Here is a 56,315-nt window from a genome sequence, read left to right as displayed (position 1 = left end):
GCGCGCGCCGTCGCCGCGGCATTCGCTGCGACCAGGGCCGATCCGCTCTGCAATCCGTGGTCGACGATGACCGCACCGGCACGCAAACCGTGGCGCGGTGCCTCGAACGCCGTGGCGGCGGCGAGCGCCAGCGAGTCGGACCCGCCGCTGAGTGCGACGAGCACGAGGCGGCCATCTGCTTGGTCTCGGGTCGCGTCTGCGGTCGCGCCGTCGGGGGCGTGTGGGGCGGATGCCGCGGGCGTGACATCGCGGGGCGGGGCGGCGTTGCCGGCATCCGTTCGCTGCCGGTCGTCGGGAGTGCGCGCCTCGGCGTCGAGGCGCCGAACGAGCACCCCTCGCACGGCGCGACGCACGTCGGCGATCGCCGGAGTGAGCCGCGGACGTCGCGGGGCTGGTCGGGCGGCGGTGTCGGAGGCCTGCCCAACGGCGGGCTCCGGAGCCGGCTCGGGCGGCACAGAGCGCATCCAGTAACGTTAACGCAGCATTCGATCCACCCTGAGGAGCACGTCATATGGGCGCTTACGACGCCGTTATCGAGATCCCCCGCGGGAGCCGCAACAAGTACGAGGTCGACCACGAGACCGGCCGCGTGTTCCTCGACCGGGTGCTCTACACGACGTTCGTGTACCCGACCGACTACGGCTACTTCGAGAACACCCTCGGCCTCGATGGCGACCCCGTCGACGTGCTGGTGCTGCTCGAGTACCCGCTGTTCCCGGGCGTCGGTGTGAAGGTGCGACCGGTCGGCGTGTTCAACATGACCGACGACGGCGGCAGCGACGCGAAGGTCATCGCGGTGCCGGCGAAGGACCCCCGCTGGGACCACATCCAAGATGTGGGCGACATTCCTGAGTACACCCGCAAGGAGATCGAGCACTTCTTCGAGCACTACAAGGACCTCGAGCCCGGCAAGTGGGTCAAGACCGAGGGTTGGGGCGACGCCGCCGAGGCCGAGGCGATCATCGAGGCCGGCGTGAAGGCGTTCGCTGAGCAGCACTGAGTTTCGCGGGATGGTGCCGAGCGTTGGCCGCTCAGCACGCCTCAGACTCGCATGGAGCGGGGGTTGCCTTCGGGCGGCCCCCGCTTCGCGTTTGTGCCGCTAGTGCGTGGTGCCGCCCGTGCGCGGTGCCGCCAACGCGCGGTGCTGCCAATGTGGTGCCCCCGTGCGCGGTGCCGCCAACGCGCGGTGCCGCCAACGCGGGGTGCCGCCAATGCGCGGTGCCGCCCGCATCCGTGCGCATCCCTGCCCGGTCGCGTGCGCCCACACCTCCGCCGAGATGCCAAAATCTGCAGCTCCTGCCGCCAAAACACCGCAGATCTTGTCATCTCGGCGAAGGGAGAACGACGAAGGGAGAAGGGCAAAGGGAGAAGAGAGGAGGGGCGGATGCTGGGGCCGGAGCCGTGGAGCGTGTGAAGGCGTCCGCGGGCTCAGCCGGTCGGGCGGCCGACGTAGGGAACGAGATCGCCGTAGCGCACGGGCTTGATGCGCACCGTCTCACCGGGATACGGCGCCTCGATCATCTGGCCGCCGCCGAGGTAGAGCGTGACGTGGTACTTCGAAGCGCCTGTGGAGCCGCCGGCCGAGTAGAACAGCAGATCGCCGGCCATCATCTGGTTGTACGGCACTAGACGTCCGCGGGCGGCCATGGTGTTGTACTGGTTGGTCGCCGAGTGCGTGCCGATGCTGACGCCCGCGGCGCTGTACGACATGAGGGTGAGCCCCGAGCAGTCCCAGTAGGTCGGGCCTCGACCGCCGAGCTGGTACGGCTTTCCGAGCTGCGCCTTGGCGAACGCGATCGCCGTCTGCACCGCACCGGGTGAGGGCGTCGGCGGAGGCGGCGGAGGCGCCGGCGCCGGGCTCGGCGATGGCGAAGGTGAAGGGCTCGGCGAGGGTGAGGGCGACGGCCCTGGCGCCGGGCTGGGTGAAGGCGACGGCAACGGGCTCGGCGAGGGTGAGGGCGCCGGGGCGGGTGCCGGTGAAGGGCTGGGCAGCGGCGGCGGCACCGCCGGAGGTGCGCCGGCGTTCTGACGGCGCTCCCACTCGAGGCCTTCGTAATAGCCGCGCTCGACAGCAGCGCTCGTTCCCTTCAGCGCCGCGAGTTGCGCGTACAGCTCGTCCAGCACGGCGGACTGCTGCCCAGCAGCGGTCGACGACGAGTCTGCTCGAGCCTGAGCGGCAGCGAAGACGGATGCCGCGCGCTCGGCGAGCCGATCGCGTTCGGCTGCTGCGGCATCCGCTGACCGCTGCAGCGCCAGCGAGACGTTGCGCTCCGTGATCGCCTGCCCGTACAGCGAGCTCGACTGCGAGCTGAGCTGACTGAGCCGGCCCATGCCACGCAGCAGCTCGTCGGAGCTCGACGCGCCACCGCCGAGCAGTGTGAGCGTGAGGTCGCCACCCCCGGAGCGCGAGAGCTGCGCGAGCAGCTGCCCGGCGCGGCGAGCCGATGTCTCTGCCCGTTCGCGAGCGGAGTCCGCCTGTTTCTGCAAGCGGGCGGCGCGCTCGACCGCGCGCTCATGCTCGACGACCGCGGCGTTGTACTCCTCGCCACGCTGCAGCGCGAGTTGTCCGAAGGCTGCGGCATCCGACGAGAGCGATGCCACCAGCGCCTCGAGCTCGGCCACCTTCTGCGCAGCGGTCGCGGCGTCTGACCGCGCGGCTTCGACCTCTTCCCAGGTGGGGAAGTCGGGCTGTGCGTGCGCGGCCGTGACGCCGAGCCCGATGCCGAGGCTCGTCGCGGTCAGCAGCGCGAGCAGCGTCGCCCTACGGCGTCGCATGCCCCCACCTCGATGTCCCCCGGTCGATCACTGCTCAGCCGATCGGGATCCCGTGGTTGCGGTAGTACGTCACAGCGTTCGTGGCGACGCCGTTGATGCGCACCTCGAAGTGCAGGTGCGGGCCGGTGGAGGCGCCGGTCGACCCGACCTGCGCGATCTGCTGCCCGGTCTGCACCTGCTGGCCGTAGCGCACCATGATGCCGCCGTCGCGGATGTGCGCGTACCCGGTCGATACGCCGTTGCCGTGGTTGATGAGCACGAAGTTGCCGTAGGTGCCGAGACGGCCGGCGTAGGTCACGGTGCCACCGGTAGCGGCGTAGATGGGTGTGCCCATGCCAGCGCCGATGTCGGTGCCGGTGTGCAGGCGCCAGTAGTTGTAGACGGGGTGCAGCCGGTTGCCGTAGTGCCCGGTGATCCAGCCGTTGACGGGCCAGACCCAGCCGTTGACCGGCCCGCGGGTGCTGGTCGATCCCCCGCCGCCGTTCGCCGCGGCTGCAGCGGCCGCTGCAGCGCGGGCGGCAGCGGCCCTCGCCTCGGCCTCCTTGCGGATGCGCTCGCCCTCGGCATACTCGGCCTCGGTGTTCGCGCGAGCGAGGCTCAGCACTTCGAGCTGCGCCTTGAGCTCGACGGCGTGCTCCTCCTGCTCGGCGAGAGCGGCGTTCGCAGCATCTGCAGCCTGCTGAGCGGCGATCTGCTTCGCCTCGGCCTCCGCGCGCAGTTCTTCACGCACTTCCCGGGCGACCTCCGCTTGGTCGGCCAGTGACTGCGCGGTGTTCATGTCTTGCAGCGCGCGGACGTAGAGGCCCTCGGACTGCTTCGTGATGCGGCTGGCATAGCCGAGACGCTGCAGCAGGTCGTCGGCGTCGCCGGGGTTCGCGAGCAGACTGGCGCTGAGGTTGCCGCCGCCCTGACGCGACAGCTGCGCGGCCATCTGGCCGGCCTGCTGACGCGAGGTCGCGGCGATCTCGCCGGCCGCGTCGGCCTGAGCCTGCAGGTCTTGCGCCTTGAGTGCCGCCTCCTGGAACGCCAGGTCGGCCTCTTCGAAGGCGTAGCCTGCTTCTTCCGCGGCAGCGGTCTTCGCGGCGACATCGGCCTCGAGGTTCTTCAGCAGCGTCTGGATGCGCGAGATCTCGGCCTTCTTCGCCGTCTCGTTCGCGCGGGCCTTGCGCACGTCGTCCCAGCTCGGATAGTCGGCGGCATAGGCCGGCTCAGAAGCCGCGTCGACGATCGCGCCTGAGAAGAGGATGCCGACGGCGACGACAAGCGCGACGAGAGGGCTGCGCCGCCAGCGAGCCCTGCGGCTCGCGGTCGCGGAAGCACTGGCTGTCCGCGCTTCGGTCGCTGTCGTACGCGCAAAGAAGCGCCGGCCTGCTCCTTGGCGGTCGGCGCGGTCTTCGCCCTGCTCGGCGTGCTGCGAGTGCAACTCGTTGGCTTCCATCGCTCCCCAGATACCAGTGTCGCGCGTTCCCCTGCGCTGGTGTTTATAACGTTGTTCACACTGTCAACAGCATCAACTCGGTCAACACTGACTTCCAGCATCCTAAGGGCAGAGAGCCCGAAAGTCTCAACAACCACTTGAAACTATGTGACGGATGCCGCAACTCTGGGTTCATCGCGGGCGCGTCGCACGGGTCACGGAAGCAGCCGAGTGGCCCCTGAGAGCCGAGCGCCGCTCGGTTTTGCATCTTCAGGCTCGTTACGTATGATTGACCCTCGGCAAGCTAAGAGGTTCACACTTCACGGCCCCATCGTTTAGTGGCCTAGGACACCGCCCTTTCACGGCGGCAGCACGGGTTCGAATCCCGTTGGGGTCACGTATAGAATTGAATAGCTAGGCCCTGTAGCGCAGTTGGTTAGCGTGCCGCCCTGTCACGGCGGAGGTCGCGGGTTCAAGTCCCGTCAGGGTCGCTCTGGCGAAAAGCCCCTTTCAAGGGGCTTTTCTCCTACTGAGGCCGAATTCGTTCGGCCTCTGGCTCTGTAGCTCAGTTGGTAGAGCGTTCGACTGAAAATCGAAAGGTCACCGGATCGATGCCGGTCGGAGCCACAAGGGTGATCGTTACAATCACCCCAGAAACCCTCGCGTAGCTTCTACATCGCGGGGGTTTTGCTTTTCGCCGGTGAGACCCGGATCGTCTCAACGCTGAGCCCGGCGCTTGAAACGCCTCCGAGGTCGCGCTTAGCCTTCTGCCGGCTCCGCTTCGTGATCCGACTACTCGTAAGCCTCGCGGCGGTGAGCCACCCGCACCACCGTCACGACAAGCACATCGTCGAGGACCTCGTACAGAACCCGGTAGTCGCCCACCCGGATCCGCCAGGCGTCGCTCTCGCCGACCAGCTTCTTGCAGCCGTCGGGGCGAGGGTCGCCTTCGAGTACGGCAATAGCGAGCAGGATGCGGCGACGGATTCCCGTGTCGAGCTTCCGCAGTTCCTTCGCGGCCGCGGTGGTGAACTCGACGCGGTAGCGACCCGAGTCGCGACTCACTCGGTGATCTCAGCGAGCAATTCACCGAGGCTGACGCGCCCGCCGTCATCGGCAGACTTGGCTGCGCGGTACTCGGCGACGTCACGCAGCATCTCCAGGTGCTCCAGCAACTCAAAATCGTCGGTGCCAATGAGCACCGCCGCTGGCTTGCCGTTCTTGGTGATCTGCACGCGCTCGTGCCCGTAGCTCACTCGACCAACAGTGTCGGCAAGACCCTCGCGCAGCTCGCGAATCGTGACAGCGGACGTGATGGTGCTCATAGGGCCATGTTAGCAACTATGTACATAACAGCCACAGATGCATTTGTGAGCACGTCGGCTTCTGGCACCAAAGACGCGGCTCTTCAGACCAGGGTCATCACCATGACGAGGAGGGCGTTTCAATAGGGGATGTGCAGGGCAACGAGACCTCGATGAACGCTCTTCGCGATACGGCAGACACGGCGGCCATCGCCGCGACGCTGCGCGCTGCCGGTTCGGTGTTCGCGGAGGAGGAAGCGGCTCTCCTGGTGGCTGAAGCATCCACCCGGCAGCAGCTCGAGCGGTTCATCGAGGAGCGCGTCGCCGGTGTGCCGCTCGAGCACATCGTCGGGTGGGTCGAGTTCCGAGGGTTGCGGGTAGCGGTCGAGCCTGGCGTCTTCGTTCCGCGGCGTCGCACGGAGTTTCTCGCGGAGCTCGCCGCAGCCGATGCCCGCGAAGGCGATGTCGCCGTGGACCTGTGCTGCGGCAGCGGGGCGATCGGCGCCGTGATCGCTCACGAGGCGCCGGGGGCAGACGTCTATGCGAGTGACATCGACCCGGTTGCCGTCGCGTGCGCGCGTCGCAATCTACCGCCCGAGCGAGTATTCGAGGGCGACCTGTTCGACGCTCTCCCGGGGGCACTCGCCGGAACGATCGACGTGCTCGTCGCCAACGCCCCCTACGTGCCAACGGGTGCTGTGGCGCTCATGCCGCGCGAAGCCCGACTGCACGAGCACCTCGTCTCGCTGGACGGCGGCGACGACGGGCTCGACGTTCATCGGCGCGTCATCCAAGCGGCAGCGACGTGGATGGCTCCCGGCGGGGTCGTGCTGATCGAGGTCAGCGAGCGCCAAGCGCCGGCGCTGGCCGGGCTCTTCGAGCAGGCCGGCATCCGACCATCCGTTCTCCACTCCGAGCAGTGGGACGCGACCGTTGTCATGGGCCGAGTGGCGGGCGGAGTGGCGGGCGCGGATGGCTCGTGCCACGGATCGCCTCAGCGGTATCGCGCCTCGTAGTGCGCGTCATCCGCTTCGAAGAGGGCGTAGCGCACCCCCTTGATGAGCCTCAGGTCGTAGTCGACCGGGTTTCCGTCCGCCGTGAGCGATTCCAGAGTCTCGTCGCCCGAGTCGACCGGAAGCATGCCCCACAGCAGTCCCTGGGCGAGCGGGTCGACGTCGATGTCGAATGCGAGCCCGCCGTCTGCATTCGCGCGCACGTTCTCGAAGTTCGAGGCTTGGCGGCCGTCGGTGAAGTCCAGCAACTGGCGCGCGGAGATCATCGGAACACCCCGTCGCGTCGCGATGTCCATGAGTTGCTGATCGAAGTTGTCGCTGAAGTCGAAGTGCGTGCCGAACGCCCCGTAGTAGCCGCGCTCGTCCTCGGCCGCGTCGATCAACTCCTCGATCGCCGCTGTTGACCCGTTCCACGTCTCGTTGACGAGATGCGACTCCTGCTGGAAGACATCCAGCATCCGACCGGTCTCATCGCTGAAGCGCATGGGAAGCGCCGATCCGGTCATGTACCCCGGACGGCCGTCGATCCAGCTCGGCGGCCAGTTGTAGTAATCCATGTCGATTCGGATGCCCCACTTCTGGTCCTCCTTCGGCAGGCCGAGCCAATTGCTGTAGGCGATGCAATGCAGTCGATGACCCTTTTGATCGGGGAGATCGGGGTACCTCGCGCGGAACGCCAGCATGTGGCGGGTGAACGCGTCAGCCAACGACTCCGGCGTCCAGTCGGCGCACTGCGTGGAGACGTGCACTCCCAGATCGAACCCCAGGTCGGAGTAGTGCTCAGCATCTTCTGGAGACAGCGGCGTGGACGGGTCCAACCACACGCTCGCCTGGGGGCATTCCCATTGCGCGACGTCGCAATCGTCCGGCGCAGCCGAGACCATCCGCTGCAGGAACGTTCGAGTCCCGTCCTTTGTCGCATGATCGTCCGCCGCCATGACGATCGCGGCGTTCTCGCCGTGCGGCAGGTACCAGAACCGCGGCAATGGCGACGTGGATCCGTGCAGTTCCTCGAGCACGTTGCTCAGCAGACGCATTTGCTCGTCTGCCTGCGGGGTGCCGATCCTCGACAAGTCCAGCGGGTCGGGTTCGCCATTCGAGCCCATGAAGAGGTCGTTGGGCCGGATCGGTGGCGACCCGTCGCGCTCCGAGCCGGCAGCCGCTGGGTCGCCCTGCCTGGTGTACATGACCGAGGTCGCGAGGTCGTAGCTGAATGCGGCGACGCGCCCGCCGCCGTCCCCTACGTCGGTCAAGGTGAGGGCAGGGTACTGCCCACGGCTCTCAGCACTGGGTAGCAGGGTCGCGGCAGTCTGGCTCACCGATCCGCTCGAGTACAGCAGGGCGTCCCCTTTGAACTGCATGGCCTCGGCCGTCAGCCCTGCACCCGGCTGAGCATCGGTGTCGATCTGCAGGTAGGCGTTCTCGAGCGTCTCACCGGTTGGCTGCAGCCCGGCGAGCTCGGCCAGTTCCCCCTGTGGCTTCATGGTGACGAGGTCTCCCCCACCCAGCACCCAGGCCCGGATGTCGGAGATGTGCGGCCCTGTTGAGCTCATCGCACCGAGAATGACGACTGCGCGATCCGCCAGCAGCTCGCCCGACACCTGCTCGGGCGTCGCAGTGTCGAAGCTTGTGTACCCTTCCGCCCGCAGCACTTCAGCCAGATAGGAGTCGCGCGTGCCGTCGCGGGCGACGAGCAGGATGCTGCTGCCGGAGTGAGCGGAAGCCCCGCCAGAGGAATTCGCCGCGAGACTCGACGGCGCCTCGACAGTGAACGACCACGAATCGATGACGTTGCCCTCGCTCGCGCCAGACGCGTTCTCCTCGACCTTCACCGCGTACTTCCCCGCAGCGAGAGGCTCATCTGGTGTGAACGACAGCGCTCCCGAGCCGTTGGCCTCCGTACGCCCCTCGACCGCGTCTCTGTTCGACCCAGTGAGGACGATGTCGAAGTCCTCGTGCGCTTGGAACCACCCGGTCTCCAGTTGCACGTGGACCCCCGCGGTGTCGGGCCCTACCCGGGCCGCTTCGCCCGGGTAGCGGGCCACTACCTCAGTCGCCCACGCCCCGGTGCCGACCGCGACGACGGACATGCCGGCAACGACCGCCGCGCACGCCGACAAGCCGATGAGGATGCGGCCGCTCTTGCGCAGAGGTTCTTTTCGGGTCGGAGACTGTCTTGTCACCCTGGGGCTCGGGATCGGATCGGTGCGGTTTTCGGGGGCGTCTGTCGTGCCGACGGCAAGACTCGGGTCGCCACGCGCCGCCAACGGGTCGAACAGATCGTGACACCCAGTCTCCGTCGCGCATGGCGTACGTCAAGACGCTCAGGCGAAGCGAACAGATACAGCGACCGACCGGCGCCCTCGCTCCTGCACATCCACAGAGTTCAACCGCAACCGCGATCAAGCCGTGACCCAGCAAACTCTCAGCCGCTCATTAGCACTCGACGCATGAGAGTGCTAAAATCGGGGCCGAGCCACGAAGCCACGTGGCGTCCAAACAAGTGAAAAAGAGGTGATTTGTCATGGCTATGTCGATGTCATTTGATCCTTTCACTCAGTTGGACCGGCTGGCACAGAGCCTTTTCGACACAAGCCGTCAGCCCAGGATCATGCCTGTGGATCTCTTCAGAGAGGGCGAGCAGTACGTGCTGAGCGCCGACCTCCCCGGCATCGATCCCGGCTCGGTCGACGTTGACGTCGATGGGCATGTGCTCACGATCCGTGCTGAACGCACCGCAGCGACCCGAGAGGGCGCACGCTGGCTCACGCAGGAGCGCCCATTCGGTTCGTATATGCGCCAATTCACCATCGGCGACGATGTCGACGTCGAAGGCATCTCCGCGAGCTACGACAACGGTGTGCTCAGTGTGGTCATCCCGATCGCCGAGCGCGCGCGACCGCGCAAGATCACGGTCGAATCCGCATCGAAGTCCAACAAGGCCGTCACGGCCTAGCGCGAAGCGCGAGTACGCCTGACATCGGCGCTTCGCCGCCGCGGTCGCAGACGATGCTCGTGTCGCATCCAAGCGCCGCGCGACGCAGGAGAAGCGGCTGCCGGGCACCGCCCGGTGGCCGCCTCTTCTCGCTCGTTCTCGCACGTCCGCTTCCGGCATCCACAAGAGCGCCGAAGCACATTCATCAGGGAGGCTCGTATGACCACATTTCAAGCGTTTCCCAGCCGGTTCAACGCGGGGAACATCAGGCGAAACGGCGAGCGGCTCCTCAAGCACTCGCAGGAACTGGTCTCCCGGGCCGCGACGGAAGCGGCTCGGCTCGGTCGCTCGGCAGGCACTGCGTGGGAGCGTGTCGGAACCCTTCCGAAGCTGGTCGTAGTGGTGCTCGGTTCGGCTGCGACCCTCGGGCTGATCGCGATGGCGAACACCGCTGTGCTCGCCTCGATCTACATGCCGCGCTGGCAAGCCTTCGCGGCGCAACTCGGCTTCGACCTCTGACGTCGTCGAGCCCTCACCCCAAGCCCTCGCACCCTCCCGGAAACGACAATGCCCGCCGTCAAAATCAAGCCCGCCGCATCCTTCGAGCCACCCGACATCGATGGCCTCGCCTTCACGCGACTCTCTACGACAGAGTGGCGGGTGAGCGACGCGACCATCGACCCCAAGAACGCCGAGTCGCTGCTCGGACTGCTCGAGGAGACCGCCGACTCGTACTCACTCCTCTGGCTCGCGAGCGGCGACGGGCCCAAGGAGTACGAGTTCCGGTCGATCGACGAGTTGAACGCGTTCTTCTCCTTGCACTCGGTCAAGTGCCCAGGCACCCCTGGACCGCTCGAGGCTGGAGCGGCCGCCGCCGCAGGTGGTCTGCCGGAGGACTCCGCTTCTCGGCCGAGCTGACCGGCGCGGCTCAGCTCGGCTCGGCGCGGCTCGGCTCAGCTGGCCTCGGATCGGCGCGGTTGCCGTTCGCGCGAGGGTTTCGTGCAGTTGCGAGGGATGCAACCCGCGGACCTGCAGCAAACCCTCGCAACGCGGCCATCTGGCGCACGCGCGCCCCGAGCGTACGTTGTCGACTGAGCCGCAACGAAGCTCCGGCCGCTTGCGGCGACGAAGGCGAGGCGATTCGGATGTCGAACGCGAGCGAAGTACTGCCGAAGCTCGATAGCGAACTCGAGTGGCAACGCGCGCTGTACAAAGACCTGCACCGCCATCCCGAGCTCAGCATGGAGGAGCACCGCACGGCCGGCATCGTCGAGCGCCGGCTCAGGGAGTTCGGCTACGACGTGCAGCGGTTGGGCGGCACGGGTGTCGTCGGCATCCTTGCCAATGGCTCGGGGAGCGCCAATGGTTCCGGGAGCACTGTGCTGGCTCGCGCCGACATCGATGCACTTCCGGTGACCGAGGCGACGGGCCTCGAGTACGCGTCGACCGTCGATGGCGTCATGCACGCCTGCGGGCACGACATGCATGCGGTCGCCCTGCTCGGTGCGGCGAAGCTGCTCGCCGACCACCGTGATGCGTGGTCGGGGACGTACGCGGCCGTGTTCCAGCCGGGCGAGGAGACCGCCGCCGGCGCTCGAGCGATGATCGCCGACGGGCTCGCCGCAAAAGTGCCCAAACCGGATGTCGCCTTCGCACAGCACGTGATGCCCCAGGAGGCCGGCACCATCGGCACCACGCCCGGGCCCGTGCTGTCGGCCGGCGACTCGCTCAAGATCACGGTGCACGGCCAGGGGGCTCACGGGTCGATGCCGCATCTTTCGATCGACCCGGTGGTGCTGGCGGCATCCATCGTCACGAGATTGCAGGCGATCGTCTCGCGCGAGGTGCAGCCCGGCCAGTTCGCGGTGGTCACGGTGGGTGCGATCAATGCCGGCACGAAGTCGAACATCATCCCCGACAGCGCCGAGCTGCTGCTGAATCTGCGCACGTACGACCCCGACCTGCGCAAGCGAGTCATGGCGTCGATCGAACGCATCGTGCGAGGCGAGTGCGCGGCGGCGGGTTCGCCTCGCGACCCGCAGTTCGACTACTACGACCAGTTCCCGCTGACGAGCAACGACCCAGCCGTCACTGAGCGAGTGACCGCGGCGTTCACCGGCCACTTCGGGGAGCACGCCGTGTTCCGTGTCGCTCCCGTTACGGCATCCGAAGACTTCAGCGAGCTCCCGGATGCCTTGGGCTGCCCTTACACCTATTGGACGGTCGGGTCGGTCAACCCCGAGCGCTACCGCAAGGCAGTGGCGAGCGGCACCGTGCTGCAAGACATTCCGGCCAATCACTCGCCCGCGTTCGCGCCGGTCATCGATCCGACCCTCGGCATCGCGACCTCGGCACATGTGCTCGCGGCGCTCGCCTATCTCTCCAAGCAGGCGACCAACGAGGTCGCACCGTGACGACCTCAGCACCAGAACGGGCGGCCACCGAATGGAGGCCGACCGACAAATGGCTGCTCGGTGTCGTGCTCGCGGTCATCAACTTCTGGTTGTTCGCGCAGACGCTGCTCAACGTCATCCCGGGCATCAAAGACGAACTGGGCGTCGAGCAGACGCTGGCGAATCTCGCGGTCTCGATCACGTCGCTCTTCTCGGGGATCTTCATCGTGGTCGCCGGCGGGCTCGCCGACCGCATCGGGCGAACCAAGATCATGTATCTCGGCATCTACTTGAGCATCGCCGGGTCGATCATCATCGCGCTGACGCCCGAGAACCTGGGCGCGCTCACCTCCGGCATGCTGCTCGCCGGGCGGGCGGTGCAGGGCCTCTCGGCAGCCTGCATCATGCCGTCGACGATGGCGCTGGTGAAGGCGTTCTACGAAGGCAAAGCGCGACAGCGCGCACTGTCGTACTGGTCGATCGGCTCGTGGGGCGGGTCGGGCTTCACAGCGCTCTTCGGGGGGCTGATGGCGTCGTCGCCGCTGGGCTGGCGCTCCATCTTCTGGATCTCGATCGTGCTGTCGATCCTCGCGCTGTTGCTGCTCCATGGCACACCCGAGTCCCGCGCTGAGCGCGACCCCGAGAACGCTGATGCGCGCTTCGACTGGTCGGGGCTGATCTTCTTCATCGTCATGCTGATGGCGATCAACATCTACATCTCGCAGGGCCCGCACATCGGGTGGCTCAGCCTCATCGGCCTGAGCCTCGTGGCCATCTTCGTCGTCAGTGGGCTCGTCTTCCTGCAGATCGAGACGCGCAAGCGGAACTCGTTCGTCGACCTCAAGCTGTTCCGCAATGGCACCTTCACCGGCGCGACGCTGTCGAACTTCCTGCTGAACGGCGCCGCCGGCACGCTGATCGTCGCGCTCGGGCTCGTGCAGATCGCGGGCGGGCTGAGCTCACTGCAATCGGGGCTGCTCACGCTCGGCTACCTCGTCGCCATCCTGCTGACCATCAGGGTCGGCGAGAAGCTGCTGCAGCGCTTCGGCCCGAGAAGGCCGATGCTCTGGGGCAGCATGATCACCGGTGTCGGCATCCTCATGTGCTCGCTCACCTTCCTGCTCCTCAGCGAGTACCTCGTGCTCACCTTCATCGGCTTCACCCTGTTCGGCGTGGGGCTCGGCTTCTACGCGACCCCGTCGACGGATGCCGCCCTCTCGAACGTGCCGGATGCGCAAGTCGGGGCGGCATCCGGCATCTACAAGATGGCGTCCTCGCTCGGCAATGCGATCGGCGTCGCGATCTCGGCCGCGCTGTATGTCGCGGGCCAGAACGTCAATCCCGAACTGATCCAGTCGTGGGGCCTCTTCATCGGCCGTCAGGACAATGTCGCACTGCGCTTCGGCGGCGCGATCGGGCTGCTGTTCAACGTGTTCATGGTCGTGGTGGCGATCGCGTCGATCATCGTCAGCGTGCCAAGAGACCGCCCGAAGGAGGAGGAAGAGGCTCGACCCGACGTCGTGGCTCCCCCGGCCTTCGGAAACTGAGCGGGTCTGACGGAGGGCGCTTGCCGCCTACCCTGGAACCATGACCCCGCGACCGCCCACGATCGTCGACCTGGCCAAGAGCCTCGGCCTGTCGAAGACCACGGTCGCGGCAGCGCTCAGCGGCACCGGCCGGGTCTCCGCGGTCACGCGAGAGCGCGTTCAGGCGGCGGCGCGTGCTGCGGGGTACATCGCGAATCCGGCCGCGAGAAGCCTGCGCATGCGACACGGCGGGGCGCTCGGCCTCTATGTGCCATCCGACATCCGCGACATGGAGTTCTACATGGGCTTCGCGTTCGGCGCAGTGGACGCCGCGGGGCGGCATGGCTACGACCTCACCCTGCTGACCACCGTTCCGACTGAAGCGAATCCCTGGCGCGCGTACCGCGGCGTGATCGTCATCGATGCGCTGCGCGACGACCCGATGCTGCAATCGCTCACCGACTCCGACGTGCCGCTGGTGGTCGCGGGCGAATTGGATGAAGAGGCGAGACGGCACACGACGGGTGTGATCGCCATCGAGCACGCGGAGGAGAGCTATCGGGCGCTCGACGCGCTCGCGAGCCTGTCGTCGCACCATCCGGCGATGATCGGGGCCGAGCTTCGCGACGAGACCTCATGGACCTCGCAGGTGCTGGCGGGATATCTGCGGTGGGCAGCCGACCATCGCGTCGCGCCCGTGCACCAGACGCTGCCGCCGTTCGCCACCAACGAAGAGCTTCAGCACGCGGTCGATGCCGTGCTCAGCGACCCCAGCGTCGACGCGATCCTCTTCGGATGGCAGGATGCCGCGGAGCGCGCTCGACTGATCCTCTCCCAACCGCAGTACGCCTCGCGAAGCCTCCGAATCGGTGCGTACGCCAGCCGCCCGAACGCGAAGGCGCTGTCGACCTTCGACGTGACGCTCAACCTGGAACCGCATGGCTTCGGATTCGCATCAGTCGAGCTGCTCCTGGCGACCGATTCGGGCGACCAACAGCCGGTCATGGCGCGGTACGACCCGACGCTCTCGACCGCAGCCGAGCCGTCGCCGGTGATGCGCATCCCCGCGGGCTGAGCGGCCAGCTGAGCGGCACCGAAATCTCGCACCGGGCTCACGCCCGAACCGACAGCGAAGACCTCATGCTTTGACACGGCCGAGCGGCAGGTGTTAGTTTCACTGCCTGCCGGAACGTTCCGTCACTATTTGTTCTCGACCAAGGAAGGTCATCCCGACATGGACATCCTCATCGGCTACGGGGGCCTCGTTCTCTTTCTCATCATCACGATCGTCGCGATGGAGCGAGCGCGAAAGCCCGATACCGACTTCAGTTCGTACGCAACGGCCGGCCGCTCGTTCGGTCCGATCTTCGGCACGATGGCGTACGTCAACACGTTCTTGCCCGGCACCGTGTTCATCTCCTTCGCAGGGCTCGCCGCCCTGAGCGGGATCATCGGGTACTACCTGATGGCCTACGCCCTGCTCGGCGTGCTGCTCATGGTCGCGCTCTCGAAGCCGGTGTTCCGCTGGGGCAAGAAGTTCGACCTCGGCACGCAGTCCGACCTGCTCGCGCTGCGGTACCGCTCGCGCCCGGTGCGACTGGTCGCCTCGGCGATCGGCATCATCGCGACGATCCCGTGGATCGTGCTCGGGCTGCAGTCGCTGGCACTGGTCTTTGAGTACCTGTCGGCCGGGTCGCTCGTGCCGATCATGGCGATCGTGCTCAGCGTCGTGGTCATCGGCGTCCGTCAGATCTGGACGGTCCGCCACGGCATGCGCGGAATCATCATCAGCGACATGGTGCAGGGCATCTTCGCCTACCTCATCGGCACCGTGATCGCGATCGGCCTGCTCGTGATGCTGCTGACGAACGGGCACGGGTTCTCCGACGTGCCCGAGGGCTTCACCTCGCTGCTCGGCCCCAACGAGGAGTACGGCCCCCTCTACGCGGTGGCCATCACGCTGACCGGCGCACTGGGCACCTGGTGCTGGCCGGACATCTTCGTGCGGCTCTTCACCGCGCGCAGCAGTGGCACGATTCGCAAGACCGCAGGGCTGGCTGCGCCGCTCATGCTGGTGTTCACCACCGCCGTGCTCACGGTGGCCTACCTCGCCTCGTCCGACGAGCGCGTCGCGGCGGCGCCCGACCACGTGTGGTTCATCGTCGCGGGCGACGCCGGCATCTGGGTGCTCACGCTGGCCGCGATCGCGGTCGTCGGCGCGACCCTGGGCAACGTCGGTGCCAACATCCAGGCGGTCGGCGCGCAGGCTGCGAATGACATCGTCGGAGTCGTGCGTCCGGGATCACGGGCCGACACCCGTGTCGCGAAGTGGGCCGTGGGCATCACGACCGCGGTATCGGCGCTGATCGCGCTCTCGACGCTGAGCTCGGTATCCGGACTCGTGGGCCTCGCCCTGATCTCGTACCAGGGCATTGTGCAGCTGGCGCCCACGCTGCTGCTCGGCATCTTCTGGAAGCGCGCCACGGCCGCAGGCGCCGTCTGGGGAATGCTCGTTGGCTTCACCATGGCGAGCGTGCTCCAGGCCCTCTACCCGGTGCAGATCCCGTGGCTCGGAGGCCTGACCTCAGGCCTGGTCGCGATGATCTTCAACGCGGCGACCCTCGTGCTCATCTCGGTGCTGCGCCCGCAGTCGGCTGAGGAGAAGCAGCGTGTGGACGACCTCTGGGCGCTGGTGAAGGCCGAGCGCGACCCCAAGACGGAGTCGGCCGACACCGCTCTGGTCTCCTGAGCGGCATCCTGCCGGCGGTTCCCACTGCGGAGCCGCCGGCAGGTGCGTTCGTGTCGTACTAGGAACATGCAATGACACTCGAACAACGAGTCCGGCCTCGCGCCGCCGACGTCTTCACGTCGCGCGCGCTCATTCCCGCCACAGGCCACGGGGTGCTGGACGGGTGGGATGTCGCCGTCAAGGACAACATCGACGTCGCCGGACTGCCGACGACAGGCGGCACCCGGTTCCTCAGCGACAACGTCGCCACCGCCGACGCGAAGGTCGTCGCGAGCCTCCGCGCGGCCGGCGCGACGATCGTCGGCAAGACCAACCTCCACGAGTTGGGGCACGGCATCACCGGCGTGAACCCGACCTTCGGCACGACGCTCCATCCAGAGAACCCCGACTACACGGTGGGCGGATCGAGCGGAGGCAGCGCTCTCGCCGTCATGCTCCGGTATGCGCGAGTCGCACTCGGCACCGATACGGGTGGGTCGGCGCGGATCCCCGCGGCGTACACCGGGCTGGTCGGGTTCCGTCCGAGCACCGGGCGCTACCCGGCATCCGGCGTCATTCGCATCTCGCCCTCACGTGACACGGTCGGAGTGCTCGGGAGGAGTGTGGCGGATGTCGCGCTCGTCGATCGAGTACTCGGCAGTGTTCCAGCAGCTCCGTCGCCTTCGGCTGCGTCGCAGTCGCCCGTGCTCGGCGTGCTGGAGGAGGCCTGCGAGTGGTTGACGCCGGCGCGCCGAGCACTGTTCGAGGAGGCGATGTCTCGTATCGCCGCGACTGGGGTCGAGGTGATGCTGTTGAGCGAGCAGCGCGAGCTCGACCGGTGCTTCGAGCTCGGAATCGTGGTGCTCGCATACGAGACGATCCCCGCGATCAAGGACTACCTCGGCGCCGCGCACGGAGCCGACGCCGTGCAAGCGCTGATAGAGGTGTCCGAGAGCCCGGATACGCGCGAGATCCTCAGGGCAGCGCTCGATGAGCCGGTCTCGCCCGATGAGTACCGGTCTGCGAGAGCTGAGCTCGCGGCGATGCACGAACGATTCGTCTCGGCGCTGGGCCGCTCACGCGTCACGACGCTCGTGTACCCCACGACCACCGGCGAGCCGCCGAAAGCGCTCACGCTTTCACAAGACGAGGCGGAAGCCCAGCTCCGTGCCGTCGTGCTGAACTCCACCCCCGCGACCCTGTTCGCGACACCGGCGATCTCGCTGCCGGCGGGCGTCTCAGAGGAGACCGGCATCGCGGCCGGCATCACCCTCGAGCGAGCCGCCGGCGACGACGCCGACTTGCTGCGCGATGCGACGCTCGTCGAGGAGATCCTCGCCGGCGATCGACTCGGCTGAAGAGCTGAACGTCTGAACGGCTGAATGGGTGGACGGCGGATGCGGTCGGGTCGACCGGTTCCTCCGGGACCGCGCCGCGGTCTCCGCCTTCGACCGCTGCCGCGCGATTCACTCCGCGGCCAGCCGCCGTGAGCCTGTGCTGAATGGAGTACCGGTGCCGGTTCGATCGACACGATGTCCATCGACGCGCCAGCCGCAGTGAACCACAATTGAACGGCACACGCCGAGCGAGGCGACTACCGTCCATGAGCACTGCATTCGGGAGCCAATGAACAGCGAGACAGCAACGGATCGACGTGAAGACGCCCATGCCGGGCGACGCGGCGTGTTGTTCTCGCTCACGGCATCCGCTCTGTTCGGCGCGATCTTCTTCATGCCGACGCTGCTGCAGCCGCTCACCCCGGAACAGATGTACGGCTGGCGGGTTGCGCTGGCGCTGCCGTTCATGCTGGGCCTGCTCGCGCTGGTCAAGGAGTGGGGAGCGATACGCACGATCGCCCTGCGCCTGAGGCGCCAGCCGTGGCTGGTGCTCGTGCTGATCGTCAATGGGCACCTGCTCGGCCTGCAGTTGTGGCTCTTCGCCTGGGCTCCCACGAACGGCGAAGCCCTGAGCGCCACGCTCGGCTACTTCCTTCTGCCGCTCACCATGGTGGTGCTCGGAGTCATCGTCTACCGCGAACGACTGACCGGCTTGCGCCTTGTCGCAGTGGCGTCCGCCGTGGTCGGGATCGGCGCGGCCTTCATCACGGCCGATGGCCTCTCGTGGCCGATCCCCGTGATCGCCCTGGGCTACCCGATCTACTTCATCTCGCGCCGGAAGTTCGGACTGGATGCCCCGGGCGCACTCTGCTTCGAGCTCGCCGCTCAGTTGCCGATAGCGCTGTTCTTCGCGATGCAGCCATCGTCGCTGGGCACCATCGGCGAATCGCCGATGCTCATCCCGGCACTGCTCTTCTTCGGCCTGATCAGCGCGGTCGCGCTCAGCTCGTACATCATCGCGAGCCGGCTGCTCACGCTCGGCATCTTCGGCCTGCTCGGCTATGTCGAGCCGCTGCTGCTCGTGCTCGTATCGACCGCGCTGCTGCACGAGACCATCGAGCCGAACGAGTACATGCTGTACGGCGGCATCCTGCTCGCCGTGATCCTCATCGCGATCGAGGGCGTGCTCGAGCAGCGACGCGCGACGCATCAGTTCCATGACATCACGAGCGACGTGACCGGTGAGAAGCCGGGCGAGGAGCCTCTGACCGGGCCGATCCACGTCGTGTGAGCCGGCGACTTCCGGCCGATAACCCCCGAAGTGGGACGCCGGTATTTTCTCGGCGATGTCACAGGTTGCTGCCAGGCTCGCTCTATGACTGACCCGAATATTCATCCCGCACCCGAAACCATCCCTGCGCCGCAGGCGATTCCCGCCGGCTGGTACGACGACGGCTCCGGTGGCCGACGCTACTGGGACGGCGCCCAATGGACCGACGCCGCACCCGGCGAGGTTGCGCCAGCCGCTGCAGCAGCAGCAGCAGCTGCGCCGTCACCCGCCAAGCCCAGCGTTCTCGGCTGGATCGCATTCGCGGCCGCGATCGCCGGCTTCGTGTTCGCCTGCGTGCCCGGTGCCCTCATCGTCGGCTGGATCCTGCTCCCCGTCGCGTTCGTGCTGTCGATCGTCGCCTTCTTCATCAAGGGCAAGAAGTGGCCCGTGATCTCGGCGCTGATCATCTCGGTCGTCGGCACCATCGTCGGCTTCGTGGTGTTCTTCAGCCTCGCGGCCTCGGCGTTCGAAGACGCCTTCAACGAAGCCCCGCGCGTCGGCTCGTCTCCTGAAGTCGCGGCTCCCGCAGCGGGCGATGCAGAAGAGGATGCCGGTGAGCCGGCGGGCGATATCGGCACCCGCGCGAACCCCGCTCCCCTGGGCACCACCATTACGACCGACGAGTGGGAAGTCGTCGTGAACAGCGTGACGCTCAATGCGGACGAGGCTGTGCTGGCGGCCAACATGTTCAACGAGCCGGCCCCCGACGGGCTCATGTACATCATCGTCAACGCGACGACGACCTACCTCGGCGAGGACTCGAGCAGCGACTTCCTCGTGAGCTACGCCTTCGTCTCGGATTCGGGAACCGTGTACACCAACTCCGAGACCCTGGCAGTCGCGCCTGATCCAATCGTGGGCACCGAGCTCTACACGGGAGCCTCGGCCACGGCGAACACCGTGCTCGCGATCCCGGTCGACGCCGCCGGAGCGCTCCGGGTCTCCCCCGGCTTCTTCGCCGACGAGGCCTTCGTCGCGATTCAGTGACGCGCATCCGCGCATGAGTGGAGGGGCTCCGGAGAAACCGGGGCTCCTTCTGCTTTCCGGTGGCGATCACCGATGCAGCGGCTGATGCAGCAGCCGAGCACCGCTGCAGCGACCGATCACTGATGCAGCAGGCTCGGGTCGTGGAGGCCGGGTCGGTGTGAGCGCACGAACGCGCGATGCGCAGCCTCGCACGCGGCCCGTAGGGTGCGGTAGTACCCGATGAGGCGGCGCCCCTCGGGTTCGCCGGTCACGGCGCGATACCCCACCTCGTCGCCGAGTTGCAGCATCCGCACGATGGCGTATCGGGTGCCGAGTGAGTCGATCATCCACCACTCGCCGGGCTGCTGCTCGCGGGCGGCCAGGATGGGATGCCAATTGGGCGAATACCCGTCACGCGCGCGGGCGGCAGCGTCGATGCCGTCTTGCACACGGTGCGACATGGCCATGAGGTGCTCCTGAGAATCGAAGCAGCCGGCCCTGCAATGTCGATGCTACCTCCGGGTCACGACACCCCGGATGCCGTTGCTACAACTCCCGCTCCGACACCGCGAACGTGTCGCACGCCCCTGTGCCGCCCTCGTAGCCCTCGGTGAACCAGCGCTGGCGCTGCTCACTGGAGCCGTGAGTCCAGGTGTCGGGGTTCACCTGACCCTGCGAGCGCTGCTGCAACCGGTCGTCGCCGATGGCCTGGGCAGCGTTGAGGGCGTCAGCCACCTGCTCGCGCGTGACGGGTTCGAGGAACGGCGTGCCCGACTCATCAGGAACAGTCGACGCTTCACCGACCCACGCGCCGGCGAAGCAGTCGGCCTGCAGTTCGAGGCGCACGGCATCCGAGCCCGCACCGGTGTCACCGCGCTGCGCCTGAGCCATGATGCCCGTGATGTTCTGGATGTGGTGCCCCCACTCATGCGCCACGACATACATCTGCGACAGCGAGCCGCCCTGCGCGCCGAACCTCGTGCGCAATTCGTCGTAGAAGCTCACATCGAGGTAGACGGTCTCGTCGCTCGGGCAGTAGAACGGCCCCACTGCGCTCGACGCCGCGCCGCATGCGGTGTTGACGCCCTGGGTGAACAGCACGAACTCGGGCAACGTGTACTGCTGGCCGAGCTCGCGCTCCCAGTAGGAGTCGAGCGCCTGAGCCGTGAAGTCCATGCGGCACTCGACGTTGGCGTTCGCGTCGGCGCCGGTCTCGCACTGCTCGATCGCTGTTCCCTGCTGCCGCGTCGTGGTGTCGGTGCCGCCCGCGAGACCCGACAGGTCGAAGCCGGTGAACTGTGCGATGAGGAACAGCACGATCGCGCCGAGTCCTCCGCCGCCGACCGCGAGGCCGGTGTTGCGTCCTCGGCGGCTGACGCGACTGCCGCCGCTGCGCGCATTGGGGTTGAACGTCATGCACCGAACGGTACCCGTGGTGATTCAGCCGCGGGAGGTCGGGACCACCGACACGGCGGAGCAGCGCGGCAGGGTCGAGCAGCGCGCCAGGGCCAAGCAGCGCCGCAGCATCGGGGCGCGCGGCGGCAGTGTCACACCTGGGAGTCGCCGCGAAACGCCCGGCGCACCCGCTCGACGATCGTCGAGGCGGGCGGTTCGTTGTACTCGGGCGACATGGTCTGCCCCGACATCCGCTGGATCGCCTCCATCACCGCGTCAGTGCCGTGGCGGCGCGCGCGCCCCGAGCGCGCCTCGCCGAACCTGCTCAGGTCGAGCGGCTCGCCGAACTCGACCGTGACCTTCGCGAGCCGCAAGCGGCTCGAGCCGACCGGCTGCAGGTCCTGCGTGCCGGTGAGCGCGACCGGAACCACCGGCACGTCAGCGGTCAGCGCGAGCCACGCGACGCCCGTGCGTCCCTTGTAGAGGCGCCCATCGAGCGACCGAGTGCCCTCCGGGTAGATGGCGAACGCCTCACCGCGCTCGAGGATCTCGAGCCCCGAGTCGAGCGCGTCCTGAGCGGCCTTGCCGGCACCGCGCACGACGGGCACCGCGCCGATCGACGTGAAGAAGGAGCGCGAGACCCAGCCCTTGAAGCCCTTGCCCGTGAAGTAGTCGGCTTTCGCCAGGAACGACACCGACCGGGGTGCGACGAGCGTGATCACGACGCTGTCGATGAACGAGAGGTGATTGCTGGCGAGGATCACCGCGCCCTGCTTGGGCACGTTCTTTCGACCGATCACCTTGGGCCGCCAGATCGCGCGGGCGATGGGCGCCAGCACGGCGCGCGAGAGCGACTTGATCACCGGTTCAGGGTAGTAGGTGTTCTATGCCCGAGAAGGCATGCGAGCCGTCACGCGACCGAGTCGGATGCCGCGGCGTACGGCGCGACGATCTCGAGCACCGCTTCACCGAAGCGCTCGAGCTTCTTCTCGCCCACTCCGCTCACGGTTCCGAGCGCGTCGAGCGAGGCGGGCTTCAGCAGCGCGATGCCGCGCAGCGTGGCGTCGGCGAAGATCACATACGGCGGCACGGCCTCCTCGCGCGCGAGCGCGAGGCGCCACTCGCGCAGGGCTTCGAAGAGCGACGCCGCTTCGCCCGGCAGGTCGCCCGCCGGCGCACGCCGCTTGGCGGCTGAGCGGGTCGGTCGCGACGCCTCCTCACGCAGCCTCACCTCGTGCTCGCCTCGCAGCACCGCAGCGCTGCGCTCGGTGATCGTGAGCGTGCCGTACCCGTCGCTCGTCACCGCGAGCAGACCCTGGGCGAGCAGCTGGCGCACGATGCCTCGCCATTGCGACTCACCGAGGTCGGCTCCGATGCCGAACGTCGAGAGGCTGTCGTGACCGAGCTGCGATACGCGGTCGGTCTGCTTGCCGAGCAGGATGTCGATGATGTGGCCCGCGCCGTACTGCCGGTTGTGCTCGCGCTTGAGTCGCACGATGGTCGAGAGCAGCTTCTGCGCGGGCACGGTGCCGTCCCAGCCTTGCACCGGCTGCAGACAGGTGTCGCAGTTGCCGCACGGGCTTCCCGGCTCGCCGAAGTAGGCGAGCAATTGCACGCGGCGGCACTCGATCGTCTCGCAGAGCGCGAGCATGGCGTCGAGGTGAAGCGACAGGTTGCGGCGGTGCTGCTCACTGCCCTCGCTGTCGGCGATCATCCGCCGCTGCTGCACGACGTCTTGCAGCCCGTACGCGAGCCACGCCGTCGACGGAAGCCCGTCGCGACCGGCGCGGCCGGTCTCCTGGTAATACCCCTCGACCGACTTCGGCAGATCGAGGTGCGCGACGAAGCGCACATCGGGCTTGTCGATGCCCATGCCGAACGCGATCGTCGCCACCATCACGATGCCGTCGTCACGGAGGAAGCGGGCCTGGTTCGACGCGCGAACGGATGCCGGCAGCCCCGCGTGATACGGCAAGGCCGGCACCCCGTTGGCTTCGAGGAACTCGGCGGTCTTCTCTACGGAGTTGCGTGAGAGGCAGTAGACGATGCCGGCGTCGCCGTCATGCTCGGCGCGGATGAACCGCAGCAGTTGCTGAGTCGCCTGCTGCTTCGGCTCGATGCGGTACTGGATGTTGGGGCGGTCGAAGCTCGACACGAACTCGCGTGCGCTGCCCAGGTCGAGGCGCTCAACGATCTCGCGCCGCGTCGCCTTCGTCGCGGTGGCGGTGAGCGCGATGCGGGGAACCGTTGGCCATCGCTCGTGCAGCGCCGACAAGCCGAGGTAATCGGGCCGGAAATCGTGGCCCCACTGCGAGACGCAATGGGCTTCATCGATCGCGAAGAGCGCGATCCGCCCGCGATCGAGCAAGGCGCGCGTCGATTCGAGGCTGAGCCGTTCGGGGGCGAGATAGAGCAGGTCGAGCTCACCCGAGAGGTAGGCGCGCTCGACGTCGGCGCGCTGCGCGGGGTCTTGCGTGGAGTTCAGGAACGCGGCGCGCACGCCCAGCGCTGCGAGCGAATCGACCTGGTCTTGCATGAGGGCGATGAGCGGCGAGATCACCACGCCGCAGCCCTCTCGCAACAGCGAGGGGATCTGGTAGCACAGGGACTTGCCGCCGCCGGTGGGCATGAGCACGAGCGCGTCGCCGCCCCTGATCACCCGCTCGATGATCTCGGCCTGTTGTCCGCGGAACTGCTCGTAGCCGAAGACACGGCGCAGCGTCTCGAGCGCAGCGGCGTCGACGGTCGAGGTCTCGGAGGCGGGGGTCACGCCGCTAAGGGTAGCCGCGGCATCCGACACCGCACTGAGCCTGCCCTGTCCGTTGCTGAACCGTCGGCGAACGCGCTCAGGTAGAGGAATGGGATGCCGCGGGGCTCGACGGCCGCCACAGCTCCACTCCCGGGGCATCCGGAGTGTCGAAGCCGAAGAGCTGGCCGTAGAACGACAGCTCGGCCTGCACCGAGTGGATCAGCGTCTCCGCCCGGCGGAAGCCGTGCGACTCACCCGGATACCCGACATAGGCGTGGGGAACGCCGTTGCGCTCGAGTGCCGCGCGCAGCCGCTCCGATTGCGCCGGCGGCACGATCGGGTCGTCGAGGCCCTGCAGCAGCAGCACTGGATGCCGAAGCCGATCGGCCATCGCCAGCGGCGAGCGTTCGCGGTAGACCGCCTCGTCGGAAGGCAACGGGCCGATGAGCCCGTCGAGGTAATGCGATTCGAAATCATGCGTCTCGTCGGCGAGCGCCAGCAGGTCGGTGACTCCGTAGTACGAGACGCCGCACGCGAATACGTCGGTGGTGGCGAGTGCCGCCAATACGGTAAGCCCGCCGGCCGAGCCGCCTCGGATCGCGATCCGGGCCGGGTCCGCGAGGCCGGCATCGATCAGCCCTCGCGCAGCTGACGCCGTGTCAGCGACGTCGACCACGCCCCACTGGCCGCGCAACCGATCGCGCCAGGCTCGTCCGTAGCCCGACGACCCGCCGTAGTCGACGGCGAGCACGCCGATCCCCCGCGAGGTGAAGTACGCGTTCACGAGGCTCAGCGCCATGGACGAGCGTGCCGTCGGACCGCCGTGCACCGTGACGATGTAGGGCGGCAGCTCTCCTGGCGCGCCCACGGCTTCGGGATTCCGCGGTCGGTGCACGATGCACGGCACTCCCCCGAGCCGCATCGGCTCGGCGAGCGGCAGATAGTCGGTATCGGGCGGGCTCGAATCACAGGAGCGGATGCTGCGGCGCCGGCCATCGGCCGGGTCGACCAGATGCAGCGTGCTCGGCGCCGACCAGCCGCCTCCGATGACGAGTGCCTCACCGGTCTGGGGCTGGACATCGGCGAGCGTGATCGAGGTGAACGGCAGTTCGAGGTCGCGCGGGCTCCCGGCATCCGGCCCGGTGCTGATCACACACAGCCTGTCGGTGCCCGTCTGCGGATCGAACGACACGGTCAGCAGGCGCGGCGCGGCGCCAGCGTCGCCATGGTCGCGGTCGCGGTCGCGGTCGTGGTCGTCGTCGTGGTCACGGTCGTGGCCGTCGGCACGCGAGCTCACCGGCAGCGGCGAGTACCACCGCGTGCCGAGTTGCCATAACGGGGCTGCATACTCGGCAGCGTCGCTCAGCAAGGGTCGAACGACAGGCCTGTCTGGCCGACCGCTGCTCGGAGAGACGGCGCCCAATTCGATCATCGCGGGGTTCCACCATCCGCTGCGGTCGGAGACGATCACGAGCGTCTCGTCGCCCACCCACTCGGGTTGCAGCACCGACTCATCGGGCCCTCCGGCGATCGTCGTCCACTCCATGACTGCGCCGTCGACCACGGTGCCGAGCCGCAGTTCGGTGCCGTCCCACGGCATCCGGGGGTGGTCCCACGCGATCCATGCGAGCCGGGTGCCGTCGGGAGACAGCCGCGGATACGCGAGAAAGTCCGACCCGGCGACGACGGATGCTGTGCGGCTGCCGTCGAGGGCGATGCTGACGATGTCGCGCTTCACCGCGCCGTCGGCGGCGTGACGTTCCCGGACGGCGAGCACCGCACCGTCGGCGGGAGTCAGTTCGCCGAAGCGTTCATCGACGTCGCTGCCGGTGATGGCCACGGGCTCCGAGGCGCCCGCGTCGAGCCGATACACGCGCTGATCGCTGTGCTCGACGAAGACCAGGGTCGGCCCGCTCGGGTGATCGGCGGCGATCACCGCCCAGGCGCCGCCGCCGTACTCGTGCACTCGCGAGCGTGCGCTCCACGGCGCGGGCAGCACGTCGCGCACTCCCGCGTCGTCAGCAGCGTTCGTCGAGTCCGCGCTCCCGGCATCCGCTCGGTCGCGCCCGACCTCTGCGAGCGCGACGGCGCGCACAGCGAGGCGGCCCTGTTCGGCCGGCCGCGATTCGAGCCACCAGACCTCGCGGTCTGGGCCCGCGCCGACAAGGAGCCCGCCCGAGACGGGGTGCCCACCCGCGACGATGCCGGCCGCCGACAGCGGCGACGGCCATGATCCGTACGGCAGAGACGCGGGCTCACTCACGGGCACACCCTACGTTGAGCCGGGCAGGCATGCGACCGATCGGCCACCGGCGTGCGCCCGCCGAACGCCGGCGAATCAGCAATCAGCGGTTGGCCGAGACGCGGGGGCGCACCGTGGCGGGCACTCCGGCGATCAGCGAACCTGCCGGAGCCGATTTGAGCACGACCGAACCCGCCGCGACGACCGAATCGTCGCCGATTGAGATGTCGCCGAGCAGCGTCGCCCCGGCCCCGATCATCACACGATGACCGATCGACGGATGCCGCGCCCCAGCCGTGTCGCTGCCCTTGCCGCCGAGTGTGACGCCGTGGTAGATCAGCACGTCATCGCCGATCGTCGCGGTCTCGCCGATCACGACGCCCATGCCGTGATCGATGAAGAGCCGCTTTCCGATCGTCGCGCCGGGGTGGATCTCCACCCCGGTCAGGAAGCGCACGAACTGCGAGACGACGCGCGCCAGCAGCTTGAGGTTCGCCCGCCAAAGGCGGTTCGCCACGCGGTAGCCCCACACCGCATGCAGCCCCGAGTACGTGAGCCAGATCTCGAACGCGCCCCGCGCGGCCGGGTCGAGGCGCTGCGCGGCGCGAATGTCGTCGCGCACGCCCATGGTCAGTCGGCGAGGTCTTCGAAGAGCACCGTGGAGAGGTACCGCTCACCGTAGCTGGGGATGACCACCACGATCGTCTTGCCTGCGTTCTCGGGCCGCGCCGCGACATCGAGCGCAGCGTGCACCGCTGCCCCCGACGAGATGCCGGCGAGGATGCCCTCCTGCGTCGCGAGGCGACGAGAGGTGCTCACGGCGTCGCCGAGGTTGACGTCGATGACTTCGTCGTAGACCTCGGTGTCGAGCACGTCGGGCACGAAGTTCGCGCCGATCCCCTGGATCTTGTGCGGGCCGGGCTGGCCGCCGTTGAGGATCGGAGACTCCTCGGGCTCGACGGCGATGACCTGCACGCCGGGCTTGCGCTCCTTCAGGAGCTGACCGGCGCCCGTGATGGTGCCGCCGGTGCCGATGCCCGCCACCAGGATGTCGACCGCGCCGTCGGTGTCGCGCCAGATCTCCTCGCCAGTGGTGGCGCGGTGGATCGCAGGGTTCGCGGGGTTGGCGAACTGGCTCGCCGCGACGGCGCCCGGCGTCTCATCGATGAGCTGCTTGGCGCGCTCCACGGCGCCGCGCATACCCTCCGAGCCGGGCGTGAGCACGAGCTCAGCACCATAGGCGCGCAGCAGCATCTTGCGCTCGCGGCTCATGGTCTCGGGCATTGCGAGGATGACGCGGTACCCGCGGGCGGCGCCGACCATGGCAAGCGCGATGCCGGTGTTGCCGCTGGTGGCCTCGACGATGGTGCCGCCCGGCTTCAGCTCGCCCGACTTCTCGGCAGCATCGATGATGGCGACGCCGATGCGGTCCTTGACGCTCGCTGAAGGGTTGTAGAACTCCAGCTTCGCGAGCACGGTCGCCTGCAGGCCCTCGGTCACCCGGTTGAGGCGGACGAGCGGAGTGTTGCCGACGGCGTCGGCGATCGAGTCGAGTACGCGGGGCATGGGATTCCTCACCTGGTCGGACGTTGCAGCGGTGACAGCAAGCTGGGATTCACGGTACCAGGGCTCGGAATCCCCGACTCGACCATGACGACGATGGCGACACGAACAGGAACGGATGCCGCGGCGGCAGCCACGGCATCCGTTTCTGTTGCGACGACGCTACTGCTGGGTGGGGTCACCCTTGGTCGTCATCTCGGGCGCTCGGCCGATCACTTCGACAGCCCGCGTGATGCGCCGGGCTTGAGCATGACCGTCACCGGTTCCGCGACTGCGCTGCCGTCGGCGAACCCTGGCGCCGAGGCGGTCACCATCACGGTGATCTCGGCGTCGAGGTCGTCTTCGGTCAGCCGGTAGTCGGCTGCGGTCGCTCCGGGGATCGGCTCGCCATCGCGCAGCCACTGGAAGCTGAGCTCGGGCTTCTTGACGCTCCACTTGCCCTCGTGCGCCTTGAGCGTCTTGCCGACGCTCGCGTTGCCCGTGATCCACGGCGCCTTGGTGCTGGTGATCGCCTCGAGCGGCTGCTCGATGATGATCGGCACTTCGACGGAGGTGCCTGTCTCGACCACTGTGACGACGAGGGTCGCGACACCGGCGGGCAGTTGCGGGATGGTCACGGTCACCGATGCTCGCCCCTGCTCGTCGGTCGTGTCGACGATGGTGCCGTCGATGGTCGCCGAGCCCAGCACGGTGTCGCCCAGCGCGACCTCGACGGTGCCGGTCGTCGGACCGCCCCGGCTGAACAGCAGCGACGAGAGGTCGAGCGTCAACGAGTCTCCGGGCACGAATGGCCCCGGAGCCGACATGGTCACGCCCGCCGAGCGCTGCACGTAGTCGGGCGATGCCGTCGGATTCGCGACGAAGTAGTCGACCATCGCCTGCAGGTCGACCCGGCCGCTGTCAGCGCGCCCGCTCCCCTGAGCGAGCGTGGCGAAGTTGTCGCCGCCCGCCGCGAGGAAGGAGTTCGCGACGATCTTGAAGGTGTCGGTCGGTTCGATCAGCCGGCCGTCGAGCCACATGTTCGTGATTCGCTCGCCCTGGGCAGCGGTCGGATCGTACGTGTACTCGAATCCCTGGGACAGCCCGAGCTTGAGGAACGGCCGAGACGCACCGGCCGGCTGCCACTGCTCCTCGAGCACCTGCTTCAGCTGAGCACCGGTGAGTGTCATCGTCACGAGGGTGTTGGCGAAGGGCTGCACCTCGGCGGCTTCCCGATAGGTGAGGTTGCCGTTCGGATCGTTGGCGCCCGACGAGGCGTACAGCAGGTCGGTGCGGAGTCCTCCGGGGTTCATGAGCGCGATCTCAGTGCTCAGTGCACTCGTCGCCCACAGCTGCACATCGGCCACGAAGTTGCCGAGGGTCGACTCGCCTCCGCGGTTCTCCGGGAACGGCACGCCGTTCGGATTCTGGGTGCTCGGCGGTTGCGGGTTCTGCACCGCGCGATAGAAGGAGTCGGTGATCTCGCCGACCTTCACGCTCCCGAGTTCAGCGGCCACGGCGGACGCCTCGGCGACGATCTGCGCGACCTCGGCGTCGGGCGTGAACCCGGTCATGGGCAGCACCTCGCCGGTGAACGAGAGGATTTGACCGGTATCGGGGTCGACACTGAGGTTCAAGTGCCCGTACTGCATGCCGTACTGGCCCGCCGAGATGACGAGCCTCGGTCGCTCCATGCCTGGCACGGTCACCTCGTGGTAGTAGGCGAGGTGCGTGTGACCCGAGACGATCGCGTCGACGTCAGGCGAGAGACCCGTGACGATCCGACCGAACACCGAGTCGTCGGTCGACGATGAGAGGTCGGGGGTCGCGGCGCCCTCGTGCACGAGCAGCACAAGCACTTCCGCCTCACCATTCGCCTCATCGCCATCGCTGAGCTCGGCCGCGACCCGGTTCGTCTCCTCGACGATGCCGCGCACTTCGAGCGACGCGATGCCGTCGGGGCTCACCAGCGACGGAAGCTCCTCGGTGACGCCGCCGATGTAACCGATGCGCACACCGTCGAACTCCTGGATGAAGTACTCCTCATACGCCGGCTCACCGGTGGTGCGGTCGTAGAGATTCGCCGCGAGGTACGGCCAGTCGGCCGCCGGCAGCACACGCTCGTCGACGTCGGCTCGGCCGGCGTCGAACTCGTGATTGCCGAACGAGCTGGTGTCGAGGCCGATCGCGTTGAACACCTGGATGGTCGGCAGATCGCGCTGAATGAATGACGTGAACGTCGAAGCGCCGATCAGGTCGCCCGCTGCGACGAACGAGGTGTTCGGGTTCTGGCTGCGCCAGTAATCGACCATGCCGCCCATCTGGGCGGCACCGGGAACCGAACCATCGGGCGCGAGGCGTCCGTGGAAATCGTTCACCGTGAGGATCTCGATCTCGACGGGGTCTGCGGCGAAGGCCGGCGGGGTGACGAGGGCTGTGAACCCGAGCGAAAGGGCCGCGATGGCCGCGGCCCCTATGATCCGCCGCGACCGCGACGGTTCGGTGTCTGTTGTGTCCATGTGTGACGGCCTCCAAGGTCATCGCGCCGGGCAAGCGGGCGCCGATTCTGAAGTGCAGATCCCCCGAATGGGGGACGTTGGCCGTCAGCCTAGGGGTTCGCGATGCTCGAGCACCAGACCCCCGAAACCCAAGAATCTAAGAACGGGCGGTGAACGGCATCCGAGTCAGCTGCGAACTTCGCCGGGGCGCGTCAGAACCAGAGGTCGGCGAGCAACTGCAGCGAGCGATCCCGCACGCCGGCGTCATAGGCGTATGTCACGGTGATCAGCTCATCAGCGCCGGTTCGCTCCACGAACGCCTCGAGTCGGGCCTTGACCGTCGCGGGAGCACCGACCGCCTTGATCCGCAGCATCGGGTTGCCCTGCTCGCCGGTGCTGGGAAGCGTCGCTGGATCGACCGGTGGCTGCATCTTGCGCCGAAGGCCCCGCTGGATGTCGAGGAACATCTGCTCGACGACGGTGAACTCGCGCGCGGCTTGCTCGTCGGTGTCGGCGACCATCACATTGATGCCCGCCATCACGTACGGCGCATCCAACCGAGCGGTGGGCGATTCGGTCGAGAAGGTCTGGCGGTAGACCTGGATGGCCTGGTCGAGCTGGTCGGGGGCGAAATGCGAGGCGACGGCGAACGGAAGCCCGAGCTGCCCGGCGATCGAGGCACCGCTCACGGTCGACCCGAGCACCCAGATCGGCACCTCGGTGCCCGCCGATACCGCCGAGACGATCGGCGAGCTGTGAGCCTTACCGGCGTCACCGAACCACCCCTGCAGGTCGTAGATGCTCCTGGCGAACGCCTGCGGTTCCGCCGACGAGCGCGCGAGAGCCTGAGCGGTCAGCATGTCGGTGCCCGGAGCCCGGCCGAGCCCCAGGTCGATCCGGTCGCCATGCATGCTCGCGAGCGTGCCGTACTGCTCCGCCACCATGAGCGGGGCATGGTTCGGCAGCATCACTCCCCCGGAGCCGACACGGATGCGCTCGGTGACCGATGCGGCCTGCGAGATCAGGAGCGCGGTCGCGCTCGCCGCGAGGTTCGTCGTGTTGTGGTGCTCGGCGAACCAGAGTCGGCGGTAGCCGAGACAATCGGCCAGTTCGGCCGAGCGCATCGAAGCGGCGATCGCATCTCGGGCGGTGCGGCCCTCGGGGATCGCGACCAGGTCGAGGATGCTCAGAGGCACAGACAACGCGAGCGGTCTCCTTCGGGTGATGCTTCACTGCGGCGATTGCCGCCGGTCACCCACTCTCTCAGCCGTAGCTGACAGGCCGGACCCTCGCACACCTGACGGCAGTGCTCGAGACGTACGCCAAGAACGACGGATGCCGGGTGGCACCTGCCGTGAGCGCATGTCGCGCCCCGGGGTGCCGCCCGGCATCCGTCAGTTCGTTGTTGCTCCTGGCGTCAGAGTGCCGCGAGTTCCTCGAGCAGCTCGTCACCGGCGGCGACGTTGGTGTACTCGGCCGCGATGTCGGCGCGCTCGAGCAACTGGTCGACCCGACGACGGCGGTTGCGGCCCACGAGCGTGACGACCGTGCCGGGCTTGCCGGCGCGGCCGGTCCGACCGGCGCGGTGCAAGTAGGTCTTGTACTCGTCGGGAGCGTCGGCCTGGATCACCAACGAGATGTCGTCGACGTGGATGCCGCGAGCGGCGACATCGGTCGCCACCAGCACGTTCACGCGGCCGCGAGTGAGCTTCTCGAGGTTGCGCGTGCGACGCGACTGGTTGAGATCGCCATGCAGGCTCACCGCGGGGATATCGGCGTCTTCGAGCATCTCGGCCAATTGCTCGGCGTATGAGCGGGTGCGAGTGAAGATGAGCGTCTTGCCGTCGCCCGCTGCGAGCTGCTCGATGATCGCCGTCTTCTCACGGTGGTCGATCAGCAGCACACGGTGATCGATGGTCGACGAGGCCTGGTCTTCGCCGGCGACCTCGTGCACCGACGGGTTCACGAGGAACTCGTCGACGAGGGCAGCCACACCCGTGTCGAGCGTCGCGCTGAACAGCAGCTTCTGGCCGCCGGGAGCGGTGCGACGGATGATGCGCTGCACCGGCTCGAGGAACCCGAGGTCGCACATGTGGTCGGCTTCGTCGAGCACCGTGATCTCGACCTGGCTGAGGTCGAGGCGACCCTGCTCCACAAGGTCCTCGATGCGACCGGGCGTGCCGATCACGATGTCGACACCCCGCTGGAGCGCGCCGACCTGGCGCGCCTGGGGCACACCGCCATAGATCTGGGTCGTGAAGAGGCCCACGCTGCGGGCGATGGGCTGCACGGTGCGGTCGATCTGCAACGCCAGCTCGCGAGTGGGGGCGAGGATGAGCGCGCGAGGGCTGCGGCCGAGCTGACGCTTCTTGCCGCCACCGTTCGCCATCAGTCGTTCCACTGCGGGGGCGCCGAAGGCGATCGTCTTGCCCGAGCCGGTACGCCCGCGGCCGAGCACATCGCGGCCCTCGAGCACGACCGGGATGGTCGCGGCTTGAATCGGGAACGGGCTGACCGCACCCAGCTCGGCGAGCGCCCGGCCGATGTTGTCACCAAGGCCCAAGTCGCCGAAGGTCACGCCTTCGACGTCCTCTGCGACCGTCATCGCCGCCTCGAGCTTCTCGAGCACGACATCGTCGTTCGCGGTGGACGGCTTGGCGTCGCGCGACGGGTAGTAGGAGGATTCGCGGCGGGCCGGCTGGTCGTCGCGCCGGTCATAGCGGGGCGCACGGTCGTCACGGTTGAAGCGGTCGTCACGGTTGAAGCGGTCGGAACGCGGCGCACGGTCATCGCGATTCTGGCGGCCGGCGCGGTCGTCGCGCTGGTAGCGGTTCTCACCGCCGAACCGGTCGTCACGCCGGGGACCGCGATCGGCGCGCTCGAAGCGGTCGCTGCGAGGCGCCCGCTCCGACCGGTCGAACCGGTCGTTGCCGTAGCCGCCGGAACGCTCGCCGCGCTCGGCACGACCGTCACGCAGCGGCCGATCGCCACGCTCGTAGCGCCCCTCGCGCGGTGCACGGTTGCTGCGGTCGTAGTCGCCCCCGCGGGGTGCTCGTCCGAATCGGTCGTCGCGCTCGCGGGGCGCACGGTCGAAACGGTCGTCGCGCTCGCGCGGCGCACGGTCGAAACGGTCGTCGCGGTCGCGGGGTGCACGGTCGAAACGGTCATCGCGGGGTGCGCGGTCGAAACGGTTGCGGCTCTCCGAGCGCTCATTGCCGTAGCGGTCGCTGCGCGCGGGACGCTCGAAGCGATCACCGCGCTGGCCCCGCTCGAAGCGGTCGCCGCTGGGCCGGCCGTGCCCGAAGCGACGGTCGCTCCGCGGCTCGCGGGGGCTCCAGTCGGGGCGCTCTGTCGTGCGCCCGCCGCGGGGACGCTCAGCGTCGAGGCCGCGGGCCTCACGACGCTCGGCAGTCCAACGAGGCTTCTTGGCGCTCGTGCCGCTCTGCGCGGCGGACTCTTCACGGAAGCCGCGGTGCTTGGGGCTCTTGCTGCCCGGCTTGGAGCCGCGAGCGGCGCCGCCCTGTGCCGAGGGTCGGTCGAAACGGTTCTGGGCACGCTTCGGCGCGCCCTTGTCGAAATTGGGCATAGTGCTTTCCGGGTTTTCGCGATTGCATGAAAAGAAACCCGGGCATCCATTGGCCGGGGCCGATCACATCAGTGACTATTCATCAGCGGAAGTGCTGTGAAACCGGCCCGCAAGACCACAAACCCACGCGCAGCGACTGCGCCTGTCTTGAGCCGACTGCTCAACGATACAGGATGCCGCAGCCGCACCCTGAGAGACCGCCCGGCTGACCCGCTCCCCAGCCGAGAGCGGGCAGCCGCAGGGCAGGCTTACAGCTCGAAGTCCACCGTCGCGAGCGACGCCTTCACCGGGCCCGAGATGTCGAGCACCTTCTGGTGCGCCGGGTGGGTGCTGTAGACGTGCAGGTCTTCGAGGCTGTCGAAGTCGGCGACGATCGCGAGCTCGTGCGAGTTCGGGCCGTGCAGCGTGTCTTCGCCGATCGACATCATGCGGATCTGAGGGATGTGGTTCGGCAGATCCTTGATGATCTCGATCCACTCCTGCCGCTGCTCGGCGGTGAACTCCGGCTTGAACTTGAAGACGGCGACGTGGCGGATCATGGTCGTTTCCTTTGCTGAGTCGGATGTCGGTGGGTCGGGGCCACCGCTGAGCGAGCGCTCCGGCGGCGCGCGTGATGGCCGGTCAGGCGAGTCCTGTCGCGCGAGGCACGAAGCCGCTGCGCATGCCGCCGTCGACGACGAGGTCCTCGCCGGTGATGTACTTCGAGCGGTCGCCGAGCAGGAAGGCCACAGCATCCGCGATGTCCTGCGGGTCGCCGAGGCGTCGCAGCGGAATCGTCTCCTCGCGCCAGCGGCGCAATTCCTCGTTCTTCGCCGCGGGCGACATCGGCGTCATGATCATGCCCGGCGACACCGTGTTGGCGCGCACACCGGCGGGGCCCCACTCGTATGCCAGTTGTTTGACGAGGATCAGCACCGCCGCCTTGCTCGCGCTGTAGGCGCCGAGCGGAGTAGCAGGGTGGTGGCCGCTGGTCGATGAGATCGCCACGAGCGAGCCTCGTGTCTCTGCAAGGTGCGGGTACGCCGCCTTGGCGAGCAACCACGTGGGCCGCGTGTTCACCGCGAAGTTGTACTCCCACTCATCGAGCTCGAGTTCCATGAGCGGGCGCTGAGCCATGGTGCCGGCCGCGCTCACGATGCCCGACAATCCGCCGAAACGCGCAATCGTGGCGTCGACGACGAGCGCCGCGGCGTCGGGCTCGGCGAGGTCGGCGCCGATCAGCTCCACCTCGGCGCCGAGGTCGCGCAACTCGGCCGCCAGGCCCTTCATCGACTCGACACGGCGTCCGACGAGCGCGAGCCGAGCGTTCTCTGCACCTGACAGCGGCTCACGGGCGAGCGTGCGTGCGATCTCCTGCCCCATGCCGCCGGCGGCACCGGTGATGATCACGGCGGTCATCGGGACACTCCGTCCTCGACGGCGGCGTCGGACTGCCCTGCAGTATCGGACTGCCCTGCGGTATCGGACTGTGCTGCAGTATCGGACTGCCCTGCGGTCTCGGGCTGCTCTGCGGTATCGGACTGCCCCGCGGCGTCCGACGCGTCCGCATCCTGCCGTCCGGTGCGGTCCAACGCGTCTTCGATCGCGAGGTGGGCGAACACGACCGCGGGGCCGAGCGTGATGCCCGGGCCCGGGTACTTGTCACCCATGATCGACTGCATATCGTTGCCGAGCGTGTAGAGGCCCTCGATGCGGGCGCCGTCGCCGTCGAGCACGCATCCGGTCGCATCGGTGACAAACCCGGTCGAGGCGCCGATGTCGCCCGGGTAGAGGCGGATCGCGAAGTACGGCGCACTCTCAAGCGCGCCGATCGAGGGGTTCGGCTTGTGCGACGGGTCGCCGTTCGCGCGCTCGTACACGGTCGTGCCGCGCCCGAAGTCGGGATCGACGCCGGTCTTCGCGTAGCCGTTCAACTTCTCGACGCTCGCACGCAGCCGCGCCGGTTCCATGCCGAGCTTGACCGCCAACTCCTCGATGGTCTCCCCCTGTACCAGGTAGCCGTCGAGCAGGCGGGCGCGAGTGCCCCAACCGCCCGGCCGCACCGCACCGATGCCGTAGCGCTTGACGGCCTTCGCATCGCCGATGAGGAAGCTGGGCATCGCCTTGCCGTCCGGATGCTGCTGCATGGCGAGGCCGACCCGGTGATACGACGCCGACTCGTTGACGAAGCGGTCGCCTTGCTGGTCGACGATGATGAAGCCCGGCTTGCCGCGGTCGAGCGCGAAGTGCGGGTAGACGCCGACGCCGCCGCCCCGGCGCGGAGGCAGCGAGACAGGTGCCCAGAAGCCGGCGGTGTCGTCGACGCGGCCGTAGTGGCCACCGAGGCGTTCGACCTCGTCGTGCAGTTCGCCGGTCGAGCCCGGAGCGATGGGGCTCCACTCCATGTCGACACCGGGGAAGAGCTGCTTGCGGCGCTCCGGATGCCGGTTGAACCCGCCGGTCGAGACGATGAGCGCCTGACCGACCTGCACTCGCCGCGTGGTGCTGCCCTGCACGAGCGTCACGCCGGTGACCCGGTCGCCGTCGCGCTCGATTCTGCTCACCGCGGTGCCGACGATCACGGGCACGCCGCGCTTGTGCAGCGAAAGCATCAGCCGACCGATGAGGGCGTTGCCCATCGTGAGCCGTGTGGAGCGCGGGTACCGCACGCGCGTGAGCACGTGCTTGGCGAACAGCAGCCCCGCGTGCACCACATTGGCGATGTTCGAAGCCTTGAATGGGGCCCTCGCCACCTCGCTGAGCTTCGGGATGTCCTCACGGCCGAGCATCATGCCGCCCATGACGGTGAACTCGGGGGTCTGCCGACGCACCTGCGCCAGCAGCGGCTTCGGCAGCGCCCGTCCGTCGAAATCACGCGATTCGAGGGCGCGCCAACCGGTCGACGACTCTGGCAGTTCCGCCATGTAGTCGGGGTGGAAGTCGCGAGCGTTGAAGGCCACATCGCTCTCGGCCTCGAGCAGGGCGATCGCGGCAGGCCCGGTCTCGAGGTAGACGCGCCGCAGCTCGGCATCCGACGTCTCGCCCACCGCGGAGTCGAGGAAGCGCGAAGCCGCCGACACATCGTCGGCAGGGCCGCCGGCGACGATGGAGCGCTCGGTGCCCGGCACCCAGAGCGTGCCCGCCGTCAGGGCGCTCGTCCCCCCGACGAAGCGGCTCTTCTCCACCACGAGCACGCTTGCGCCACGGATCGCCGCGAACAGGGCGGCGCTCAGCCCTGCAGCGCCCGCACCGGCGACGACGACGTCGTAGCGGGCTCCCTCGGCGATCGACCCGAGGGCTGGCGGCAGGGTACGGCTGGTCTGGCTCATATCTCTTTCTGTTCTTTCTGCGCTCGGCGATGAGCGCCTCGGGCACGCCGGCGAGGCGCTGCGTCAGGTCGGGCGCCGCTCACCGTCGAGGCGAACGAATGTCGCGGCTGCGGCCTTCGGCGTTCGGTTCACTCGGCATCCTCGAGCAGGGGTCGAACACCGTTCTCCGCGATCATTGCGAGCTCCGAAGCAGCGGCCCGCATATGCGGCACCAGCGCGACCGCCGTCTGCCGGTCGAGCCGGGCGTTCGGGCCCGCGACACTCAGGCATCCTGCGGCGGGCTTGCCGGGCGTGACGATCGGCACCGCGACCGCGGCCGTACCGAGTTCGTATGTGTTGTCGGAGTAGCAGTACCCCTCTTCGCGCGCGCGGCGCACCAGCGGGAGCACGTGCTCCACGTCTCGAGGCGAGCCGGGACCATACTTCTCGCCGTCGAACCCCTGCTGCTTCAGCAACTCGATGGCACGCTCCTCCGGCATGGTCGAGAGCCACGCGATACCGGTGGCAGTGCTCGCGAAGTGCACCTCGAGTCCCGGATGCGGGTCATAGCGCAGCCCCGTGCGCGAGCCCTGACTCTTCGCCACCCACACGAGGTTGTCTCCGTCGACGATGCCGATGCGCACGAGTTCGCCGGACAGCTGCGCCAGACGATCGAGCACCGGCCTCGCGAGGTCTGCCAGCGGAATGCGAGCGAGGTGCTTGAGGGCCTGCGACACCAGGCGCAGACCGAGGATGTAGTTGCCCTGCGAGCCGTCTTGACGCACGTACCCCAGCTCGATGAGCTCGCCGAGGGTGCGATGCGCCGCGCTCTTGGGAATGTTCAAGCGCTCGGCGATAACACCGAGCGGGAGCCCGTTCGGCTTGCCCACGAGCAGGTCGATGACCGCGATGCTGCGCTGGATTGCTGCGACCATCAGCGACCTCCTCCTCGTATCGTGAACGGGACGTCAACGCCCCAGGCTGGGTTGCGGGCCACTTCGCTCATCTCTCCGACCTCACTGGTCCGTTATGCGTCGCCGCCCCGAGACGGCAGAATATCAGCGAATCGGAACGGCGTTCCGAAAACGTAGGGAGTGGGATGACGGGCAGTCGAGAGACGCACGCCAGAGGTTGGCAACCCGGCGTCGCCCTGCTCGTCGCCGTCACGCTGTCGATGGAGCACCTCGACGGCACGATCCTCGTGACCGCAGCGCCGCAGATCGCGGCGGACTTCGGCACGGCATCCGCCGATGTGAACCTTGCGATGACGGCGTATCTGATCGCCGTCGCCTGCGCCATCCCGCTAGGAGGCTGGCTCGCAAGCCGCTTCGGTGCCCGCCTCGTGTTCTGCTCATCGATCGCGCTGTTCACCGTCGCGTCGGTCGCCTGCGCGTTGAGCGGCTCCCTGTTCGCGCTGACGGCCGCGCGAGTGGTGCAGGGGATCGCCGGCGGCATGATGGCGCCCGTCGGCCGGCTGATCGTGCTGCGCGGCACAGAGAAGGGCGAGTTGCTTCGGGCGATCGCGCTCATCACCTGGCCGGCACTGCTCGCACCCGTACTGGCACCAGCGCTCGGCGGCGTCATCACCGAATTGTTCAGCTGGCACTGGATCTTCTTGATCAATGTGCCGGTCGGCATCGCTGCGTTCGTCGCGGCTCTGGTGCTGGTGCGCGACAACAACCGTGCACGAGTGCCCCTCGACTGGCGGGGGCTGCTGCTGCTGACGGGCACCGCGCTCGGGGTGATGACCGGCGTGGAGCTCGTCGCCGCGGGTGACGCCGCGCTGTACGGCATCGCGGCACTGATCGGCGCGATGGCGTTGGGCGCTGCGGCCACGTGGTGGCTGCTGCGAGCGCCGGCCCCGCTGCTCGATGTGCGCGTGCTGCAGACCCACACGTTCAGGGCGAGCAATACGGGCGGCTTCGTGTTCCGCCTCGTCGTCAGTTCGGTGCCCTTCCTGCTGCCGCTGCTCTTCCAGGACGGCCTGGGCTGGTCGCCAATCGAGTCGGGGCTCGCGGTGACAGCGGTGTTCATCGGCAACATCGGCATCAAGCCGCTGACCTCGCCGGTGCTGCGTCGATGGGGCTTCCGCTCAGTCATCATCGCGGCGGGAGCGGGCAGCATCCTGTGCCTGATCGCGTTCTCGCTCTTCTCCGCGACGACACCGTTCTGGCTGGTGTTCGCCGTCGCAGTGCTCAGCGGCGCCTTCCGGTCGACCGGATTCACGGCGTACAACTCGATGCAGTTCGCTGATATCGCGAAGTCGCAACTGCCCTCGGCGAACACCCTCTCGGCGACGCTCGCGCAGCTCGCGACCGGCCTCGGCATCGCGGTCGGGGCGACCGTCTTGCGGGTGGCGCAGCCGATCTTCGAAGGGGCCGACGAATTGGCCCCGTACCGCGCGGCATTCGTCGCGGTGGCAGCGCTGTGCGTGGCGAGCGTGCTCAACACCATCCGGCTCGCACCGGATGCCGCTGCCGATGTCGCGCGCCGCCCCGCTCGTTGAGCCGCCCCGCGCGCGGCCTGGTCACACACGGTACTGCGCTGCGAGCCGCACGGGGGCGTTGGGTGCACCGTAGCCGTCATACCCGCTGCGACGCTCGACGACCTCGAGGAAGACGTCGTCGATGGCCTCGGTGTAGAAGTGCAGGAAGTCTCCGTGCTCGTCGCGGTCGTACAGCAGGTTCAGCGCCCGAAGCTCGCCGAGGAAGGCCTCGTCGAGGTCGAACCGCGACTGGAGATCGTCGTAGTAGTTGTCGGGGATCCGCAGTTGCTTCAGCCCATTCGCGACCGCCTGCCGCGCCAGCGCGCGCACGTCGGTGCAGGCGAAGGCGATGTGCTGCTCGTGGAAACGACCGTGGTGGTCGCCTCGGCCGAGCGGGGCGAGATTGAGCGCGAGTCGCACCGCTCGGTCTTCGCTGCTCACGACCTGACTGCGAACCAGTCCCATCGGCGCGGTGATGTCGAGCGACGGCTGTGCGCGGAGCCCCAGCACGCTCTCGAAGAAGAGCACGGCCTCGTCGAAGTGCTGCCATGGCTGCGCGAGGTTGATGTGATCGATGCCGGTGATCAGGCCATCGTTCGGCACCGTGTGCTCGAACTCGACCATCCACGGCGGCCGGCCCTGGTCGTCGAGGCGCGCGAACGAGATCTCGGTGCCGTCGGGGGCGCTCACGACCTGCAGCACCTCTTCGCCGAGCTGCTGGGTGCGCTGCACTGACGTCGCATGCAGCTGCAGCGCCCGCGAGCACGATGCGAGGGGCTCGACGACGTCGAACCCGATGCCGGCCACTTGCAGCCGTCCCTCGGCCCCGCGCTGCGCGTTGATGATGACGCGGGCGTCGCCCTGCGACCAGAGCTCGACCGCCGGCTTGGAGCGGTGCCGACCGCTATCGGCGAACCCGAGCTGATCGAGCATCTGCCGGAGCCGCGTGGGTTCGGTGCCCTTCAGCTCGGCGAAGTTGAAACCGGACGGTTCGTCGACGGCCGGCAGGGTTGCGAGGCGCACGTTGCCCTCGCCGCGCTGCTCGGAGGCCAGCCGCTCACGCGCCTGCTCCTGTAGCCAGATGAGCGAGCGGAGCCCGTCGATCGCGGTCCGGAAGGGATCGGCCTGGCGGAACGTGTCATTGAAGATCTCGAGCGAGACCGGCCCGTCGTATCCCGTGCGCAGCAGGTGAGCCATGAATCCCGCGAGGTCGAATCCGCCCTCGCCCGGGAACACTCGGTAATGACGGCTCCACGACAGCACATCCAGCTGCATGCGGGGCGCGTCGGCCAACTGCACGAAGAAGATCTTCTCCGGATCAAGCCGCTCGATGGGCTCCACGGGCCAGTCGCGCGAGAGGATGTGGAAGCTGTCGAGCGCCACGCCGACGCTGGCGTGGTCGGCCGCCTGCACCAGCCGGTACGAGTGCTCGAAATCGTTGACGTACTTGCCCCAGGCGAGCGCTTCATAGGCGAGGCGCACGCCGTACCGCGCGGCGAGGTCACCGAGTCGGCGCAACTGGTCTGCGACCACAGCGTCGTCGTTCACCGTCGCAGTGGCGACGTTGCTGCAGATGAGCGCCAGGTCGATGCCGAGGCGGTTCATCAGCCGGAACTTCGCCTCGGCGCGGCGAAGATTCTGTGCGAACAGCGCCTCGTCGACCCCCTCGAGGTCGCGGATCGGCTGGTAGAGGTCGAGCGTGAGCCCGAGATGCCGTGCGAGATCGCGGATGCGCTCCGGGCTGTGCGGAGACACGACGAGGTCGAGCTCGAAGATCTCGACGCCGTCGAAGCCGGCCTCAGCGCACGCGTGCAGCTTCTCTTCGAGGGTGCCGCTCAGGCACACGGTCGCAATCGAGGTGCGCATCGTCTTCTCCAATCCGCTCGGCGGCCTCCGCCGCCAGTCAGGGCGTCAGAGCCCCTGGGCGACCATCTCCACGAGATGGGCCCGCATGCGTTCGACATCCGGCTCGATACCGGTGATCAACCGCATCGAGTCGACGGCCTGCCCGACAGCCATGTAAGTGCCCTCAAGCACTCGGCATCCGCGCTGCACCGCCGTCTGGAGCAGTTCGGTCTGCACGGGGCGGTAGACCACATCGGCCACCCAGTGCCGTGGCTCGATGAGCGCGGCGTCGAGGGGCAGACCGGGATGGTGATGCATGCCGATCGGGGTGGCGTTCACGAGCCCGTCTGCCTCGGCGAGCGCCTCCGAGAGCCGGTCAGGGGTGATCGAGTCGACCTGGCGGTCGGGGAAGAGCGCCCGCAGGGATGCTGCGCGCGCCTCGGCCTTCGCCGGGTCGACCTCGCTGAGGCTCAGCCGTTGCACGCCCGCGTCGAGCAGCGCATAGGCGACCGCGGCACCGGCGCCTCCCGCGCCGAGTTGCACCACGCTTCCGAGCGGTGCGCCTTCGAGCGCCGCGTCGAGGGCCCAGCGGAACCCCGAGAAGTCGGTGTTGTGACCGATCAGCCGGCGGTCACCGTCGACGAGCACGGTGTTTACCGAGTCGAGCCGCCGTGCATCGTCGGAGACCTCGTCGAGCCCGGCGCTCACCGTCTGCTTGCAGGGGTAGGTGATGTTGAAGGCGTTGAACCCGAGGTCGGCCGCGGCGCGCAGCAGTTCGCCGGCATCCGCCCCGGGACGCCCGATCACGTCGAGGTCGATCGGCCGGTAGAGATACCGGATGCCGAGCGCCTCCGCCTCGCGCTCGTGCATGGGCGGCGTGAGTGACCCGGTGATGCCCGAGCCGATCAGTCCGACCAGGTACGACTCGTCGACCCGGCTCATGTCAGGCGCTCGGCTGCGCGTTGCCCAACAGGGTGTCGAGGTGACGCAGGCCGAGCTCGTAGCCGTGCGGTCCGGCACCGGCGATGACCGCGTCGGCCGCCTTCGACACGTATGACATGTGCCGGAACTCTTCGCGCTTGTGGATGTTGGTGACGTGCACCTCGACGATGGGGCGCTCGGAGGCGAGCAGCGCGTCGAGGATGGCGATCGAGGTCGACGTGAACCCGGCCGGGTTGATCAGGATGCCGGTGCCGCGCTCGCGGGCCTCCTGGATCCAGTCGATGATCTGGCCTTCCCAGTTGCTCTGCCGGAACTCGACAGTGAGGCCGAGCTCGTCGGCGAGCGCATGCAGCCGCTGCTCGACGTCGGTGAGCGTCGTGCTGCCGTAGATGTGCGGCTCGCGCTTGCCGAGCAGGTTGAGATTCGGTCCGTTGAGCACCAGTACGGTGCGGTTCGAGGCTGCGGTCATGGTCGCTCTCTCAATCGTGGCGCGGGTCGACGTACGGGGCCGCCGGGCCGAGATCTCGGCAGGGAGCGACTCCGCGTTCCATTATCGGCGTCAGCGTTCCATTTCTTGCACCGCGTGCCGATCAATGGAGTCGCGTCGTTCCATCTCGCCCCTTCGACGAGCCGCACGACGCTCCGAGGCGCCCTCGACGAGTGAGTACAGCGCCGGCAGCACCACGAGGGTGAGCAGCGTCGATGAGATGAGACCGCCGATCACGACGATGGCGAGCGGTTGTGAGATGAAGCCGCCATGCCCCGTGATGCCGAGGGCCATGGGAACGAGGGCGAAGATGGTCGCAAGGGCGGTCATGAGAATCGGCCGCAGGCGTCGCGCGGCACCGTGCACGATGGCGTCAGGCACGGTGTAGCCCCGGTCGCGGAACTGGTTCACCAGGTCGACCAGCACGATCGCGTTGGTGACGACGATGCCGATGAGCATGAGCACCCCGACAAGCGAGGGCACACCGAGCGGCACCCCGGTCGCGACCTGCAGCAGGATGGCGCCGGTGGCCGCGAACGGCACCGAGATCAGCAGCAGCAGCGGCTGCCGCAGGCTGCGGAACGTTGCGACCATGACGACGTAGACGATGAGGATCGCGACCAACAGGGCGATTCCGAGCTGCTGGAACGCGTCGGCCTGCTGCGCAGTCACGCCGCCGAGCTTCACGGTGACCCCTGCCGGGAGATCGAGGCCACTGACGGCCTCGTCGATGGTCGCCGAAGCGGTTCCGACGTCGTCGGAGTTCGGCGTCACCGACACCGTGGCGCTTCGCACACCCCTGATCGCCGTGATCGAGGCCGGCCCATCCGCCTCTTCGACGCTTGCCAGTGCGCTGAGCGGCACGGGTCCTGCCGAGGTGAACACGGGCAGGGTGCGGAGCTCATCGATGCTCGCGGGTGTCGATCCTGTGTCCTGATACACCGTCAGGACGGTGCCGTTGAGGCTCAATGAACCGATCGGGAGTGGCTGCATCGCCTGCGCGACCAGCCCATCCACCGCGAGTTCGCTCAGTCCGCGTTCGGCTGCTGCCGTACGGTCGACCTTCACAGCGATGTACGGCTGCGTCTGCGAGAGGTTGCTCGAGGCCTCAGCGGTCACGTCGAGCGCCCTGACCGTCTTGAGCACGCGATCGGCAGCGGTCTTCAGCGCTTCGGGCGAAGCGGCGCTGATGTTCACCTCGATGTCGCTCGAGGCGAACCCCGAGCCGGCAGCGGCGAGCTGCACGGTGCCGACACCCTTGAGTGAGGTGAGCCGGTCACGCACACGCTGCTGCAGTTCGGGTTGATCGGCCGTCGCGTCGGTCGTGATCGAGTAGGTGATGTCGGCCGAGCCGCCGAAGGCGGCGCGCAGCGAGTTGCCCTCCGACCCGATGGAGGTCTGCACCGTCTCGATGCCGTCGATGTCGAGCAGGGCCGACTCGACCTGGCTCGCCGCCTCGTCCTTGGCGTCGAGGCTCGCGCCGAGTCCGAGCTGCTGCGTGACCGTCAGGGTGTTCTGCCCGCTATCGCCGATGAAGTTCGTCTTCATGCTGGGCACGAGCGCGACCGTGCCGCCGAGCACCGCCGCAGCGAGCAGCAGCGTGATGGCGGGGCGCTTCAACGTCCAATGGATGACCGGAAGATACCCGCGCTGCAGCAGCGTGGGCCGGTCGAGCTCGTCTTCGTGCGAGACGACCGGGGATCGGCGCTCTCGGCGCGACAAGGTCGGCGACGACGCCGTCGTTGCGGATGCCGGGGCCGCGGCATCCGCTTCCTGGCCAGCGTGCACGGCCGCCTGAGGTTCTTCGGCTTCCGCGTGGGCATGCGGCTCGCCGGCAGCCAGTTGCTCGCGAGCCAGGGAATCGGCCTTGCGCCCGAGGAACCAGTACGCGAGCACCGGAACGATGGTGAGCGACACGAAGAGCGATGCGGCGAGCGCGATCGTCACCGTGAGCGCGAATGGCCGGAACAGTTCGCCGGTGATGTCGCCCACGAGCGCGAGCGGCAGGAACACTGCGACGGTGGTCACGGTCGACGCGGTGATCGCGGCGGCCACCTCACGCACGGCGGTGGTGATCGCCAGCATCCGGTCCTGCCCGAGGCCGAGGTGTCGCTTGATGTTCTCGATCACGACGATCGAGTCGTCGACGACGCGGCCGATCGCAATGGTGAGGCCGCCGAGCGTGAGGATGTTGAGTGTGTACTCGCTCGCCCAGAGCGCGATGAACGTGATGAGCACGGATGCCGGGATCGAGATCGCCGTCACGAGCGTCGAGCGGATCGAGAGCAGGAACACGAGGATGACGATGACGGCGAAGGCGAGGCCGAGCAGACCCTCCGTGGAGAGCGCCTCGATCGACTGCTCGATGTACGGGGCCTGGTCGAAGACCACGGTGAACTGGGTGCCCTCGCCGAGCGCGGCTGCGAGCTCGGGAAGCGCATCGCGCACCGCGTGCGAGACGTCGACGGTGTTGCCGTCAGGCATCTTCGTGACGGCGATGGTCAGTGCCGGCTCGCCGTTCACTCGCGAGAGGCCCGTGGTGGGGTTCTCGGTGAGCTCGACCGATGCGACCTCGCCGAGCGTGGCCGGCGACGATCCGCCGAGCACGGGCAGTGCCCGCAACTCCTCGAGCGAGGTCACGCGCGTGCCCGCCTGAACCGCCAGACTGCGGTCGCCTTCGACGATCGATCCGGCAGGCAGGAGCGTGCCGTTCTCGTCGAGTGCGTCGCGGATGGCCGTGGGGGCGAGCCCGCGCGCGGCGATCTGCGCGGCATCCGGTGTGATGGTGATGCGTTGACCGGGATCACCGAGCAGGCTGGCTTCGCGCACGCCGTCGAGCTGCTCGATGTCGGTGAGCGTCGACGCCCGCAGCAGGTCGGCGAGTTCGCGCTGATCGAGGCCGCTGGTGACCGCGAGCTGGATGACCGGCAGGTCGTCGATCGTGCCCGTGATCACGCGCGGGTCGACATCTTCAGGCAGGGTGCCGCCGATGCGGTTGATGGCGAGCTGCACCTTCTGCTCGGCAGCGACCAGGTCGGTGCCGTACTCGAAGCTCGCGTTGACGAGCGACATGTTGGTGCTCGACGTCGCCGTGGTCGATTCGAGCCCTGAGATCCCCTGCAGCGCGGTCTCGATGGGCAGGCTCACATCGGTGTTCACGACCTCCGGCGCCGCACCCGGGTACGCGGTGACGATGACGACCTGGGGGAAGCTGACCGAAGGGATGAGCTCCTGCTTCAGTCCGTTCAGCGCGATCACGCCGAAGAAGCCGACGACGACGGTCACCAATGCGATGAGCGCCCGGTTGCGGAGGCTGAAGACGGCGAGCAGGTGCATGAGTGCTCCGGAGGGTGGCGGGGGCGGGTGCCAGGGCATCGGCATCCGCAGCCAGTATCCCAGTGAGCGAGTCGGCTGCGCTCACGAAGTCGTGTGGCCGCTCCGCTGTGCCGCGGGGCGGTACGGGGACGGCTTGCGCGGATGCTCTGGCTTCCCCCTTGGATACGCTTGACGCTCTTATGCGTCCCTGGTTGCTCATGCTCTGCCGCGTCGCCCAGATCACCGTCGGGCTCGCGGTGCTCGGCACCGGGATCGGGCTCCTGCTGCAAGCCGGCCTCGGCCTCTCGCCCTGGGAGGTCTTCGCCCAGGGCATCGCCGGGCGCATCGGACTGAGCTTCGGCACCACCGTCGTGATCATCAGCGTGGTCGTGCTGCTGCTATGGATCCCGATGCGAGAGCGCCCAGGTCTCGGCACCATTGCGAACGGATTGCTCGTCGGCCCCTTCGCAGAGTTGTCGACGTGGGTGCTGCCCCAGGTCTCGGAATGGTGGGAGCGCGGCCTCGCCTGCGCCATCGGTGTGCTGCTGACCGGGATCGGCACGGCGTGCTACATCGCGGCCGGGTTCGGCTCGGGTCCGCGCGACGGACTGATGACGGGTCTGCACCGCATCACTGGCAAGCCGGTGTGGGCGCTGCGCACGGCGATCGAGGTGACGGTGCTCGGCGCGGGCTGGCTGCTCGGCGGCACTGTCGGCATCGGCACCGTGTTCTGCGCGTTCACGGTGGGCCCGGTCATCGGGTTCTTCCTGCCGCGGTTCGTGCTGCCCGGGGCTCCGGTTCGAGTGCGGCCGGCTCGTCAGACGGATGCCGCTGCTGCTGCTGCCACGCGTACAGGTTCCGCGCCGCCGTCTTCCGACGCCTCAGCCTGAACCCCCGGACTGCTGAAGCACCGGCCTCCGCCCGCGCCGCGGGCCGGTGGGCGAACCGCGCTCTCGGCGACGACGGGCGTAGGTTCAGGTGAAGACCGCGCTCACGGCCAGAGTTGCCGCCGTCGGCGGGGGTTGCATGCCTGGCCCGCGGGGTGAACCCTCGCCGAAGCGAAGTTGCGCGCCGGGGTCAGGGCTAACCCTGAGCCGACCCTGGAAGTCGAGATATATCTTGATCCACCGACACTCGAGATATATCGTGAGTTCAGCGCGAAGGACGCGCTCCCGGCATCCGTCGGCATGAGAGATCCCGGCACTTCGCCGGCCAATGAATGAGGACTCCGATGGCACAAGAGAAGTGGCTGGTCTCCGAAGCGAAGACGATCGACCTCGACGGAGTGCGCTCACTCAAGGTGGCGCTCGTCGGCGGACAGATCGACATCGTGGCGCACGACGAGCCCGGCGTGCGCGTCGAGGTGCACTCGGTCACCGGCAAGGAGCTTCGCATCACGCTCGATGGCGACCGCCTCGAGCTCGATCACCCCCAGCTCGGCTGGGAGAACTTCATCGAGGTGTTCCGCACGTTCAGCGGCAAGGCGAAGGCCGAGGTCAGCGTGCTCGTGCCCCGGGGCATCGCGCTGAAGTTCGGCGTTGTGAGCGCCTCAGCCCTGGTCAGCGGCCTCACCACCGACCCGACCCTCAGCACGGTCAGCGGTGACCTCGTGATCGACGGCGTGCGAGGCAACATCACTGTGAACACGGTCAGCGGCGAGGTGTCGCTGCGCAACCATGAAGGCTCGGTCGACGTGCACACCGTCTCTGCGGATGTCACAGCCAGCGGTCGCATCTCGAAGTTCACCAGTGACAGCGTCAGCGGTGACATGTTCCTCGATCTGGTCGGCACCCCCGACGAGATCAGGAGCCACTCGGTGTCGGGCGACCTGACGGTGCGCCTCGAACCGGGCGTGCCGGCGCAATACCGCATCAACACGGTGAGCGGCGTGCTGCAGCTCGACGATGCCGAGATCAAGGGCGTGCGCGGCAGTTTCACGAGCCGGTTCGGCACGCTCGATCAGCACTGGCTCGAGCTTCGCGCGAACTCGGTGTCCGGCGATGTCAGCGTGCTGCACGCGGTGAACGCATGAGAGCGCCGGTCTTCGGCCACGGCCACCTTCGGCTCTACCTGCTGAGCTTGCTCGCCGAGCGCTCTCAGCACGGCTACGAGCTGATTCAGGCGCTCGAAGACCGCTTCGGCGGCACCTACACGCCGAGCGCCGGCACCATCTACCCCCGCCTGGCGAAGCTGGAGTCGGAGGGTCTCGTCACGAAGACCTCCGACGGCCGCAAGACGGTCTACGAGATCACGGATGCCGGCCGAGCCGAGCTCGCGTCGCGTCAGACCGAGCTCGACGACATCGAGCAGCAGGTCACCGATTCGGTTCGCCGACTCGCCGACGAAGTGCGCGCCTCGGTGAGCGAAGCGATGAAGACGCTGCGCGCCGACCTCGCCGCCGCCGGGCGCGAAGCACAGCGCGAGGTGCGCTGGAAGAAGCGTGGCGCCCAGCAGCAGACCGCGAACGAGACCGGGCCACAGCCACAGGCAGCCACAGCGGATGCCGGCACTCCCGGTCGCGAGCCGGGGCAGGCGCCTGCACCGGCCTCGCCTGCGCCGGGCTCGTCTGCGCCCGCCTCGTCGGAGTCGACGAGCGATGCCAGCGTGCGCGGTGAAGCCAGCGCGTTCGAGCCCGAAGCGACAGCTGAGACCCAGGACGCCGCCGCTTCCGGCTGGGCAGCCGACACGGCAGCCACCGACACGGAGGCAGAGCCGAGCGCCGCCGCCTCACGCGTGGCGCTTCGGCGAGCTGAAGCGGCGCTCGCGTCGTTCCGCGGCGACCTGCGCGCCGAGCTGCGAACCCGGGCCGCCCGCGGGCGCCTCGACGACGCACAGGTGGAACGTCTCGAAGCGGCGCTCGAAGCCGCCCGCGCCACGCTCCGCTGAAGCCCCGCGCCCGACAGCCCCGCGCCCGACAGCCCCGCGACCGGCAGCCCCGCGACCGACCGCCTCTCGGCTGACCGCCCTACGGCCTGAAGATCCGCCGAGACTACGCGAATGACCACTCGACCGCGCCGGGGGTGGTCATTTTCGTAGTCTCGGCGGGCGATGCCGGGGGAGCATGGGCGGGCACAGGGGCGCTGCGCGCCGCGCGGGCGAGTCAGCGGGCGAAGCCGACCGGCACGTAGAGGTCTTGAACTCGATCGTTCAGCGCGGTGTGGTCGTTCCGGGTGAACAGGCCGCACTCGTCGACGCGGCAGTCGACGCCCTCGCCGACGGGTGATGGCACCTCGATGTACGCGGTGAAGGTTCCCGTCTCGGGGTCGTCGTAGCTGCGGGCGCCGAACAGGCGCCAGGCCCAGTCGTCGTTGATCCAGTTGCTCGGCGCGAACTGCACCGAGCCCTCTTCGAATTGCTCGCCCTCTTCGGTCGATGGCACGCCTCCGAGGCATGGCCCGGGTTTCTCGCCCGCCGGCGGGATCTTGCAGACCGCCACGTAGATGCCGCGAGACGGGTCATAGCCCGTGCCGCTCACCACCAGGCGCTCCCCCTCGACAAGCGCCGAGGTGTCGACGGTCGCTCCCGGCTCGGCCGGCAGGATGTCGATGCGCCGCTCGCGTCCGTCGTCACCGAGCGCGGTGGCGCTGAGTGGCCACTGCTCCTCGCTCTGATGCTGGCCCGACGAGCCGCCGCTCTGGTGCGTCAGGATGGGCACCGCGACGATCGCGACGGGCACCAGCACGACCGCGAGTGCGATGAGCACCACCCACGGCCAGCGCCGCCGACGTTCACGAGCCATCACGTGCGAAGTCTAGCGATCGGCCCCTCGCGCCCCACTACGCTGCTGGAGTGGTCCGCAGCGCGATAGCCGTCTTCGTCGGGGGCGCGATCGGCGCGGCCGGCCGGTACGCCATCGACCTGGCGCTGCCGCACGGGTCCGGCGAATTCCCCCTCTCCACGCTGCTGGTGAACGTGCTCGGCAGCTTCGCGCTGGCTCTGCTCGTCGGGGCGCGATGGGAACGGATGCCGCAGCCCGCGCGTCTGGCGTTGGGCCCCGGCCTCCTCGGTTCCTTCACCACCTTCTCGGCGGTGGCGGCATCCGCCATCGAGTTGTCGCCGCCGTTGTTTCTCGGCTACCTCGTCGTCACATTGCTCGCCGGGTTGGTCGCAGCGTTCATCGGTCTGCGAAGCGGTGCTGCCCTCGGCCACGCCGCCACCGGGAAGGGACGCAAGCCATGACCCTCCTCGCGGTGGCGCTCGGCGGCGGCTTCGGCGCGCTCGCCCGCTTCGCGGTGACTCGGGCGGTGCGCGGCCCATGGGGCGTGCTCATGGTCAACGCCGTCGGATCGGCCGTGGCTGGCGTAGTGCTCGCTCTGGCGAGAGGCGGCGGGCTCGATGATGCAGCGACGACAGCGCTCATCGCGGGATTCGCCGGCGGACTCACGACGTTCAGCACGTTCAGCGTCGAGACGCTCGAGCTCGTGCGCGAGGGCAGGTCAGGCGTCGCCCTGCTCAGCGTCTCGGCGAACCTCGTGCTCGGCATCGGCCTCGCTGTCGCCGGATACGTCCTCACGGCTGCGGCGTTCTGGGCCTGACTCCCGCTCCAGTGCTTCGGCGCGACGCTCGATCTCCATCCGAAGCCGTTCGAGCCGAAGCCGTTCGCGAGCCGGCGGGACGATCACAGTGAGCGTCAGCACGCCGACCACCCCGACGATGACGGCGAACACCACGGGCACCCAGATCAGCAGCACATCGGCCAGCGACGGATTCACGACTTCCTCGACACTCACTTCCTCGACAATTGCGCGATCACTTCACGCGCGATGGTACGACCGGCGCGGTTGGCGCCGATGGTCGATGCGGTCGGTCCGTAGCCCGCGAAGAACACGCGCGGGTCCTTCAAGGAGGTGCTGCGCGTCACGGTGACACCGCCCGCCTTCTCCCGCAGGCGCAGCGGCGCCAGATGCCGGAGCTCGGGGCGGAACCCGGTGGCCCAGATGATGACGTCGGCTCGCTGGAACCTGCCATCGGCGAACCGCACCCCGTGCTCCTCGACCGAGGTGAACATCGGATGCCGGATGAGCGCGCCACGGTCGATCGCAGCCTGCATGCGCCGCGTCAGCGGAACGCCCGTGCCGCTGACGATGCTCGGCAGCGCGCGGCCCTCGCGCGCCGCCTCCTCCTGCGCGGCGACCGCCGCGATGGCGGTCTCGGTGTCGAGGTTCTCCTGCTCGTGCAGCCACTCGACGGGCCGCCGACTCACCCAGGTGACGGATGCCGCGACCTCCTCGAGCTCCATGACGAACCCGATCGCGCTCGTGCCGCCGCCGACGACGACGACGTCGAGGCCGCGCAACGCGTCGGCGGAGCGGTACTGGGCGGTGTGCAGCATCCGCCCCTTGAACCGGTCGAGTCCGGGGTACCACGGCACGAATGGTGAGCCCCAGGTGCCAGTGGCGTTCACGATCGTGCGCGCCACCAGCGAGTGCTCGCTCTCACCGGCGGTGTAGCGCACGACAAGAGCCTCGCCCTCGTTCTCGACACGGAAGACGGATGCCGGGCGCACGACCCGCATGTCGTAATGCTCCTCGTAGCGGCGGTAGTACTCCTCGACCACCTGTCGCGCGGGAAGCGATCGGTCAGCCGTGTCGAAGCTGACCCCGACCTCCTGCATGCCGGGCAGGTCGGCCACGCGATGTGCGACCCCGAGCCGCAGTGACTCCCAGCGGAACTGCCACGCGCCACCGGTCGAAGGACCGCGGTCGAGGATGATCTGATCGACCCCGGGCTCAAGACCCAGTCGCCGCAGGTAATATGCCACCGAAAGACCGGCCTGACCGGCACCGATGACGGCCACCTGGGCGTCAATGCGATCGGCTGGCACCTCGCCAACACTACCGGCCGGCGCGGGTCCTGAGCCCCGATGATGGCGGGTGCCGCATGATAAACTGTCGGTCGGTATTCCAAGACCGGTTCCGCTGATTTTTACGCATAGAGGGGGTCACGCATGGGGCGCGGCCGTCAGAAGGCAAAGCACACCAAGGTCGCTCGTGAGCTGAAGTATTTCAGCCCAGACACGAACCTCGACGCGCTGGAGCGAGAGCTCGCTGGCAACGCCCGCCTCGAGGAAGACCTTGAGGCGTGGCCCGAGTACGCGCAGTACGACAAGTACGGCGACGACGACGAAGAGAAGTCCAACATCGCCTGACCGCGATGCGACATGCGAAGAGCCCGGCTTCGGCCGGGCTCTTCGCATGTCACGACTCTTCGGGTGCGCCCGTGAGAGCGCGAGTCCGTCGGGCGGACCTCAGCCCGAGTAAGCCCCCACCAGGCGCACGGCGCCGCCGTCGACTCCCTTGGCACCCTGCTCGAAACCGGTGAGGTCGCGAGCGCTCGTGCTGACGCTGCCTGCGACCCACGCGGGGATGCCGCGGCGAGTGCTCTCGGCGACGACCCAGTCGGCGGCATCCGCTGCCACGATCGCGAACATGCCGATGCCCAGGTTCCACGTGCCTTCCGCGTCGCCCAGGGCCATACCGCCCCAGTCGGCGAGCACCCGGAAGACGGATGCCGGCGACCAGCTCGCGCGGTCGACCTCGGTCCAGGCGCCCTGCGGCAGCACGCGCGCGAGGTTCGCGGCGATTCCGCCGCCGGTCACATGGGAGAGCGCGTGGATCGCACCCGGCCGCTCATCGAGCATGGCCGCGAGCGGCGCTGTGTACAGACGAGTGGGCTCGAGCAGCACCTCCCCGACCATGCCGCCGAGGTCGTCTGAGTGGTCGGTGTATCGGATGCCGTGCTGCGACAGGATATGCCGAACGAGGGAGTAGCCGTTGCTGTGCAGTCCGCTCGAGGCCATCGCCACCACGACGTCACCGTCGCGCACCCGCTCCGCGCCGAGGGCTTGATCGGCTTCGACCACGCCCACTGCCGCGCCGGCGACGTCGTAGTCGTCGGGGCCGAGCAGTCCGGGGTGCTCGGCGGTCTCGCCGCCGACGAGCGCAGTGCCGGTGGCTGAGCACGCCTCGGCGATACCGCGCACGATGTCGGCGATCCGCTCGGGCACGACCTTGCCGCAGGCGATGTAATCGGTCATGAACAGGGGCTTCGCGCCCACCACGATGATGTCGTCGACGACCATGCCGACGAGGTCTTGCCCAATGGTGTCGTGCTTGTCGATCGCCTGGGCGATCGCGACCTTGGTGCCGACGCCGTCGGTCGAGGTCGCCAGCAGCGGCCGCTCGTATTCCTTGAGGAACGAGACGTCGAAGAGTCCTGCGAAACCGCCCACTCCCCCGATGACCCCGGCGGTGTGGGTCTTCGCCACCGCCGCCTTCATGAGCTCCACCGCGCGATCACCCGCCGCCGTATCGACTCCGGCCTCGGCGTACTTGTCCATCGAGTTGTGCTCCAGGTGGGTGTGCGAAAATCGGGCGAAAGCACCTTCCACTCTACGTTCTGGAGCTCCTCCCGCATGTGCGGCATCGTTGGCATCGTCTCATCGCAGCCAGTCAACCAACTCATCTACGACGCACTCGGACTCCTCCAGCACCGCGGTCAGGACTCGACCGGCATCGCGACGTGCGAGGGAAGCACGCTGCACATGTTCAAGGCGCGCGGGCAGGTGCGCGAGGCATACCGCACGCGCGACATGCGCACCCTGATGGGCGGCATGGGCCTCGGCCACGTGCGCTATGCCACTCGCGGTGTCGCGACGCGTGACGAAGAGGCGCAGCCGTTCTACGTCAACGCCCCGTACGGCATCGTGCTGGTGCACAACGGCAACCTCACGAACACGCGAGAGCTCACCGACGCGCTGTTCCGCACCGACCGTCGGCACATCAACACGTCGAGCGACACCGAGTTGCTCGTGAACGTCTTCGCCCACGAGCTCCAGCAGGAGGTCTCGGGCCTCGATCTCGATGCCGACCAGGTGTTCAACGCCGTTTCGCGCGTGCACGAGCGCGTCGAGGGGTCGTACGCCGCCATCGCGCTGATCGCCGGGCATGGGTTGCTCGCGTTCCGCGACCCCTTCGGCATCCGCCCGCTCATCCTCGGCGTGCGCCGCGAAGACGGCGAGCAGGACGAATGGGTCGTGGCGAGCGAGTCGCTCGTGCTCGAGGCCGGCGGCTACGAGATCGTGCGCGACATCGCGCCCGGCGAGGCCGTGTTCATCGCGATGAACGGTGAGATCGCCACGCGGCAGTGCGCGCCGAACCCCGTGCTCATCCCCTGCTCATTCGAGTACGTGTACCTCGCAAGGCCGGACTCGATCATGAACGGCATCTCGGTGTACGACGCCCGGCTTCGCCTCGGCGACCGGCTCGCAGACACCGTGGCGAAGCACGCGCCGCTCGGTGACATCGATGTGGTCATGCCGATCCCCGATTCGTCGCGGCCGGCCGCCATGCAGGTCGCCCAGAAGCTCGGCATCGAGTATCGCGAAGGGTTCTACAAGAACCGATACGTCGGACGCACCTTCATCATGCCGGGCCAGGCGGAGCGGCAGCGCTCAGTGCGTCAGAAGCTCAACGCGCTGAGCACCGAGTTCAAGGGCAAGAACGTGCTCATCGTCGACGACTCGATCGTGCGCGGCACGACCTCGAAGGAGATCGTCGACATGGCCCGGCAGGCCGGCGCGAACTCGGTCACGTTCACCTCGGCCGCACCGCCCGTGCGCTACCCGCACGTCTACGGCATCAACATGCCGTCACGCCAGGAGCTCATCGCGCACGGCCGCAAGATCCCCGAGATCGCCGAGCTGCTCGGCGCCGACCACATGATCTTCCAAGAGGTCGACGACATGGAGCAGGCGATCCTCGAGGGATCCGACGTCACCTCGCTCGAGATGAGCTGCTTCACGGGTGATTACGTAACGGGCACCGTCACCGCCGAGTACCTCGCGTGGGTGGAAGCGAACCAGGCATCCTAAACCCCTGCCGGAGGGCGTTGAAGCTCGGCCGGCTCGGGCCCGCTTGAATTCGGTCGGCTCGGGCCTCCTCGAGCTCGAGCAACTGCGACCCGGCTTCGCCGAGCCGGGCGTCGATCAGGCGTTCGGCTGGTCGCCTTCGGGCATGCCACCGTCGAGCCGCTCGCCCGGCGCGTTCGGGCGCCGGGGGTCGGGGTCGGGTTCGAGCTGCGAGTCCGACTCCGACAACCGGGTCTCCTCGCGCTCCGCGATAGCCGGGGCCGCTCGGCGGCTGGAACTCCAGTCGACGATGACGGCGATCACGGCGGCCACACCGACGCCGATCGGCACTCCATAGACGAGGAGCAGGCCGAGCGTCGGGCCGAATCCCACGTTCTCATCGATCGGGAACGCCACGGTGAGGATGAACGCGACGATCGCCCCGACGATGGCGCCGGCGATGAGGAACATGCCGATGCGGGGCGCGCGGCGCACGCGCACTTCGTCGGTCGGGGGAAGATCCTCGGGTTCGGCGTTCACTCCTCCATTGTCGCCTACGCGAGGCGACCCGGGGCCTTGGGCTGCGAAGCCCCAACACCGACGTCAGCGTCGCACGAGCGGCAGCACCGGCGAGAGATCGGCCCGACTGCCGGATGCGCTGATGCGCGCCGCGGCCAGTGCATCGGGCCACTGCAGCGAGCCGGTGGCGAGCGCCACCCAGGTTGCGGCATCCATCTCGACCACATTGGGCGGAGTGCCGCGCGTGTGCCTGGGGCCTTCGACCGCCTGCACCGCGCCGAACGGCGGAACTCGAACCTCGACGCTGTTGCCAGGAGCACGGTCGGTGAGGCACTGCAGCAGGTAGCGCACCGCCAGCGCGACATCCGGCCGAGGCGCCCCACCGGCGAGCACCGCGTCGACGGCGCGCAGGCCTGCCCCCTCATCGATCCTCGCCCGCGCCATGAGGCCCACCGTACTCGTGCGCGACGCCCCCTCTGATGCGGCGCCGCCGCTGTGAACCCGACGGCATGCTCGCGCACGGGTTCGCGCTCGCCCTCGTCCTGGCGCTCGCTCCCGCCGTACGAAGGCGGAAGCCAGGTGCGCCACACTGAAATGGTGACTTCGAAGACGGATGCCGGCCGACCCCGCGCGACGACCCACCTGAAGCCCACTAGTGCCGACCAGGCCGAAGCCTGGAGCAGCGGCCGACTCGCCGCCCCCGATCAGGTTCGTCCAGGGGTGTGGTCGATCGCGATGGGCATGCCGGGACTGGTGAACTCGCTCATGACGGTCATCCGCGACAGCGAGGGAGCTGTGCATGTGATCGACCCGGCCCTCGACACCGAGGAGAACTGGGCCGCCACGCTCAC

The 56,315-nt window shown here is 68.3% G+C and carries 50 protein-coding genes, 3 tRNA genes and 1 pseudogene (2 of these 54 cut by a window edge); 24 read left to right on the top strand and 30 right to left on the bottom strand.

Features of this window, described 5'->3' with window-relative positions:
- Nucleotides 1–464, bottom strand: the 5' portion of a protein-coding gene (gene tilS / locus QF206_RS05660; protein ID WP_340309589.1) for a tRNA lysidine(34) synthetase TilS. The gene continues 811 nt to the left of window position 1, outside the view; 464 of the gene's 1,275 nt are visible here — the first part of the coding sequence; the start codon lies at nt 462–464; its stop codon lies off the left edge, out of view.
- Nucleotides 465–511: 47 nt separating this feature from the next.
- Here tilS and ppa point away from each other — a divergent pair, with 47 nt between their 5' ends.
- Nucleotides 512–1,000: an inorganic diphosphatase gene (ppa, locus tag QF206_RS05655; RefSeq protein ID WP_281488242.1), complete on the top strand. Its 489-nt coding sequence runs from the start codon at nt 512–514 to the stop codon at nt 998–1,000.
- A gap of 428 nt (nt 1,001–1,428) precedes the next feature.
- Here ppa and QF206_RS05650 read toward each other — a convergent pair whose 3' ends face one another.
- Nucleotides 1,429–2,775 (bottom strand): C40 family peptidase, encoded by a 1,347-nt coding sequence (locus QF206_RS05650; protein ID WP_281488241.1) that lies wholly within the window; start codon nt 2,773–2,775, stop codon nt 1,429–1,431.
- A 34-nt stretch (nt 2,776–2,809) separates the two neighbouring features.
- The gene (locus QF206_RS05645; protein ID WP_281488240.1) at nt 2,810–4,213 is read right to left on the bottom strand and encodes a peptidoglycan DD-metalloendopeptidase family protein; all 1,404 of its coding nucleotides are present in this window, start codon (nt 4,211–4,213) and stop codon (nt 2,810–2,812) included.
- 303 nt (nt 4,214–4,516) lie between these two features.
- On the opposite strand from QF206_RS05645, the gene QF206_RS05640 reads away from it, so the two are divergent.
- The 3 genes from QF206_RS05640 to QF206_RS05630 all read left to right on the top strand — a co-directional run bounded on the left by QF206_RS05640 (nt 4,517) and on the right by QF206_RS05630 (nt 4,819).
- Nucleotides 4,517–4,589, top strand: a tRNA-Glu gene (locus QF206_RS05640).
- A 20-nt stretch (nt 4,590–4,609) separates the two neighbouring features.
- A tRNA-Asp gene (locus QF206_RS05635) sits at nt 4,610–4,683 on the top strand.
- 63 nt (nt 4,684–4,746) lie between these two features.
- Nucleotides 4,747–4,819 (top strand) — tRNA-Phe (locus tag QF206_RS05630).
- Between the two features lie 165 nt (nt 4,820–4,984).
- On the opposite strand, the gene QF206_RS05625 is transcribed toward QF206_RS05630, so the two are convergent.
- Both QF206_RS05625 and QF206_RS05620 read right to left on the bottom strand, forming a co-directional pair.
- On the bottom strand, nt 4,985–5,257 hold the full coding sequence (locus tag QF206_RS05625; RefSeq protein ID WP_281488239.1) for a type II toxin-antitoxin system RelE family toxin: 273 nt from the start codon (nt 5,255–5,257) through the stop codon (nt 4,985–4,987).
- On the bottom strand, nt 5,254–5,517 hold the full coding sequence (locus tag QF206_RS05620; RefSeq protein WP_281488238.1) for a type II toxin-antitoxin system Phd/YefM family antitoxin: 264 nt from the start codon (nt 5,515–5,517) through the stop codon (nt 5,254–5,256). Before QF206_RS05620 ends, QF206_RS05625 begins: the two co-directional genes overlap by 4 nt.
- A gap of 152 nt (nt 5,518–5,669) precedes the next feature.
- Here QF206_RS05620 and QF206_RS05615 point away from each other — a divergent pair, with 152 nt between their 5' ends.
- Nucleotides 5,670–6,512, top strand: coding sequence for a putative protein N(5)-glutamine methyltransferase (locus QF206_RS05615; protein ID WP_281488237.1), 843 nt, complete (start codon nt 5,670–5,672; stop codon nt 6,510–6,512).
- Here the strand turns inward: QF206_RS05615 and QF206_RS05610 are convergent.
- Entirely contained in the window at nt 6,491–8,599 is a 2,109-nt protein-coding gene (locus QF206_RS05610; RefSeq protein WP_281488236.1) for an Ig-like domain-containing protein, read from the bottom strand. The genes QF206_RS05615 and QF206_RS05610 overlap by 22 nt on opposite strands.
- Nucleotides 8,600–9,039: 440 nt before the next feature.
- Between QF206_RS05610 and QF206_RS05605 the strand changes: the two genes are divergently transcribed.
- The 10 genes from QF206_RS05605 to QF206_RS05560 all read left to right on the top strand — a co-directional run bounded on the left by QF206_RS05605 (nt 9,040) and on the right by QF206_RS05560 (nt 19,745).
- Nucleotides 9,040–9,465, top strand: a complete 426-nt coding sequence (locus tag QF206_RS05605; RefSeq protein ID WP_281488591.1) for an Hsp20/alpha crystallin family protein — start codon at nt 9,040–9,042, stop codon at nt 9,463–9,465.
- A gap of 198 nt (nt 9,466–9,663) precedes the next feature.
- The gene (locus tag QF206_RS05600) at nt 9,664–9,963 is read left to right on the top strand and encodes a hypothetical protein (RefSeq protein WP_281488235.1); all 300 of its coding nucleotides are present in this window, start codon (nt 9,664–9,666) and stop codon (nt 9,961–9,963) included.
- A 48-nt stretch (nt 9,964–10,011) separates the two neighbouring features.
- Nucleotides 10,012–10,362, top strand: a complete 351-nt coding sequence (locus tag QF206_RS05595; RefSeq protein WP_281488234.1) for a hypothetical protein — start codon at nt 10,012–10,014, stop codon at nt 10,360–10,362.
- A gap of 227 nt (nt 10,363–10,589) precedes the next feature.
- Nucleotides 10,590–11,858 carry an amidohydrolase gene (locus tag QF206_RS05590; protein ID WP_281488233.1) on the top strand — a complete coding sequence of 423 codons (1,269 nt, stop codon included), beginning with the start codon at nt 10,590–10,592 and terminating at the stop codon, nt 11,856–11,858.
- Nucleotides 11,855–13,384, top strand: a complete 1,530-nt coding sequence (locus tag QF206_RS05585; protein ID WP_281488232.1) for an MFS transporter — start codon at nt 11,855–11,857, stop codon at nt 13,382–13,384. The genes QF206_RS05590 and QF206_RS05585 overlap by 4 nt, the downstream gene beginning before the upstream one ends.
- Nucleotides 13,385–13,424: 40 nt before the next feature.
- Nucleotides 13,425–14,438: a LacI family DNA-binding transcriptional regulator gene (locus QF206_RS05580; protein ID WP_281488231.1), complete on the top strand. Its 1,014-nt coding sequence runs from the start codon at nt 13,425–13,427 to the stop codon at nt 14,436–14,438.
- A gap of 159 nt (nt 14,439–14,597) precedes the next feature.
- Nucleotides 14,598–16,112 carry a sodium:solute symporter family protein gene (locus QF206_RS05575; RefSeq protein ID WP_281488230.1) on the top strand — a complete coding sequence of 505 codons (1,515 nt, stop codon included), beginning with the start codon at nt 14,598–14,600 and terminating at the stop codon, nt 16,110–16,112.
- Nucleotides 16,113–16,183: 71 nt separating this feature from the next.
- Nucleotides 16,184–17,449 carry an amidase gene (locus tag QF206_RS05570; protein WP_281488229.1) on the top strand — a complete coding sequence of 422 codons (1,266 nt, stop codon included), beginning with the start codon at nt 16,184–16,186 and terminating at the stop codon, nt 17,447–17,449.
- A 268-nt stretch (nt 17,450–17,717) separates the two neighbouring features.
- Complete coding sequence (rarD, locus tag QF206_RS05565) at nt 17,718–18,719, top strand: EamA family transporter RarD (RefSeq protein WP_281488228.1); 1,002 nt, start codon at nt 17,718–17,720, stop codon at nt 18,717–18,719.
- An 84-nt stretch (nt 18,720–18,803) separates the two neighbouring features.
- A complete protein-coding gene (locus QF206_RS05560; RefSeq protein ID WP_281488227.1) occupies nt 18,804–19,745 on the top strand; it encodes a DUF2510 domain-containing protein in 942 nt (313 codons plus the stop codon).
- Nucleotides 19,746–19,861: 116 nt separating this feature from the next.
- Here QF206_RS05560 and QF206_RS05555 read toward each other — a convergent pair whose 3' ends face one another.
- The 14 genes from QF206_RS05555 to QF206_RS05490 form a co-directional block, all read right to left on the bottom strand.
- Entirely contained in the window at nt 19,862–20,191 is a 330-nt protein-coding gene (locus QF206_RS05555; RefSeq protein ID WP_281488226.1) for a hypothetical protein, read from the bottom strand.
- Nucleotides 20,192–20,270: 79 nt separating this feature from the next.
- A complete protein-coding gene (gene ypfJ / locus QF206_RS05550) occupies nt 20,271–21,140 on the bottom strand; it encodes a KPN_02809 family neutral zinc metallopeptidase (RefSeq protein ID WP_281488225.1) in 870 nt (289 codons plus the stop codon).
- A gap of 131 nt (nt 21,141–21,271) precedes the next feature.
- Nucleotides 21,272–21,982: a lysophospholipid acyltransferase family protein gene (locus QF206_RS05545; RefSeq protein WP_281488224.1), complete on the bottom strand. Its 711-nt coding sequence runs from the start codon at nt 21,980–21,982 to the stop codon at nt 21,272–21,274.
- Nucleotides 21,983–22,029: 47 nt separating this feature from the next.
- Nucleotides 22,030–24,027, bottom strand: coding sequence for a DNA helicase RecQ (gene recQ, locus QF206_RS05540; protein WP_422785361.1), 1,998 nt, complete (start codon nt 24,025–24,027; stop codon nt 22,030–22,032).
- The gene (locus tag QF206_RS05535) at nt 23,966–26,131 is read right to left on the bottom strand and encodes a prolyl oligopeptidase family serine peptidase (protein WP_281488222.1); all 2,166 of its coding nucleotides are present in this window, start codon (nt 26,129–26,131) and stop codon (nt 23,966–23,968) included. The genes recQ and QF206_RS05535 overlap by 62 nt, the downstream gene beginning before the upstream one ends.
- An 82-nt stretch (nt 26,132–26,213) precedes the next feature.
- On the bottom strand, nt 26,214–26,738 hold the full coding sequence (cysE, locus tag QF206_RS05530; RefSeq protein WP_281488221.1) for a serine O-acetyltransferase: 525 nt from the start codon (nt 26,736–26,738) through the stop codon (nt 26,214–26,216).
- A 2-nt stretch (nt 26,739–26,740) separates the two neighbouring features.
- A complete protein-coding gene (gene cysK / locus QF206_RS05525) occupies nt 26,741–27,676 on the bottom strand; it encodes a cysteine synthase A (protein ID WP_281488220.1) in 936 nt (311 codons plus the stop codon).
- A gap of 209 nt (nt 27,677–27,885) precedes the next feature.
- The gene (locus tag QF206_RS05520; protein WP_281488219.1) at nt 27,886–30,171 is read right to left on the bottom strand and encodes a bifunctional metallophosphatase/5'-nucleotidase; all 2,286 of its coding nucleotides are present in this window, start codon (nt 30,169–30,171) and stop codon (nt 27,886–27,888) included.
- 191 nt (nt 30,172–30,362) lie between these two features.
- Nucleotides 30,363–31,352: an LLM class flavin-dependent oxidoreductase gene (locus tag QF206_RS05515; RefSeq protein ID WP_281488218.1), complete on the bottom strand. Its 990-nt coding sequence runs from the start codon at nt 31,350–31,352 to the stop codon at nt 30,363–30,365.
- Nucleotides 31,353–31,567: 215 nt separating this feature from the next.
- Entirely contained in the window at nt 31,568–33,736 is a 2,169-nt protein-coding gene (locus tag QF206_RS05510) for a DEAD/DEAH box helicase (RefSeq protein ID WP_281488217.1), read from the bottom strand.
- 248 nt (nt 33,737–33,984) lie between these two features.
- Nucleotides 33,985–34,275, bottom strand: coding sequence for a Dabb family protein (locus QF206_RS05505; RefSeq protein ID WP_281488216.1), 291 nt, complete (start codon nt 34,273–34,275; stop codon nt 33,985–33,987).
- Nucleotides 34,276–34,357: 82 nt separating this feature from the next.
- The gene (locus QF206_RS05500; protein ID WP_281488215.1) at nt 34,358–35,134 is read right to left on the bottom strand and encodes an SDR family NAD(P)-dependent oxidoreductase; all 777 of its coding nucleotides are present in this window, start codon (nt 35,132–35,134) and stop codon (nt 34,358–34,360) included.
- The gene (locus tag QF206_RS05495) at nt 35,131–37,044 is read right to left on the bottom strand and encodes an FAD-dependent oxidoreductase (protein ID WP_281488214.1); all 1,914 of its coding nucleotides are present in this window, start codon (nt 37,042–37,044) and stop codon (nt 35,131–35,133) included. Before QF206_RS05495 ends, QF206_RS05500 begins: the two co-directional genes overlap by 4 nt.
- Nucleotides 37,045–37,172: 128 nt before the next feature.
- Nucleotides 37,173–37,958, bottom strand: a complete 786-nt coding sequence (locus QF206_RS05490; RefSeq protein ID WP_281488213.1) for an IclR family transcriptional regulator — start codon at nt 37,956–37,958, stop codon at nt 37,173–37,175.
- A gap of 164 nt (nt 37,959–38,122) precedes the next feature.
- Between QF206_RS05490 and QF206_RS05485 the strand changes: the two genes are divergently transcribed.
- A complete protein-coding gene (locus QF206_RS05485; RefSeq protein WP_281488212.1) occupies nt 38,123–39,529 on the top strand; it encodes an MFS transporter in 1,407 nt (468 codons plus the stop codon).
- Nucleotides 39,530–39,550: 21 nt separating this feature from the next.
- On the opposite strand, the gene QF206_RS05480 is transcribed toward QF206_RS05485, so the two are convergent.
- The 4 genes from QF206_RS05480 to QF206_RS05465 form a co-directional block, all read right to left on the bottom strand.
- On the bottom strand, nt 39,551–41,374 hold the full coding sequence (locus QF206_RS05480) for a bifunctional sugar phosphate isomerase/epimerase/4-hydroxyphenylpyruvate dioxygenase family protein (protein ID WP_281488211.1): 1,824 nt from the start codon (nt 41,372–41,374) through the stop codon (nt 39,551–39,553).
- A gap of 45 nt (nt 41,375–41,419) precedes the next feature.
- Nucleotides 41,420–42,295 carry a shikimate dehydrogenase gene (locus tag QF206_RS05475; RefSeq protein WP_281488210.1) on the bottom strand — a complete coding sequence of 292 codons (876 nt, stop codon included), beginning with the start codon at nt 42,293–42,295 and terminating at the stop codon, nt 41,420–41,422.
- 1 nt (nt 42,296) lies between these two features.
- Nucleotides 42,297–42,764: a type II 3-dehydroquinate dehydratase gene (gene aroQ, locus QF206_RS05470; RefSeq protein WP_281488209.1), complete on the bottom strand. Its 468-nt coding sequence runs from the start codon at nt 42,762–42,764 to the stop codon at nt 42,297–42,299.
- Nucleotides 42,765–42,854: 90 nt separating this feature from the next.
- The gene (locus QF206_RS05465; protein ID WP_281488208.1) at nt 42,855–46,118 is read right to left on the bottom strand and encodes an efflux RND transporter permease subunit; all 3,264 of its coding nucleotides are present in this window, start codon (nt 46,116–46,118) and stop codon (nt 42,855–42,857) included.
- A gap of 179 nt (nt 46,119–46,297) precedes the next feature.
- On the opposite strand from QF206_RS05465, the gene yczE reads away from it, so the two are divergent.
- From yczE to QF206_RS05450, 3 genes and pseudogenes are all read left to right on the top strand, one after another.
- Nucleotides 46,298–46,987: a membrane protein YczE gene (gene yczE / locus QF206_RS05460; protein ID WP_281488207.1), complete on the top strand. Its 690-nt coding sequence runs from the start codon at nt 46,298–46,300 to the stop codon at nt 46,985–46,987.
- A gap of 341 nt (nt 46,988–47,328) precedes the next feature.
- Nucleotides 47,329–48,129 (top strand): DUF4097 family beta strand repeat-containing protein, encoded by an 801-nt coding sequence (locus QF206_RS05455; protein ID WP_281488206.1) that lies wholly within the window; start codon nt 47,329–47,331, stop codon nt 48,127–48,129.
- Nucleotides 48,126–48,504 (top strand): annotated as a pseudogene (locus tag QF206_RS05450) (PadR family transcriptional regulator); the annotation flags it as partial. The gene QF206_RS05455 and the pseudogene QF206_RS05450, both read left to right, overlap by 4 nt.
- A gap of 693 nt (nt 48,505–49,197) precedes the next feature.
- On the opposite strand, the gene QF206_RS05445 reads toward QF206_RS05450, so the two are convergent.
- Nucleotides 49,198–49,836, bottom strand: coding sequence for a hypothetical protein (locus QF206_RS05445; protein WP_281488205.1), 639 nt, complete (start codon nt 49,834–49,836; stop codon nt 49,198–49,200).
- Between the two features lie 50 nt (nt 49,837–49,886).
- Here QF206_RS05445 and QF206_RS05440 point away from each other — a divergent pair, with 50 nt between their 5' ends.
- On the top strand, nt 49,887–50,276 hold the full coding sequence (locus QF206_RS05440; protein WP_281488204.1) for a fluoride efflux transporter FluC: 390 nt from the start codon (nt 49,887–49,889) through the stop codon (nt 50,274–50,276).
- Complete coding sequence (locus QF206_RS05435) at nt 50,273–50,632, top strand: fluoride efflux transporter FluC (RefSeq protein WP_281488203.1); 360 nt, start codon at nt 50,273–50,275, stop codon at nt 50,630–50,632. Before QF206_RS05440 ends, QF206_RS05435 begins: the two co-directional genes overlap by 4 nt.
- Here QF206_RS05435 and QF206_RS05430 read toward each other — a convergent pair.
- On the bottom strand, nt 50,534–50,827 hold the full coding sequence (locus tag QF206_RS05430; RefSeq protein ID WP_281488202.1) for a hypothetical protein: 294 nt from the start codon (nt 50,825–50,827) through the stop codon (nt 50,534–50,536). The two genes, QF206_RS05435 and QF206_RS05430, sit on opposite strands and share 99 nt — an antisense overlap.
- Nucleotides 50,824–51,921 (bottom strand): NAD(P)-binding domain-containing protein, encoded by a 1,098-nt coding sequence (locus QF206_RS05425; RefSeq protein WP_281488201.1) that lies wholly within the window; start codon nt 51,919–51,921, stop codon nt 50,824–50,826. The genes QF206_RS05430 and QF206_RS05425 overlap by 4 nt, the downstream gene beginning before the upstream one ends.
- Before the next feature lie 123 nt (nt 51,922–52,044).
- On the opposite strand from QF206_RS05425, the gene QF206_RS05420 reads away from it, so the two are divergent.
- Nucleotides 52,045–52,245 (top strand): DUF3073 domain-containing protein, encoded by a 201-nt coding sequence (locus QF206_RS05420; protein WP_281488200.1) that lies wholly within the window; start codon nt 52,045–52,047, stop codon nt 52,243–52,245.
- A 99-nt stretch (nt 52,246–52,344) separates the two neighbouring features.
- Here the strand turns inward: QF206_RS05420 and purM are convergent, their stop codons facing one another.
- The gene (gene purM / locus QF206_RS05415; RefSeq protein ID WP_281488199.1) at nt 52,345–53,436 is read right to left on the bottom strand and encodes a phosphoribosylformylglycinamidine cyclo-ligase; all 1,092 of its coding nucleotides are present in this window, start codon (nt 53,434–53,436) and stop codon (nt 52,345–52,347) included.
- A gap of 75 nt (nt 53,437–53,511) precedes the next feature.
- Between purM and purF the strand changes: the two genes are divergently transcribed.
- Nucleotides 53,512–54,969 carry an amidophosphoribosyltransferase gene (gene purF, locus QF206_RS05410; protein ID WP_281488198.1) on the top strand — a complete coding sequence of 486 codons (1,458 nt, stop codon included), beginning with the start codon at nt 53,512–53,514 and terminating at the stop codon, nt 54,967–54,969.
- 114 nt (nt 54,970–55,083) lie between these two features.
- Here the strand turns inward: purF and QF206_RS05405 are convergent, their stop codons facing one another.
- Nucleotides 55,084–55,485, bottom strand: a complete 402-nt coding sequence (locus tag QF206_RS05405; protein ID WP_281488197.1) for a hypothetical protein — start codon at nt 55,483–55,485, stop codon at nt 55,084–55,086.
- Nucleotides 55,486–55,548: 63 nt separating this feature from the next.
- Nucleotides 55,549–55,908 carry a sterol carrier family protein gene (locus QF206_RS05400; protein ID WP_281488196.1) on the bottom strand — a complete coding sequence of 120 codons (360 nt, stop codon included), beginning with the start codon at nt 55,906–55,908 and terminating at the stop codon, nt 55,549–55,551.
- A 135-nt stretch (nt 55,909–56,043) separates the two neighbouring features.
- Between QF206_RS05400 and QF206_RS05395 the strand changes: the two genes are divergently transcribed.
- Nucleotides 56,044–56,315, top strand: partial view of an MBL fold metallo-hydrolase gene (locus tag QF206_RS05395; RefSeq protein ID WP_281488195.1) — the beginning only. It continues 766 nt past the right edge of the window; only the first 272 of its 1,038 coding nucleotides appear in the window; its start codon is at nt 56,044–56,046; its stop codon lies off the right edge, out of view.

The organism is Ruicaihuangia caeni (genome assembly GCF_029952955.1).
Lineage (GTDB): Bacteria > Actinomycetota > Actinomycetes > Actinomycetales > Microbacteriaceae > Ruicaihuangia > Ruicaihuangia caeni.
Note: the sequence above shows the minus strand (reverse complement) of the source record. Positions and strands in the feature narration are given on the sequence as shown.

What these genes read in the sequence shown, in the direction of transcription:
- ppa (WP_281488242.1), top strand. Translation starts at nt 512, where the DNA reads ATGGGCGCTTACGACGCCGTTATCGAGATCCCCCGCGGGAGCCGCAAC.
- QF206_RS05650 (WP_281488241.1), bottom strand. Translation starts at nt 2,775, where the DNA reads ATGCGACGCCGTAGGGCGACGCTGCTCGCGCTGCTGACCGCGACGAGC.
- QF206_RS05645 (WP_281488240.1), bottom strand. Translation starts at nt 4,213, where the DNA reads ATGGAAGCCAACGAGTTGCACTCGCAGCACGCCGAGCAGGGCGAAGAC.
- QF206_RS05620 (WP_281488238.1), bottom strand. Translation starts at nt 5,517, where the DNA reads ATGAGCACCATCACGTCCGCTGTCACGATTCGCGAGCTGCGCGAGGGT.
- QF206_RS05615 (WP_281488237.1), top strand. Translation starts at nt 5,670, where the DNA reads ATGAACGCTCTTCGCGATACGGCAGACACGGCGGCCATCGCCGCGACG.
- QF206_RS05610 (WP_281488236.1), bottom strand. Translation starts at nt 8,599, where the DNA reads ATGTCCGTCGTCGCGGTCGGCACCGGGGCGTGGGCGACTGAGGTAGTG.
- QF206_RS05605 (WP_281488591.1), top strand. Translation starts at nt 9,040, where the DNA reads ATGTCGATGTCATTTGATCCTTTCACTCAGTTGGACCGGCTGGCACAG.
- QF206_RS05600 (WP_281488235.1), top strand. Translation starts at nt 9,664, where the DNA reads ATGACCACATTTCAAGCGTTTCCCAGCCGGTTCAACGCGGGGAACATC.
- QF206_RS05595 (WP_281488234.1), top strand. Translation starts at nt 10,012, where the DNA reads ATGCCCGCCGTCAAAATCAAGCCCGCCGCATCCTTCGAGCCACCCGAC.
- QF206_RS05590 (WP_281488233.1), top strand. Translation starts at nt 10,590, where the DNA reads ATGTCGAACGCGAGCGAAGTACTGCCGAAGCTCGATAGCGAACTCGAG.
- QF206_RS05580 (WP_281488231.1), top strand. Translation starts at nt 13,425, where the DNA reads ATGACCCCGCGACCGCCCACGATCGTCGACCTGGCCAAGAGCCTCGGC.
- QF206_RS05575 (WP_281488230.1), top strand. Translation starts at nt 14,598, where the DNA reads ATGGACATCCTCATCGGCTACGGGGGCCTCGTTCTCTTTCTCATCATC.
- QF206_RS05570 (WP_281488229.1), top strand. Translation starts at nt 16,184, where the DNA reads ATGACACTCGAACAACGAGTCCGGCCTCGCGCCGCCGACGTCTTCACG.
- rarD (WP_281488228.1), top strand. Translation starts at nt 17,718, where the DNA reads ATGAACAGCGAGACAGCAACGGATCGACGTGAAGACGCCCATGCCGGG.
- QF206_RS05560 (WP_281488227.1), top strand. Translation starts at nt 18,804, where the DNA reads ATGACTGACCCGAATATTCATCCCGCACCCGAAACCATCCCTGCGCCG.
- QF206_RS05555 (WP_281488226.1), bottom strand. Translation starts at nt 20,191, where the DNA reads ATGGCCATGTCGCACCGTGTGCAAGACGGCATCGACGCTGCCGCCCGC.
- ypfJ (WP_281488225.1), bottom strand. Translation starts at nt 21,140, where the DNA reads ATGACGTTCAACCCCAATGCGCGCAGCGGCGGCAGTCGCGTCAGCCGC.
- recQ (WP_422785361.1), bottom strand. Translation starts at nt 24,027, where the DNA reads ATGCCCCGGGAGTGGAGCTGTGGCGGCCGTCGAGCCCCGCGGCATCCC.
- cysE (WP_281488221.1), bottom strand. Translation starts at nt 26,738, where the DNA reads ATGGGCGTGCGCGACGACATTCGCGCCGCGCAGCGCCTCGACCCGGCC.
- cysK (WP_281488220.1), bottom strand. Translation starts at nt 27,676, where the DNA reads ATGCCCCGCGTACTCGACTCGATCGCCGACGCCGTCGGCAACACTCCG.
- QF206_RS05520 (WP_281488219.1), bottom strand. Translation starts at nt 30,171, where the DNA reads ATGGACACAACAGACACCGAACCGTCGCGGTCGCGGCGGATCATAGGG.
- QF206_RS05510 (WP_281488217.1), bottom strand. Translation starts at nt 33,736, where the DNA reads ATGCCCAATTTCGACAAGGGCGCGCCGAAGCGTGCCCAGAACCGTTTC.
- QF206_RS05505 (WP_281488216.1), bottom strand. Translation starts at nt 34,275, where the DNA reads ATGATCCGCCACGTCGCCGTCTTCAAGTTCAAGCCGGAGTTCACCGCC.
- QF206_RS05500 (WP_281488215.1), bottom strand. Translation starts at nt 35,134, where the DNA reads ATGACCGCCGTGATCATCACCGGTGCCGCCGGCGGCATGGGGCAGGAG.
- QF206_RS05495 (WP_281488214.1), bottom strand. Translation starts at nt 37,044, where the DNA reads ATGAGCCAGACCAGCCGTACCCTGCCGCCAGCCCTCGGGTCGATCGCC.
- QF206_RS05490 (WP_281488213.1), bottom strand. Translation starts at nt 37,958, where the DNA reads ATGGTCGCAGCAATCCAGCGCAGCATCGCGGTCATCGACCTGCTCGTG.
- QF206_RS05485 (WP_281488212.1), top strand. Translation starts at nt 38,123, where the DNA reads ATGACGGGCAGTCGAGAGACGCACGCCAGAGGTTGGCAACCCGGCGTC.
- QF206_RS05480 (WP_281488211.1), bottom strand. Translation starts at nt 41,374, where the DNA reads ATGCGCACCTCGATTGCGACCGTGTGCCTGAGCGGCACCCTCGAAGAG.
- QF206_RS05475 (WP_281488210.1), bottom strand. Translation starts at nt 42,295, where the DNA reads ATGAGCCGGGTCGACGAGTCGTACCTGGTCGGACTGATCGGCTCGGGC.
- aroQ (WP_281488209.1), bottom strand. Translation starts at nt 42,764, where the DNA reads ATGACCGCAGCCTCGAACCGCACCGTACTGGTGCTCAACGGACCGAAT.
- QF206_RS05465 (WP_281488208.1), bottom strand. Translation starts at nt 46,118, where the DNA reads ATGCACCTGCTCGCCGTCTTCAGCCTCCGCAACCGGGCGCTCATCGCA.
- yczE (WP_281488207.1), top strand. Translation starts at nt 46,298, where the DNA reads ATGCGTCCCTGGTTGCTCATGCTCTGCCGCGTCGCCCAGATCACCGTC.
- QF206_RS05455 (WP_281488206.1), top strand. Translation starts at nt 47,329, where the DNA reads ATGGCACAAGAGAAGTGGCTGGTCTCCGAAGCGAAGACGATCGACCTC.
- QF206_RS05445 (WP_281488205.1), bottom strand. Translation starts at nt 49,836, where the DNA reads ATGGCTCGTGAACGTCGGCGGCGCTGGCCGTGGGTGGTGCTCATCGCA.
- QF206_RS05435 (WP_281488203.1), top strand. Translation starts at nt 50,273, where the DNA reads ATGACCCTCCTCGCGGTGGCGCTCGGCGGCGGCTTCGGCGCGCTCGCC.
- QF206_RS05420 (WP_281488200.1), top strand. Translation starts at nt 52,045, where the DNA reads ATGGGGCGCGGCCGTCAGAAGGCAAAGCACACCAAGGTCGCTCGTGAG.
- purM (WP_281488199.1), bottom strand. Translation starts at nt 53,436, where the DNA reads ATGGACAAGTACGCCGAGGCCGGAGTCGATACGGCGGCGGGTGATCGC.
- purF (WP_281488198.1), top strand. Translation starts at nt 53,512, where the DNA reads ATGTGCGGCATCGTTGGCATCGTCTCATCGCAGCCAGTCAACCAACTC.
- QF206_RS05400 (WP_281488196.1), bottom strand. Translation starts at nt 55,908, where the DNA reads ATGGCGCGGGCGAGGATCGATGAGGGGGCAGGCCTGCGCGCCGTCGAC.